Annotated in this window: 49 protein-coding genes and 5 pseudogenes (2 of these 54 only partly in view); 26 read left to right on the top strand and 28 right to left on the bottom strand. The window is 69.5% G+C overall.

From position 1 onward, the window contains the following. The 4 genes and pseudogenes from KY5_RS33005 to KY5_RS32990 form a co-directional block, all read right to left on the bottom strand. Window positions 1–621, bottom strand: the 5' portion of a protein-coding gene (locus tag KY5_RS33005) for a sensor histidine kinase (protein WP_098245635.1). It extends 561 nt beyond the left edge of the window; only the first 621 of its 1,182 coding nucleotides appear in the window; it begins with the start codon at window positions 619–621; its stop codon lies off the left edge, out of view. A 406-nt stretch (window positions 622–1,027) separates the two neighbouring features. After that, window positions 1,028–1,387 (bottom strand): annotated as a pseudogene (locus tag KY5_RS33000) (hypothetical protein); the annotation flags it as partial. A 410-nt stretch (window positions 1,388–1,797) separates the two neighbouring features. Continuing rightward, window positions 1,798–2,526: a hypothetical protein gene (locus KY5_RS32995; RefSeq protein ID WP_159072657.1), complete on the bottom strand. Its 729-nt coding sequence runs from the start codon at window positions 2,524–2,526 to the stop codon at window positions 1,798–1,800. Window positions 2,527–2,532: 6 nt separating this feature from the next. After that, window positions 2,533–4,335 (bottom strand): Hsp70 family protein, encoded by a 1,803-nt coding sequence (locus KY5_RS32990; RefSeq protein WP_098245633.1) that lies wholly within the window; start codon window positions 4,333–4,335, stop codon window positions 2,533–2,535. Window positions 4,336–4,605: 270 nt separating this feature from the next. Here KY5_RS32990 and KY5_RS32985 point away from each other — a divergent pair, with 270 nt between their 5' ends. Further along, window positions 4,606–4,869: a hypothetical protein gene (locus tag KY5_RS32985; protein ID WP_098245632.1), complete on the top strand. Its 264-nt coding sequence runs from the start codon at window positions 4,606–4,608 to the stop codon at window positions 4,867–4,869. Window positions 4,870–5,332: 463 nt separating this feature from the next. On the opposite strand, the gene KY5_RS32975 is transcribed toward KY5_RS32985, so the two are convergent. The 10 genes from KY5_RS32975 to KY5_RS32920 all read right to left on the bottom strand — a co-directional run bounded on the left by KY5_RS32975 (window position 5,333) and on the right by KY5_RS32920 (window position 15,517). Then, the gene (locus KY5_RS32975) at window positions 5,333–5,905 is read right to left on the bottom strand and encodes a hypothetical protein (RefSeq protein ID WP_098245630.1); all 573 of its coding nucleotides are present in this window, start codon (window positions 5,903–5,905) and stop codon (window positions 5,333–5,335) included. A gap of 879 nt (window positions 5,906–6,784) precedes the next feature. Then, a complete protein-coding gene (locus tag KY5_RS32960; RefSeq protein ID WP_159072655.1) occupies window positions 6,785–7,618 on the bottom strand; it encodes an ABC transporter permease in 834 nt (277 codons plus the stop codon). Next, window positions 7,615–8,397 carry an ABC transporter permease gene (locus KY5_RS32955; protein ID WP_098245628.1) on the bottom strand — a complete coding sequence of 261 codons (783 nt, stop codon included), beginning with the start codon at window positions 8,395–8,397 and terminating at the stop codon, window positions 7,615–7,617. Before KY5_RS32955 ends, KY5_RS32960 begins: the two co-directional genes overlap by 4 nt. Next, the gene (locus tag KY5_RS32950; protein WP_234362978.1) at window positions 8,394–9,398 is read right to left on the bottom strand and encodes an ABC transporter ATP-binding protein; all 1,005 of its coding nucleotides are present in this window, start codon (window positions 9,396–9,398) and stop codon (window positions 8,394–8,396) included. Before KY5_RS32950 ends, KY5_RS32955 begins: the two co-directional genes overlap by 4 nt. Continuing rightward, the gene (locus KY5_RS32945; RefSeq protein ID WP_098245627.1) at window positions 9,395–10,219 is read right to left on the bottom strand and encodes a hypothetical protein; all 825 of its coding nucleotides are present in this window, start codon (window positions 10,217–10,219) and stop codon (window positions 9,395–9,397) included. The genes KY5_RS32950 and KY5_RS32945 overlap by 4 nt, the downstream gene beginning before the upstream one ends. Window positions 10,220–10,344: 125 nt before the next feature. Continuing rightward, on the bottom strand, window positions 10,345–11,361 hold the full coding sequence (locus KY5_RS32940) for a nitroreductase family protein (RefSeq protein WP_098245626.1): 1,017 nt from the start codon (window positions 11,359–11,361) through the stop codon (window positions 10,345–10,347). A 28-nt stretch (window positions 11,362–11,389) separates the two neighbouring features. Next, window positions 11,390–12,571 carry a YcaO-like family protein gene (locus tag KY5_RS32935; protein ID WP_234362977.1) on the bottom strand — a complete coding sequence of 394 codons (1,182 nt, stop codon included), beginning with the start codon at window positions 12,569–12,571 and terminating at the stop codon, window positions 11,390–11,392. A gap of 41 nt (window positions 12,572–12,612) precedes the next feature. Next, on the bottom strand, window positions 12,613–13,365 hold the full coding sequence (locus tag KY5_RS32930; protein ID WP_098245624.1) for a SagB/ThcOx family dehydrogenase: 753 nt from the start codon (window positions 13,363–13,365) through the stop codon (window positions 12,613–12,615). Between the two features lie 10 nt (window positions 13,366–13,375). After that, window positions 13,376–14,422 (bottom strand): SagB/ThcOx family dehydrogenase, encoded by a 1,047-nt coding sequence (locus tag KY5_RS32925; protein ID WP_159072653.1) that lies wholly within the window; start codon window positions 14,420–14,422, stop codon window positions 13,376–13,378. 45 nt (window positions 14,423–14,467) lie between these two features. Next, window positions 14,468–15,517: a SagB/ThcOx family dehydrogenase gene (locus KY5_RS32920; RefSeq protein ID WP_159072652.1), complete on the bottom strand. Its 1,050-nt coding sequence runs from the start codon at window positions 15,515–15,517 to the stop codon at window positions 14,468–14,470. A 619-nt stretch (window positions 15,518–16,136) separates the two neighbouring features. On the opposite strand from KY5_RS32920, the gene KY5_RS32915 reads away from it, so the two are divergent. After that, window positions 16,137–16,652, top strand: a complete 516-nt coding sequence (locus tag KY5_RS32915) for a GNAT family N-acetyltransferase (RefSeq protein WP_234362976.1) — start codon at window positions 16,137–16,139, stop codon at window positions 16,650–16,652. Between the two features lie 159 nt (window positions 16,653–16,811). Further along, entirely contained in the window at window positions 16,812–17,036 is a 225-nt protein-coding gene (locus tag KY5_RS32910; RefSeq protein ID WP_159072651.1) for a hypothetical protein, read from the top strand. 434 nt (window positions 17,037–17,470) lie between these two features. On the opposite strand, the gene KY5_RS32900 is transcribed toward KY5_RS32910, so the two are convergent. From KY5_RS32900 to KY5_RS32890, 3 genes are read right to left on the bottom strand one after another with little or no spacing between them, the layout of a single operon-like run. After that, complete coding sequence (locus KY5_RS32900; protein ID WP_234362975.1) at window positions 17,471–19,459, bottom strand: DNA recombination protein RecN; 1,989 nt, start codon at window positions 19,457–19,459, stop codon at window positions 17,471–17,473. Next, window positions 19,456–20,049 carry an ABC-three component system middle component 2 gene (locus KY5_RS32895; RefSeq protein ID WP_098245618.1) on the bottom strand — a complete coding sequence of 198 codons (594 nt, stop codon included), beginning with the start codon at window positions 20,047–20,049 and terminating at the stop codon, window positions 19,456–19,458. The genes KY5_RS32900 and KY5_RS32895 overlap by 4 nt, the downstream gene beginning before the upstream one ends. 51 nt (window positions 20,050–20,100) lie before the next feature. Continuing rightward, entirely contained in the window at window positions 20,101–20,964 is an 864-nt protein-coding gene (locus KY5_RS32890; RefSeq protein ID WP_098245617.1) for a serine/threonine protein kinase, read from the bottom strand. Between the two features lie 464 nt (window positions 20,965–21,428). Here KY5_RS32890 and KY5_RS32885 point away from each other — a divergent pair, with 464 nt between their 5' ends. Further along, the gene (locus KY5_RS32885) at window positions 21,429–21,629 is read left to right on the top strand and encodes a hypothetical protein (protein WP_098245616.1); all 201 of its coding nucleotides are present in this window, start codon (window positions 21,429–21,431) and stop codon (window positions 21,627–21,629) included. Then, window positions 21,604–22,098: a hypothetical protein gene (locus tag KY5_RS32880; RefSeq protein WP_159072650.1), complete on the top strand. Its 495-nt coding sequence runs from the start codon at window positions 21,604–21,606 to the stop codon at window positions 22,096–22,098. The genes KY5_RS32885 and KY5_RS32880 overlap by 26 nt, the downstream gene beginning before the upstream one ends. A gap of 324 nt (window positions 22,099–22,422) precedes the next feature. Here the strand turns inward: KY5_RS32880 and KY5_RS32875 are convergent. After that, window positions 22,423–23,896: pseudogene (locus tag KY5_RS32875) on the bottom strand (UvrD-helicase domain-containing protein). Between the two features lie 601 nt (window positions 23,897–24,497). On the opposite strand from KY5_RS32875, the pseudogene KY5_RS32870 reads away from it, so the two are divergent. Together KY5_RS32870 and KY5_RS32865 are read left to right on the top strand one after the other, a co-directional pair. After that, window positions 24,498–24,683: pseudogene (locus KY5_RS32870) on the top strand (CorA family divalent cation transporter); the annotation flags it as partial. 141 nt (window positions 24,684–24,824) lie between these two features. Then, window positions 24,825–25,334 carry a hypothetical protein gene (locus KY5_RS32865; protein ID WP_098245614.1) on the top strand — a complete coding sequence of 170 codons (510 nt, stop codon included), beginning with the start codon at window positions 24,825–24,827 and terminating at the stop codon, window positions 25,332–25,334. Window positions 25,335–25,347: 13 nt separating this feature from the next. Here the strand turns inward: KY5_RS32865 and KY5_RS32860 are convergent, their stop codons facing one another. Then, window positions 25,348–25,776 (bottom strand): hypothetical protein, encoded by a 429-nt coding sequence (locus KY5_RS32860; RefSeq protein ID WP_234362974.1) that lies wholly within the window; start codon window positions 25,774–25,776, stop codon window positions 25,348–25,350. A gap of 92 nt (window positions 25,777–25,868) precedes the next feature. Further along, window positions 25,869–26,396, bottom strand: a complete 528-nt coding sequence (locus tag KY5_RS32855; protein ID WP_098247622.1) for a DapH/DapD/GlmU-related protein — start codon at window positions 26,394–26,396, stop codon at window positions 25,869–25,871. A 113-nt stretch (window positions 26,397–26,509) separates the two neighbouring features. Here KY5_RS32855 and KY5_RS32850 point away from each other — a divergent pair, with 113 nt between their 5' ends. The 3 genes and pseudogenes from KY5_RS32850 to KY5_RS42770 all read left to right on the top strand — a co-directional run. Continuing rightward, window positions 26,510–27,439: a LysR family transcriptional regulator gene (locus KY5_RS32850; RefSeq protein WP_098245613.1), complete on the top strand. Its 930-nt coding sequence runs from the start codon at window positions 26,510–26,512 to the stop codon at window positions 27,437–27,439. A 117-nt stretch (window positions 27,440–27,556) separates the two neighbouring features. Beyond that, window positions 27,557–27,775: pseudogene (locus KY5_RS42985) on the top strand (IS3 family transposase); the annotation flags it as partial. A 522-nt stretch (window positions 27,776–28,297) separates the two neighbouring features. After that, window positions 28,298–28,432: pseudogene (locus tag KY5_RS42770) on the top strand (CorA family divalent cation transporter); the annotation flags it as partial. A gap of 17 nt (window positions 28,433–28,449) precedes the next feature. Here the strand turns inward: KY5_RS42770 and KY5_RS32840 are convergent. Next, the gene (locus KY5_RS32840; protein ID WP_234362973.1) at window positions 28,450–29,931 is read right to left on the bottom strand and encodes an NAD(P)/FAD-dependent oxidoreductase; all 1,482 of its coding nucleotides are present in this window, start codon (window positions 29,929–29,931) and stop codon (window positions 28,450–28,452) included. Between the two features lie 46 nt (window positions 29,932–29,977). Here KY5_RS32840 and KY5_RS32835 point away from each other — a divergent pair, with 46 nt between their 5' ends. After that, window positions 29,978–31,153 carry a glutamate--cysteine ligase gene (locus tag KY5_RS32835; protein ID WP_098245611.1) on the top strand — a complete coding sequence of 392 codons (1,176 nt, stop codon included), beginning with the start codon at window positions 29,978–29,980 and terminating at the stop codon, window positions 31,151–31,153. Window positions 31,154–31,258: 105 nt separating this feature from the next. Here KY5_RS32835 and KY5_RS32830 read toward each other — a convergent pair whose 3' ends face one another. Next, window positions 31,259–31,723: a GNAT family N-acetyltransferase gene (locus tag KY5_RS32830; protein ID WP_098247620.1), complete on the bottom strand. Its 465-nt coding sequence runs from the start codon at window positions 31,721–31,723 to the stop codon at window positions 31,259–31,261. A 113-nt stretch (window positions 31,724–31,836) separates the two neighbouring features. Here KY5_RS32830 and KY5_RS32825 point away from each other — a divergent pair, with 113 nt between their 5' ends. From KY5_RS32825 to KY5_RS32810, 4 genes are all read left to right on the top strand, one after another. Further along, on the top strand, window positions 31,837–32,700 hold the full coding sequence (locus tag KY5_RS32825) for a hypothetical protein (protein ID WP_098245610.1): 864 nt from the start codon (window positions 31,837–31,839) through the stop codon (window positions 32,698–32,700). 25 nt (window positions 32,701–32,725) lie between these two features. After that, complete coding sequence (locus KY5_RS32820) at window positions 32,726–34,777, top strand: ATP-binding protein (protein ID WP_098245609.1); 2,052 nt, start codon at window positions 32,726–32,728, stop codon at window positions 34,775–34,777. Further along, window positions 34,764–36,398: an ABC transporter substrate-binding protein gene (locus tag KY5_RS32815; RefSeq protein ID WP_234362972.1), complete on the top strand. Its 1,635-nt coding sequence runs from the start codon at window positions 34,764–34,766 to the stop codon at window positions 36,396–36,398. The genes KY5_RS32820 and KY5_RS32815 overlap by 14 nt, the downstream gene beginning before the upstream one ends. Window positions 36,399–36,465: 67 nt before the next feature. Then, window positions 36,466–36,993, top strand: a complete 528-nt coding sequence (locus tag KY5_RS32810) for a 2'-5' RNA ligase family protein (RefSeq protein ID WP_098245608.1) — start codon at window positions 36,466–36,468, stop codon at window positions 36,991–36,993. A 41-nt stretch (window positions 36,994–37,034) separates the two neighbouring features. Here KY5_RS32810 and KY5_RS32805 read toward each other — a convergent pair whose 3' ends face one another. After that, window positions 37,035–37,475 (bottom strand): hypothetical protein, encoded by a 441-nt coding sequence (locus tag KY5_RS32805; RefSeq protein WP_098245607.1) that lies wholly within the window; start codon window positions 37,473–37,475, stop codon window positions 37,035–37,037. A 61-nt stretch (window positions 37,476–37,536) separates the two neighbouring features. On the opposite strand from KY5_RS32805, the gene KY5_RS32800 reads away from it, so the two are divergent. From KY5_RS32800 to KY5_RS32765, 8 genes are all read left to right on the top strand, one after another. Continuing rightward, entirely contained in the window at window positions 37,537–38,274 is a 738-nt protein-coding gene (locus KY5_RS32800) for an IclR family transcriptional regulator (protein WP_098245606.1), read from the top strand. 69 nt (window positions 38,275–38,343) lie between these two features. After that, window positions 38,344–39,801: a CoA transferase gene (locus KY5_RS32795; protein ID WP_098245605.1), complete on the top strand. Its 1,458-nt coding sequence runs from the start codon at window positions 38,344–38,346 to the stop codon at window positions 39,799–39,801. A 63-nt stretch (window positions 39,802–39,864) separates the two neighbouring features. Further along, complete coding sequence (locus KY5_RS32790) at window positions 39,865–41,058, top strand: CaiB/BaiF CoA transferase family protein (RefSeq protein WP_098245604.1); 1,194 nt, start codon at window positions 39,865–39,867, stop codon at window positions 41,056–41,058. Window positions 41,059–41,102: 44 nt separating this feature from the next. After that, window positions 41,103–42,284, top strand: a complete 1,182-nt coding sequence (locus KY5_RS32785; RefSeq protein ID WP_098245603.1) for an acyl-CoA dehydrogenase family protein — start codon at window positions 41,103–41,105, stop codon at window positions 42,282–42,284. Then, window positions 42,284–43,372, top strand: coding sequence for an acyl-CoA dehydrogenase family protein (locus KY5_RS32780; RefSeq protein ID WP_098245602.1), 1,089 nt, complete (start codon window positions 42,284–42,286; stop codon window positions 43,370–43,372). The genes KY5_RS32785 and KY5_RS32780 overlap by 1 nt, the downstream gene beginning before the upstream one ends. A 112-nt stretch (window positions 43,373–43,484) precedes the next feature. Then, a complete protein-coding gene (locus KY5_RS32775) occupies window positions 43,485–46,229 on the top strand; it encodes an AfsR/SARP family transcriptional regulator (protein WP_098245601.1) in 2,745 nt (914 codons plus the stop codon). 101 nt (window positions 46,230–46,330) lie between these two features. Further along, complete coding sequence (locus tag KY5_RS32770) at window positions 46,331–46,900, top strand: hypothetical protein (RefSeq protein ID WP_098245600.1); 570 nt, start codon at window positions 46,331–46,333, stop codon at window positions 46,898–46,900. A gap of 44 nt (window positions 46,901–46,944) precedes the next feature. Then, the gene (locus KY5_RS32765) at window positions 46,945–47,181 is read left to right on the top strand and encodes a DUF6332 family protein (protein ID WP_234362971.1); all 237 of its coding nucleotides are present in this window, start codon (window positions 46,945–46,947) and stop codon (window positions 47,179–47,181) included. Window positions 47,182–47,237: 56 nt separating this feature from the next. Here the strand turns inward: KY5_RS32765 and KY5_RS32760 are convergent, their stop codons facing one another. The 4 genes from KY5_RS32760 to KY5_RS32740 all read right to left on the bottom strand — a co-directional run bounded on the left by KY5_RS32760 (window position 47,238) and on the right by KY5_RS32740 (window position 51,715). Then, window positions 47,238–47,978, bottom strand: coding sequence for a hypothetical protein (locus KY5_RS32760; protein ID WP_159072648.1), 741 nt, complete (start codon window positions 47,976–47,978; stop codon window positions 47,238–47,240). 251 nt (window positions 47,979–48,229) lie between these two features. Beyond that, window positions 48,230–49,030: a GNAT family N-acetyltransferase gene (locus KY5_RS32750; RefSeq protein ID WP_199843344.1), complete on the bottom strand. Its 801-nt coding sequence runs from the start codon at window positions 49,028–49,030 to the stop codon at window positions 48,230–48,232. A gap of 38 nt (window positions 49,031–49,068) precedes the next feature. Continuing rightward, window positions 49,069–50,595, bottom strand: a complete 1,527-nt coding sequence (locus KY5_RS32745) for an amino acid permease (protein ID WP_098245595.1) — start codon at window positions 50,593–50,595, stop codon at window positions 49,069–49,071. A gap of 103 nt (window positions 50,596–50,698) precedes the next feature. Continuing rightward, entirely contained in the window at window positions 50,699–51,715 is a 1,017-nt protein-coding gene (locus KY5_RS32740) for a hypothetical protein (RefSeq protein ID WP_098245594.1), read from the bottom strand. A gap of 921 nt (window positions 51,716–52,636) precedes the next feature. Here KY5_RS32740 and KY5_RS32735 point away from each other — a divergent pair. Both KY5_RS32735 and KY5_RS32730 read left to right on the top strand, forming a co-directional pair. After that, window positions 52,637–53,515, top strand: a complete 879-nt coding sequence (locus KY5_RS32735) for a mycofactocin-coupled SDR family oxidoreductase (protein WP_098245593.1) — start codon at window positions 52,637–52,639, stop codon at window positions 53,513–53,515. Window positions 53,516–53,540: 25 nt separating this feature from the next. Then, complete coding sequence (locus KY5_RS32730; RefSeq protein WP_098245592.1) at window positions 53,541–55,253, top strand: amidohydrolase; 1,713 nt, start codon at window positions 53,541–53,543, stop codon at window positions 55,251–55,253. 190 nt (window positions 55,254–55,443) lie between these two features. Here the strand turns inward: KY5_RS32730 and KY5_RS32725 are convergent, their stop codons facing one another. After that, the gene (locus tag KY5_RS32725) at window positions 55,444–57,138 is read right to left on the bottom strand and encodes a class I adenylate-forming enzyme family protein (RefSeq protein WP_234362970.1); all 1,695 of its coding nucleotides are present in this window, start codon (window positions 57,136–57,138) and stop codon (window positions 55,444–55,446) included. 191 nt (window positions 57,139–57,329) lie between these two features. Between KY5_RS32725 and KY5_RS32720 the strand changes: the two genes are divergently transcribed. After that, window positions 57,330–57,671, top strand: the 5' end (the start) of a protein-coding gene (locus tag KY5_RS32720) for a phosphatase PAP2 family protein (RefSeq protein ID WP_098247618.1). The gene runs 996 nt beyond the window's last position; 342 of the gene's 1,338 nt are visible here — the first part of the coding sequence; the start codon lies at window positions 57,330–57,332; the stop codon falls past the right edge of the window.

Genomic DNA, 57,671 nt, shown 5'->3' with positions numbered 1-57,671 from the left:
CAGGGTCAGCGAGTGCGCGACCACATCGTGCATCTCACCGGCGATCCGTGTCCGCTCGCGCTGTGTGGCCTGCGCCGCCTCCAGGGCCTGCGCCCGGCGCGCGTCGGCCGCCCGCCGCTCGGCCGCGGCCAGCAGTTCCTGCCGCGTCCGCGCGGCGAACCCCATGGCCCACGCCAGCGGCATCGGGGCCAGTGCGGCGAGGACGTCCAGACCGCCCTGGAAGTCGCCGGAGTCGGTCGTCATCCGGTTCAGCCACAGACCGGCCACGCTCAGCACGGTGACGCCGAGGACCGCCGACAGGGTCCGTCGCCAGCTCGTGCCATGGTTGCCCAGGTTGTAGAGCATCACCGCCAGCGGCAGGAAGACCAGCGGCGACAGCTTGGCCCCCGCGCCCGCGCTGCCCACCAACGCCGCCAGCAGGGCCCCGAAAACCACGACAAAGGCAGTGGCCGGCAGCCGCCGCCTCAGCAGCAGGACCACCGCTCCCACCACCTCGTACGCCGTGAGCGACACCCATGCCGCCCCGGAGGTGTCCACGTACGGCTGCGACAGCAGCGGCGGCAGAAGCGTCAGCACGACCAACCCGGCTTCAGCGCCCCACCGGGGCCACCTGCCGTCCATCACTCTCATCCCTCCGACACTAGGACCTCGTACGCCGACCTTCGTCACTCCAAAGAGCCACTCGCTGCCACGGCTCGACCCGCCTCACGAGGGACCGGAGGTGAGCGATCGTCGGGCAGCGGTCAGCAGGTCGACGACCTCGCCGACGGCCGTCCGGACGGTCTCCTCGCCCAGGCGGATGGACGGTCCGACTGCTGCCGCGACGGCAGTACGTCCGAGCAGGTCCGCGTCGCGATGGTCCGAAGAGGCGGCCTTGCCTCCGGGGATCGCGACGTCACCACGACAGTGGCGGTTACCACTCCCCATCCTCCGAGCGGGCCGTGCCCACGGGCATATAGCCGGCGTACTTCCGGTCTCTAGGTGTATTGCCCACGAGCGTCGTTAACAGGGGGCGGCGGAGACGTGATCAAGGCTGAAGGCGCGTTATGGGCAAGGGAGAACCAGCCGGAGAAATGTGGTCGCCCACGTCGTCGGGGAGGGCGGCGCGCAGCGCGCGGGCCGCTGCGGTGGGACCGGAGTCCGCGGTGGGGACCGCAGACTCGGCGCGGGTGACGCCCGCGACCATGGACTCGCGCAGGGCGGTCAACAGCGCCGGATCGCGGCGGTCCGCGGGGGTGGAGTGCCAGGTGGTGACCGCGCCCTGGCCGGTGGCCTGGATGATCTGGGCGGCCAACTCCTCGTCGCCCCGCCGCCCCCCGGCCGCCAGCCGACGCACCCGCCCATGGAGGATCTCCAGGCCCGCGCGGTGTGCTGCGTCCGATCCCCGGCAGATCTCGGTTGCGAGCACGACTGGGCCACCGGCTGGAGAGCCCGCCCACCAGCCACCATCACTGAGCGCTTTCCAACCTCATGCTGACGCATGGTGAAGGCCGTCCTCGTCCTTCACCATGCGTCAGCATGAGGTTGGAAAGCGCTCAGGGTTCACTCTGGTAGACAGCCCGGTCGCATCAGTCGAACTGTGCGGCAGCCCCTGCCCTGCGACCAGGTCAACCCGGTCGCAGGGGCCAACCGCAAACCCCGTTCGCGGTTAGACAGCGCTGCGGCCCTTCCCCCGCCGCACCCTGCAGATACGGGAGCCTCTGCGTTGTGTGGTTGCAGTTCCCGTGTTCTGCGGATGTTGCTTCACGATGACTTTTGTCGGGCCGACACCACGTGCTGCGAGGAGTATCGCGGACCTCAGAGGGAGGTGTACACGTACTGAAGGCAGTACGAGCGCCCGTTGACGATGTATCCCGGCGCCATGACGAACAGCACCGGTGCTCCCTCGTCGCAAGAGGGCCATTGCTCCTGGCGTGCCGGTTCTAGCGCAACGCCCGGCGTGCAGATCGTGTCCCAGCTGTGGTGAAGACCAGCACGGTGGATCTCCGCTGCTAGCTCGGAGCAGTGACCGCGCAGTGTGGTGAGGGCGTTCTCGATGTGGCCATCGCTCTCCGGGAGGTGAAGGCGACGCACGATCTCTCGGCTGGACTTGAGGTCATCGGTGAACAGTTGCTGGCTCAGCAGCCCCATCAGGCGGTAACCGCGCTCACGTTCAGGGCGGTCCATGACGCGGTCGCAACGCTCGGCATAGCGGCGGGCGAAATTCAGCAGACGCTGCTCGACCAGAGTGCGGTACCGGCGGGCTAGGGCCTGATGCTCCCCGTGTTCCGCTCCGGGTAGATCATCGCGTTCGGCCGTCCGCGCGGCCATCAACGTTCCGAGCTGACGTTCCAGTCGGTCCAATCGACGCCGCAACTGACCGTGTTCGTGTTCGCCAGCCTTGGCGGACTTCTCCAGCTGATCGATCCGCGCCAACGCTTGGTCAAGCTGCTCCTGCAGGAGATCATCTTCGTATTGCCACTCGATGTCTGCTGCAGGGCTGTCGTCGGGTACTTCACGAGGACGGCTCAAGAATTGCATCGTCATTCCTCGTCAGTAGTTGGAGTGGAAGCGGACGCTGGTGGCGATCTCACCACCGCCCTGGACGAGTTCGGCACGTGCCTTGATCTCGGTCTCACCGAACCGCATGAAGAGACGCAGCGCGCGCTCCTCGAGCTCGAAGCGCATGACGGGCTTCAAGTCCACGGTGACCGTAGCCAGTGCGTCGCACCCCGGATCGGTGACATAGCGGGGGTCGGGATGGCTCGTGGCGTAGATCGTGAAGTCGACCTCTGTGTGGTCCTCCTCGAGCGGCACGTACTCACGCATCACCTCGGCGTCGGTAGGTACGGACGCGCCGGCGCGGGTGAAGATGGAGAAGCGGTCTTCGCAGGTGGCCTTGCCCCGGGACGTCACGTAGCGCTTGGCCTCGGGGTCGATGCCTTCCTCGAAGTCGTCGTTCACCTCGGTGCCGTAGGTAAAGCGGCTGCGCCGCGCACGGGTCTGGGGGTCGTAGCAGAAGTGCGTGGCACCGAACAGGACAGCGATGTCGGGGTTGGGGGGCACCATCACCTGGGTGCGCTCACCGAAGCGCTCCTTGACCGCCTGCTGGAGGTATGGGGAGTTGCTGAAGCCACCGACCAGGAGGATGACGTCGGGGCTGTTGTTCTCTCCGCGGGAGGCATCCATTTCCTTGAGCTGGGCCTCGATGAGGTCGAGGGTGCCGGGGATGACGGTGTCGAACAACGCGTGGATCTGGGCGGGGGTGAGGACGATGGCATCGTTGATCTTGTTCTGGCGCCGGGCTAGGCGCTTGCGGACGGCGGCGCCCAGCCGACGGTCGATAGCCGTGGGGATCAGCAGGTTGAGGTTCTCATCCTGATCGAGGGCGACGTGCAGCTTGCCGCGCTCCCACTGGTCAACAAGATTGAGCAGGGCGTCGGGACAGTTTTCCTGGATCTCGTCCAGGATGTCCTGGTCGCCGAGACAGTCCCGGAGGTGCTCCTTCTCAAAGGCACGGTTGAGGAAGTCCGACCCGAAGCGGTCACCGATGGATCGGCCGATCTCGATCATCTTTCCGTCGGCGTCGTTCTCGTAGGCCGTGATGTCCACGGTGCCGCCCCCGCAGTCCACCACCATGAACCGGGCGCCAGGAGCCAGGAGATCGCTGCTGGGGCCATTGTGGTCGCCCACGACCCGCACCCCGGATACGCGCGCGTAGTGGGCCGCCGCCTCCGGCTCGAGAGATAGCAGCACCCTCCCGTCTTCACGGGGTAGTCCGGCGTCCATTGCGATGCCGCGCAGCACGGACTTTTGGTAATCGCTCCAGCAGGCGGGCGAAGTGAGGCACCAGCGGACGTCGTCCTCGTCATATCCGCTGGCAGCGATCTGCCGCAGGGTGACGGAGACGACCTCCCGCAGCAGCATCGTCAGCAGATCAGGTGTCAACCGGTCGGTGGGAGTGCCGCGTTTCAGTACTTCCCGCTCCTTGCCGGCGGGCTCGGCTGACGAAGAGTCCGAGTCGACGCTGCTGTCGTCGGTGCTCTGTGGGGCAGGGCGCACCCCGAGGTCCATCTTGAAGCCGTGGTGGTAGCGCGCCCCTTGGCTGCGGAGAGCGGCGCCCTGGGTGAGCCAGAGCCGTCGGGCGTCGTACCCCCAGGCGATCAGCTTTCCGTTGGTGTCGAGCAGGAGTGCCGACAGGTTCTTCGCTGTGGGTGCGGGCTGCGACTCCCACTGGTCACAAAAATGGATCTTCCGACTAGAAGGCTCGGCGTTGGATTCCGAGATGACGCACCAGGCGGCGCCGATGCCGTGGGTGCCGATGTCGATGGCGGCTACGAGGCGAGGAGCAAACACATGATTCCGTTCGTACGGACGAAAGGGTGAACCTCAACGTCCGGAACACGGTGCCGGAACGCGAGGGTTGTGCAGTTCTGCACAACTGCCTTTCTTCTGTGGTGAGTTGACTCACAAGAAGTCGCAGACCAGCGGCTTCTTCTCCGGCAGGGGAGCCTCGAAACGGCGAAACATCCACCCGCAGGGAGTAGCCGGGTTGTGCAATTTTGAACAGGGCTGTGCAATGCTGCACAGCCGCCGCAAGCGTCGTTACCGCCTACTGTGCGGCGCATGGAGAGCAGCAGCGACTCCCGATTGCACCGCACGTACAAGATCGAGAGGGCGGGTGTCTCTTATGCACCGTCGCCGGAAGACAGCGCAGACATCGTGCGGGAGAAGCTTGAGAAGTACCGACGTACGTGTGCCACGCGAGATGGCTTGGTCATCGCGGCGAAGAGGTCGGGGTTGAGCGAGGTCGAAATCGCTCAACTCTCGGGCCACTCCCGCAACACAGTTCGCAGCATCCTCACGAAGCACGGCGAGGGCGCAGGCTGAGGGGTTCGGGCTAGCGGGATGTCCCTGTGGTGGCGGACACGTGGCTACTCCGCCACCTCAGGCCAGCCGTGCCGAATGCGTAAGCGATGCCTGAGCGGGCGGCGCCCCACTGCTTGGTCATGGGTTCGTGCCCTGCCCATGCGCTCCATGGGCTTGTCCTCAGATGAGACAGGGGCGCCGATCAGTCGTCCTGATGTCTGGCGATCATGTGGTGTAGCGCCAGCTCATGCGCGGCGTGGATGCTCCGGGCGTAGGAGCACACCACACAAGTTCCGGGCCCGTAACCGGCACCGAAGTCATCGAGCCCAGTCACGACGAGGGTTTCTCGTTGGCAAACAGGGCCGTCCATCAGCCGCTTGTCGTCAATGAGGTCGTCAGGATGTACCGGTCCGTAGTCACCTACGGAGGACACCCGCCTGTCCGCTTCGTCGTCACCGATCAGTTGCATGTAGTCGTAGGACCGCTACTGCTCGTACCGGTCCTGGATCTCGTCCCTAACCCAGTCGGATTCCCTTCGCTCGTCGCTGACTTGCCCAAGGGCAGAGTGATCATCGAGTGCAAGCAACGCCGTCACGTGCCGGACTTCCAGCTGACCTGCACCTCTCGCATGCCGCACACGCTGTGTCTGCTCCAGGGCGTCGCGCAGAGTGTCCGTGTCTACTGGAGTCCTTGGTGCGCCCACCTCGTCCGGCAACAGTCGTATGCCCTCGCCCGCCTCATCGCATCGCTGGGCGATGACCTGCAGCAGTTGGGCTGCCGACTTCAGTCGATGGTCGCCGTTTTTCCGCTTTTCCGCCTCCTCCCCGGGCGAGGTCTGCGCAACGATTGCTGCTAGACCGTTCGTCAACGCCTGATCGAAGATTGCGGCAGCACCGGGCACCTTGAGGTCGATATCCAGGACCGCAGCGCACTTTCCGTACTCTTCAGCTCGCTTCTCCTGCACCACCCCATCATCGGCGATGTGCCAGCGAGCCCTCGCTCTCTGCCAGTAGCTCAGCACTTCGATGCCCAGCACCAGGCACTGGCTGGTAGGCACACCGTGCAGGAGAGACCCAGCCCGTCCACACGCCGGGACAACCCCGCTTGGGAGCCATCTGGGAGCCGATCCGCTCCCCTAACCCCCGCCAGACCCTGCGAACCCACCCGGCCCTATCTCCTTGACCTGCACAGATACCATCTTCGCAGGCAAGATCATCAACCGAACCTCGTTCGGGACGAAGGAGTCGCGGGTTCAGACCCGCCCGCCCAGCCTCCGGACCCAGGTCGGTACCTTGATCCACCAGCTGAGCCAGCTCTTCTCTCCATTACGCGGCTGAGTGGCTGAGCTGAAAGGCACTCTCGCGGCCTCAGCGGACAGCGGTCGAAGAAGCGCCACGAGCGAGTCCGGGAAGCAGGGTGACCGGCACCGTCGCAAAACGGTTGAGCACGGCATCGCGCACCTGAAGAACTGGAGGGCCCTTACTCGCCACCACTGCCGACGTGAAATCCTCAACGACACCGTGACAGCGATCGCCGGACTCGTCTCGCTCCAGCAGACAGCCCTACCAGCCTCCACGGGATGAACTCCACTGCTCGACACGGAGATCGACGCCCCGCCGCCAACCATGCACGAAGTCGTTAGCGGAGGACCTGCTCGATGTGGTGGTCGAGGACGTGTTCATCGGCTTCCGGGGTCCGGTAGCTGAGGGCGATGTCCACGCCGAGACTGGTGGCAAGGGACCAGTAGATGTCGGCGTCGGTACGTTCCTCGCCGCCGTGCCGCTCACGGCCCCGTTCCTCCCGGGCCGCCGCGTCCCCGTCGTCGAGGTCGTCCCCGGCCCGGCCCCGGAATTGTTCGCGCTCCCGCTCCGGTACAGATCACCCCCGCTGACCTGGATCATCGGGCACCTCCGGCTCGTTGGGGTCATTCGGGAACTCAGACACCTCGGTGCATGCGCCTCTCGTACAGGGTGAACAGTCCGACGGCGACGGCCGCCCACGCTCCGGCGACCAGTGCCTCGGCCGCCGCGCCGTTTGCGAGGCCCATGAGCGTTGGGTCGTGTCCCGCCGCCCGTTCGGCTGTCGCCGCGTGCCGCATCGGCAGCACCATGGCGATGGCGGTCAGCCACCCAGGAAGTTCGGCGGCGGGCACCAGAAGCCCCGCCCCCAGTGCCAGGGCCATGAAGGCGATGTTCATCAGCGTGAAAACGCCTCTGGTCACCAGGCCGCCGACTCCCAGGGCCATACCGAAGTACGTGGCGCTCAGCGCTCCCACGGCCAGCAACGGTACGAAAGCGAGCAGTTGTCCCACCGGCAGCGTCGTGCGCAGTACGGCCATGCCCGCCAGCAACGACAGCACGGCCGCCAGGAGACCTGCGGCGGCGTATGGCACTGCGCGTGTCAGCAGCACGCTCACGCGTCCGCGTCCGCGTCCACTGAGCAGCAGGTGTTCCAGCGTGCCGAAGTAGCGTTCGCTGCTCAGTGACATGGCGCCGCCCGCGATCGATGGCGTGCACGCGGCCAGCATCGCTCCGCCCAGTACGTAGAACTCCGGCCCTGCGGCCCCGAACGCGCGCCCCACCCGTGAGTAGAACAGCAACTCGCACAGGGGTGTGGCGACCATCGCCAGAAGGAAGGGACCTGGGTCGTTCCAGTTGAACAGGGCTCGGAAGGACAACCATGCTGTGCGCCAGGACACCGTGTGCGGCCGGGCCCGGCGCCGGGACGCGATGGCCGGCCGGTCCTGTACCGACGGATGCGTTTCGCTCACCACAGGTGCAACTCCCCTCGGCTGCGGGACGTCCGGGCCACCAGGTTCACCAGGTACGACCCGATCAGGGCATGCACAACGCCGACCAGGGCGCACCACAGCAGCGCCATGCTCCAGGGCGCGCCCGTGGCCGCGCCGCGCAGAGCCTGCGCCCCCCAGGTCATGGGGAACAGTGCGGCGACCGGCTGGAGCGCCTGAGGCAGCGCGGCCGGAACAAGGACTCCGGAGATGATCCACAGGGGCGCCAGCAGTGGTGAGGCGAGGCTCTCCGCGCGCCGTACCTGTACGAACAGCGCCGCCACCAGCAGGCTGAACGCGCCCATGGCCGCAGCGGTGACCAGGACGACCAAGGCCAGCACGGGGATGCTGGTCGGCGCGACCGTGGCTCCGAAGGCGATCGCTCCCCAGGCGAAAGTCGCCCCCACGGCCAGCGCACCGAAGCAGGCGTTGGCCGTCACCATCGGCGCCAGCGTCGTGGCGAACCGTTGAGGCGCCATCAGCAGGAGCTCCAGCGTGCCTGCCATGCGCTGGTTGCGGATCGCGGTTCCGGCGCCGAACAGCACGGTGCTCCACATGCCCATCAGCCCTGCCCCGGCCATCAGGCCGCGCAGGTCGACCGAGCGATCCCCGCTGCGGTGGATGAAGTAGGCGATGCTGGCGTAACCGACAGGGACGACCAGCGTCAGCACCACTTCGGAACGTTCCCGGGTCAGCCCGACGAAGTGCAGCGCCATGGCGCGGACGAACGACCGCGCCGCATGGTGGCCGACCGCGCTCATCGCGCGGTTCCGGTCAGGCTGCGGCTCACCAGGGCCACATAGCTGTCCTCCAGGCTCGGCTCCCGGGAGGCGATGTCCAGTACGCGGACGTGCGGGGCATCTTCGAGGACCTCGCGCACCAGGTGCTCGGCCTCCGTACGCCGCCCATGCGTCATGCGCACGGTGGTCAGCTCCCGGTCGTCCAGCAGTTCCTGCGACGCGTTCAGTACATCGGCCCGGGCTTCGAGCAGCTGACATAGCAACGGTTCGGCGCCCCGGGTCTCGGCACGCACCACCACCCCGGTGCGCGCCTCGGCCGCCAAGTCCTGCGCCGTGCCTTCGACGACGATCCGGCCGTCGCTGATCACCGCGAGGCGGTCGCACAGTTCCTCCGCCTCGAACATGTAGTGCGTGGTCAGCAAGATCGTCTTGCCGGCCGATCGCAGTTGATTGATCGCCGCCCGGATATCCCGGGCCGCCACCGGGTCGAGCCCGTTGGTCGGCTCGTCCAGGAACAGTACGTCCGGGTCCCGCAGCAGACTGCGCGCGATGTGCAGCCGCTGTTTCATGCCGCGTGAATAGCCCTCTACACGGTCCTTGCGCCGGTCCGCAAGGTCCGCCAGCGCCAGCACCTCGGCGACCCGGGTGCGCTGCGCGCGCGGCTCGATGCCGTACAGGTCGGCGAAGTAGCGCAGGTTGTCCTCGGCGCTCAGCCGGTCGTAGAACCCGCGGTCCCCGCCCAGTGCGCAGCCGATGCGGCGGCGCACTTCCTGGGGCTGGGCGACGGCGTCAATGCCGTCCACCCATACCCGGCCGCTGGTCGGCAGCAGCAGTGTCGTCAGAATCTTCACGGTCGTCGTCTTGCCCGCGCCGTTCGGGCCGAGCAGCCCGAAGAGACTGCCCGCCTGCACGTCCAGGTCGATGCCGCGCAGGGCCGTCGTCTCGGTGTGCTGCGCGCGCAGCCGGGTCCTGCGGGTCGACCGGAACACTCGGTGCACATCGCGAACTTCTATGGCGTTCATGGTCTTCCGTCTCGTTCCTTGTCGAACCATCGGCCGAATCGCTCGAAGGCGGTCGGCTCGTCGGCCATCAGCAGCGGCAAGCAGGCGCGCAGCAACTCCCGTGCGCGGGTGGTGGGGTCCGGCCCGTGCCACATCTCCAGAACGTCCCGTACCGCCTGGTGCCCGGGCCCCGCATCCCTGGCGGTGTCCGCTATGCCGGACAACGCCAGGGATGCGGAGCCCGCTGGCGCGGTCTGCCCGGTCCGGGAGTGGGCAAGCCATCCGGCCAGGACGCCCACCAGCGCGGAGGCTTGCCACAGCCGGGAGTCCGAAGCACCGCGCAGGCGGATCCGACGCGGACTGAGCGGCCCCTCACTCCCGAGCAGACACGCGTGAACCGCCCACGTGGTGTGGGCGTGTGCTCCGGATGTGCCGTGTGGCTGCGAACCGTCCGCGGGACTTGGGGCGAGTAGCAGCCAGACCGGGTGGGCAGCACGCGCTGGCGGGCTGGTGCCCAGCGGCAGCCGTCCCAGTGCGTCGGCACCCGCCAGCGCCTCGGGACCGAAGCGGATGCGGCGGGCGAGCACGGTCGGCGGTGTACTCGACGTCCGGTAGCCGAACAGCGCCTGCGTCGACTCGGCGCCCGCGATGACGGCTGGTTTTACGATCCCCTGTCCGGTCCACCACGGTTCGCTCCACAGCACCGCGGGGGTGGCACCCGTCGTGCCCGGCGGCAACACGACGATCCATGCCGCGCTGGGGCGTACCAGCGCGGTGCGCAGGGCGTCGTCACCGGCCGCTGTCCAGGACCCGGTGCGCAGGCCGTGTTCGATGGCTGCCACGGTGGGTCCGGCCAGCAAAGGGCCGGCTACGGCGGCGACCTGGTGCAGGGCGGCGCGGCCTTGCTCCGGAGAGCCCGTTCGCAGTGCGTGCCGCAGGCCATCGAGTGCCGCTCGCAGCCCGGCGGTCACCGCTCGCCCCCGGCGACAGGACGGTGCCGCAGGGCCAGGCGCGTCAGTACGGTCCCGGTCTCGGCTCTTGGCCTGAACAACGGAGCCCCGCGCGAGGGGAGATCGGTGACCTGCCATCCGAGGTGAGCGGCAGTGGTGTACAGGGTTTCCACGAGATGCCCCAGGTCCAGGAAGATCGTCGGGTACGCAGTGCTGCTGCGGTAGCGCCACTGCACGCGCTCGGCGACGAGGTGGATGGTCAGCACATCGGCCTCGGGCAGCAAGTCGGGCTCCGCCGCGGGCGTCCCTGTTTCCGGGACTTCGTCGGCCAGCGGCACCAAAGCGTGCTCCGAGGGGTCGTACCCATACGTGCTCACCTCCTCCAGCACTGTTCGGGTGGTCACCGTCAGGTCGAACGGGTGCGCGGCGCCGTGTGAGGGCGGCACTCGCCGGGTTCTGGGCAGCGGTCCGATGGCCGCGTCCTCCAGCACTCCGTGTGTCAGATACAGCAGGTGCCCTAGGGCATCGAGCGGATGCCCAGGCGCGTCCAGCACCGGATGGGGCAGTGCCACGCGCGGACCGTCGCCAAAGCGGTGGTAGGCCGGTGGCGGCACCTCCGCGGCCGCCTGGCGCCACATGAGTGTGATGTCCTCATCGACAGTGCTGGGCCGTGTGTAGTCGGCCGGGGGCGACACCAGGGCCCACTGCCGGTCCCGCAGCGCGGCAGTGTCCCGGTCAGGACCGGTGGTGCCGCCGGACACCAGCAGGCCGGCGGTCACCAGGGAGTTGAGACAGCCCTCGGTCCGGTCGGCGGGCACGCCACAATCCTCGGCCGCTGAGGTCAGCGACTGCCACGGCAGCGCGGGTCCGGCCAGCAGCCGGGCCAACAGAGGCCCCAGCCAGGAGGGCATGGTGCGCAGACGGCGGTGCGCGCCCCGGGCGGGGTCCTCCCACAGCCATGTGCCGTCGAGCCGGACCAGGGACACGGTCGGCGAGACGGCCCACCGCTGAAGGTCAGGCTGATGATCACTCACGTGGTTTTCTTTTCTGTCGCGTTCGCGCTCACAGGAACGCGGGGGTCAGTCCGGTAGGGGAGGCGGTGCGCGCCGACCAGCGGGGCAAGTCCGGGCAGACGACTCGGACCACGTGCAGCCCGAGCGCGTCCGCGAGAGGGTCGGCACAGTCGACGGCAGCGGTACGTGGACCGGCTGCGGCGAGGAGCCCGTTCAGGTCGGTGTCGCGCCCTTCACGGTTCTCCGGGACAGCGGCGCAGCCGCGCTCCACCGGGAACTCGGCACAGAACCGGTTGAGGAACTCTTCGGACAGCGGCGCTCCCACGTATTGGGGACCGAACCGGGCCGCGCCGTCCGGGCCGCGTATCACGCCCGCCGTCACGTGCAGTTGCAGTGCCTCGTGGTATGCGGATACCACTGCCGAGGCGGTGTCGGCGGCCGCGCCGGAGCCGAAAATGGCGCGTGGCCCTGTTTCTGTCGGCGTTATCAGGAGGCATCCTGCGACCTGCAGCGGCCCCCACGAGGTGTGCCACACCTGGCATGTGGCTCCGGAGGCGACCGTGGCCGAAGCGGCCAGCAGGGATGCCGCCAGGCCGGTGTGGTCCCAGCAGCGCACACCCGTGCCGCCGCTCCACCACTGGGCCAGTGCCGCGCGTTCCCCCCATTCGCGCAGGCCACCGCGGAGCGCGCCGTCGAGGGTGGGGAAGGCTGCCATGCCCGTGCTGTCAGTCGTTCCGGTCAGCGTCGCGTCAGCCAGCGGTATCCAGGTGGGTTCCCCCGTGGCGAGGTACTTGCCCGCCACGTGCCATGAGCGCAGGGCTGCCCCTTCCGCCAGGCCGTCGGACAGGCGGCGCACGGCGCCCCGGGGCCGCCGCAGTGCGCAGCGTCGTTCGATGGCCTCGGCCCAGCCGATCAGTCGCGAGGTCTCCCGGTCGCGCGACAGGCCGCCACCCACCACAGCGGCGTGGCCGTGCGGCCCGACCGGCGTGGTGAGCACGACGTCCGACATCCACAGGTCCAACCCTGGTTCATGGACGAGGCGTTCGGCGAGCAGCGGCCCGGCAGAGGGAGCGAGGTCCACTGGCCTCTCCGCGGGGGCCTTGTCAAGATGACCGTCGTGGCCGCGCGGGCACAGCGGATGCGGCAGCACCGGCCCGTCCGCGGCGTGCACCGGCCAGCCGCCCGCCCGGGCTTCGGCTGCCCACAGCAGGTGACAGCCCTGGCAGCGCACGGCAACCTCCTCGGGAGCCGGCCCGAGGTACCCGCCGTCCGTCACGGCAGGGCCACCGTATGGACGCAGAGTGCGGCTTCGGACGGATCCCTCGCACCGAGCAGTTCGCGCGCCGCCACGTCGTCGAACCCGCCGACCGGGCAGTGCGCGACACCGGCCGCGGTGAAGACGAGGGAGAGGTTCTGGGCGATCTGCCCGGCCTCCACCAGAGCGTAGCGATAGGAGCGTTCCCCATAGCGTGCGCCGATCTCCTGGAGGTCGGCGACCAGCAGGACCACCGCCTGCACCGTGCGGGCGTTGAGTTGCTGGGTGCGCAGCAGGTCTGCGTGCGCACTCTCGCGGCGGCCGAGGGGCCGTAGCGCGGCAGTGTCCGGGTCCCAGCGCAGAAGCAGGCCCGGCTCCATCTCGGGAACGTCCTGGACCAGGAGGTACGGGGTGATCGGGCAGGTGTTCCCGGCGCTGGCATAGGGGCGGCGGCGCGTGGCGGGGGAGGGGGCCAGTGCCATGCGCAGGCAGTCGGCCAGCAGTGTCTTGGACAGGCGGGCTCCGCGCACCCGGTGCGAAGCCCGGCGGGCCAGCAGCGCCGTGAGGTTCGCCAGGAGTTCGGGGACGGGTGCGGGGACTTCCCCGGCTGTGCGGCCGGGCTCCACGACACCGGCTGCGGAGTCCTGGGGCCCTGGCATCAGTGCGGGGTGCCGCGGCTCTGGGAAGTTGCCGTAACTGGACTGGCGATGGAAGCCGACGGCCCCCTGGACGTAATAGGAAGGCGGCACATCGACAGTGGTGTCGCTCATGGAAATCCCGTCAGCCAGCGGTGATCAGATAGATTCCGGACTCCTCGAAACGGTCCGTGCCGAGCAGGGCATCGGTGAGTTCCGGATGGTGGGCCGGGGTGGGGAACGTGGTGAAGCCGAAGGCGGTCCACGCCACTAGATAGCGCTGCGCGAACTGGCCCATGATCGTCATGACGGTTCGATAGGCGCGCGGATCGTTCGCGTAGCGGAACATATGGCGCTCCCACACGGCCGAAATCAGAAGCGAGCAAGAACCGGAGCCCGCACTCTTCTGCCCGACGAAAGCGGTGCGTACCCGGTCGCGGAAATCCCCGGCCTCGACCAGCCCCAGCGCGTGCCGGTCGGGCGCGTAATGGTAGATACCGGGCTCCAGGCCGACCACGTCGTACACGACGACGTACGTCTCCAGATCGCCGTACGTGTTGCGCATCAGGACGTCCGGTGAGGTGCGGTAGTCCTGCTCGGCGGCACAGCGCATCTCCAGCAGCGGCGCGTTGGCGTCCCGCAGCACCCGGCTGAGCTGCTCCGCCGTCAGCTGCTGTTCCGACCAGGCGACATGGCTGCGCCGGGACAGCAAAACGTCCGCGAGGTCCCGCTCGGGGTAGTCGAGGGCGGGCGGCAGCGGCTGGTAGGGCACGGGCAGGTGCTTCCAGAAGGGCGGTACCTCCTGCTGCGCGATGCGCTTGGCCAACACGGATCCGGCGGGTTCGGGGGCCTGCGCGCCCAGCACGTCGCTGTAGGGGCGGCCCTCGGTCAGACAGTGGAAGATCAGCGCGTCTGTCCACCCGTACTGCTGCCAGGAGCGGACCTCCGGCATGAGCGGGTGCTCGCTGTCTGCGGGCCGCAGAATACGGCTCTCGACGAGCCGGTCGACGAACTCGGTCGCATCATCAGTGTCCCGGGACAGTTCCCGCGAGAAGCGGGCCACCAGCCAGTCCCGGTCCACCGGCTCCTCGATACCGGTCAGCACGGGGAGGCAGCGTGCGTCGGGCAGCCGGAACGTCCGCCCTTCCAACAGGAGGTCGCATACTGGCCGTTCCTCCAGCCGTATGCGCATGAACTCATTGAGTGAATACTTCACAGGTGGGTCTCTTTCGGGCCTTCAGGACAGAAGAATGAAGGCCATAGCAGGGTTGAGCAACCGCGCGTTACCAAGTTTCGAAGCGACGGCACGTTCGTCAACTGAATAGCCGGAGAAGGTCCGGCAGCCGATGGCTCGCGCGACCAGAGACGTGGTCTCAACCAAGTGCCCCACGTCGTGATGCACCGGCCGGTAGGAGTAGTTCTCGCGATAGCGGTACATGTTCAGCTCGACCCGGCTGGTGAGAATCAGTACGGCTGTCGGCGCGCAAGCGGTCCATTCCGGCTTCCCGATCACGTTGCGGTCGACCCAAGCCCGTTCCACATCGCCGGTGATGAACTCCAAGGCATGGTCGCGCACCGAGTAGTGGTGGATACCGAGGGGCACATCGGGGGAATTCAACACCACGAGGTAGGCCTCTGTTGGATGCCGACTTCCGCCTGAAGGACTCGTTTTAAGCAGGTGCTCGCCAGTGACCGGCAGCTTTTTAGTGCCGGTGCGGCCAAACCCGTACCACAAGAGGGTGGAGAGTTCCTCGCCGCTCAGCGCCCTTCCTGCCCGCGCCGAGGGGGAGCCGTCGGCCAATAGCTCGGCCGTGTACGCACCCAACTCGGTGCGTGGCGGGCCGAGCGGAAATACCTCCTCCGAGGCGGACGGCATGTACACAGGCGGCGCGGGACTCTCTGCGACGTACTTCCGCATGGCGGCCACGTCGTGTCGCTGACCGTCCTGTGTGGTGTAGTCCACGCGCCGAACCGCGTCTGCGGCTGCGTGGTAGGCGAATGCCTCAGCCCAGCCGTAGTGTCCCCAAGACTCCGCTCCGGCGAAGACATCACGCTGGGTCGAGTCCTCGTCCGAGACCAGCAGCCTTGACTCGATGAGCTGGTTTACCCGCGCGCGTGCCGATTCCGGTGCGCCGCCGTCGAGCTCCACCAGGCGCCGGACCGCCTGGTCGATGTCCGTCCAGCAACCCAGTTCCGTCAGCAGCAGGTTGAGGACCGAGTTCTTGAGCGCCCGCCCCCGGTAGATCACGCCTTCACGAGGGCTGAGGAGGAGGGTGCTCTCTCCCACGACCTGGACCTGCAGGTCAAATGCTCGTCGTATTCGCATTCCGCGTACTCTCTGAAAAGCCATGGCCCCAGCCATTCCGGGGATTTCTGGAATCTCCTCATCCCATCCGTGCCACCCAAGAATCTGGGCGCCACGACAGATGCCGAAAGGAATGATAAATGCCGAGAAGATTGCACCGGAAGGCTGGGGCCCGGATTATGATCCGACTACATCAGCGCTGCCCGGGCAGGCGCATGCAGCCCTGCTTTAGGAGCACCCCCCGGGCGGGCACACGCAACCCTGCTTCAGGGCTACAATCGGCTGGATCTCGGAAAGCTCCAGCTCGAATTCTGAAGGAATCCGCTTAGTGGCCCCCTCGGTGGGTGCGCCATTCTCTCGCAGCTGAGCGCCCATGGATATTCCTCTCGAGTTACGCGAACAAGGTCACATTTTCTTTTTCCTGGAATCCGGCATCCATGATCACCTTGCCCCTCCCTGGGGAGGCATGTCAACCTCTCATGTTGCGGCAATGTTTCATATTCATGAAAAGCGAACCCGAAGGTTCCTTTCGGTTATTCCCGGGGGGGTCCCCGGATCCTGCATTGCGGCGGACGGTGAAGTAATTCGTTATCATCGCGGCATGCTTCTCATACGCGAGATGACACTGGACGACGTCGACGCAGTGGCCGAAGTGCGCGTGCGCGGCTGGCAGACGGCCTATACGGGACTCATGCCGCAGCCCTATCTGGACTCGATGTCCGTGACGGAAGACGCCAAGCAGCGCCGCGCGTTCCTGGAACGCGGCGCCGGCGCCATGGCCAACTGGGTCGCCGAACGCGCGGGCAAGGTCGCGGGGTGGGCCTGCTTCGGGCCCCACCCGGAGCCCGAAGGGCCGCCGCGGGGCGGCGAGTTGTACGCCATGTACGTGCTGCCCGAGCAGCAATCCACAGGGGTCGGTACGGCGCTGATGGACAAGGTCGTCTCCGAGGCGCACCGCCGTGGCCTGCCCTGGGTGAGGCTCTGGGTCCTCCAGGGAAACGCCCCCGCACGGCGCTTCTACGAGCAGTCGGGCTTCCGCCTCGATGGCCACGAGGAGAGCTCCGACATCGACGGAACCCCCGTACCAGAGGTGCGCTACGAGCTACCCCTGACCTGACCGCCACGGGGGCGTAGCAAGGAAGCCCCGGCAAAGGCCGTCCTTGTGGTGTCCGACGCCTGGCGTGAACGTGACGGGCGGGCTAGTGAGAGGTTAGGGCTGGTGCGCGACAGACGACTCACCGCCTCCGCTCATGCTGCCGGGCGTATCGAGTGGGAGGTGTCCGTCGACTCTGTCGCCATCCGTGCGGTAGAGCTCGGTGAGGTCGCCCAGCCGCTGCGCAGCCGCGCCGCCGCCGACCACCAGCTGGTCGTCGACCACATCGACCGGTACGGCGAGCCGTCGGCGCAGCGTCTGTTCACCCGGGCGTTCGTCGCCCAGGTGCAGCGCCTGGCCGACCTCGGGCACCTGAACCTGGGGTGCGCTACCTGGGAAAGGCGATGAGTGCCGGTCAGGTGCGACAGGACCAGCCGGAACGCGATCTGGATGCTGAACCCCGCTGATGACAACCTGAGTTGTAAGCGCAAGGGAGGAATTCGTGCCCACGGACAAGCGGCGGATCTAGACGGCGGTGCTGGGCAGCGCGGACTCAGAGGATCCGTTGATGCTGCCGATGGAGGCGATCGAGCTGGGTGCCTTCCGCCGCCACCACGAGGGCGACACCTTCTGGTGCGGGACTCTGCTTGGCGGCAGCGGCGGGCAGCTGACCACGAAGCCCTACACGGACAGGGTGTGTTCCCTGTCAAGTTCAGCGTGTTGAAGGGACCTAGGGATCCGATCTCCCGTCCCTACTCACCGCCTCGGACGGTCACTCGGGGACAGGCTCGTCCAAGGACACGAGCTGCTTCCTGCCGAAATCTTGATCGGCCAGACAGTTCCTATCCGATCTCGTCCTCGACGAGTCCGTAGGGCGGATGTTCCTCGTCCCTGCTGTACTGAACGATGACGTCGCCCTCTGCCTCAGCGGGTGGGCTGTTGTCGGCGATGATGACCTGGGCGGTATCACTGTGGTCGTCCAGCCACTGGCGTAGGAAGCGGTAGAAGTCTTCGATGCTCACGGCGTCGGCGATCAGTGAATCGCGAGTCCTGCCGTGTCCGAGGTTTTTCTGCGGGCTGTCGATCATCAGGAATCCAGGGTGGGCCGCGCCCTTCTCAACAGCAACCTCGAACACGGCGAGCTGCCAGGCGAGGGTGATCAAGGTGCGGGCTCCAGAGGACGCTTCCTGGTATGGCTCTCCTCGGACGTGTGGGGTGAGGTCATCGGCGATGTGCGGCATGCTGAGTTTGGGGTAGTGCCACTCGGTGAGCAGACGGGCGTAGCGTTTGCTGATCTCACGCAGCACGTGGTCGCGGTCCGCTGCCGCGTCCCCCAGGCTCTCCAGCTCATCGCGCAGATGCTGCAGTTGAGATTCTTGTTGTGCAACTTTGGCTGCGCGCTTCTCCAGTGCCTCTTCAAGCCGAGCAGCGGTGTCGAATTCATCGAGCTGCCGGTTCGCCTGCATCTGGCGGCGATGCAGCTCGTCGCGAGCGCTCAGGAAGGTCGAAACGACAGGCTCGGTTGCTTCGTCGAGTGCCTTGGCCATGCGCTGTTCTTCCGCCGCCGCGTCAACTGCCCGCCTTTCCGCACTGCCGAGAGACTGCTCCAGCTCCTCGATGTAGGTCGTGATCGCCTTCAGTCGGGCTTTGGTCGCCCGGGTCTCGGCTGCAACGTCGAGCTGGTCCTCGGGCCGCACGGCCCGGGCGGCGGCCGAGCCCAGGTTTGTTGCGCTGCCTGAAGAGACCTCGACTGGGTGGTGGCACAGACTGCACTGCCCACCGTCGGTATGCGGCGTTTCCTGGAGCGGTTGCAGGCAAGCCGGGCAGGTCCGGACGCGCAGGGGATCGAAAAGGTGCTTGGCCTGCGCGAGCATCCCCAGTTTCAGCAGGTCGTCCGCATACTGCGCCCGAAGAGGCAACATGCGCGCCAGCTGTGTCTGGTGGTCTCTGAGCACGGCGGTCGCGGACTGCGCCTCCTGCGCCGCGCTGTTGTGGCGAGCCCGGAGCTGCGTGGCGAAGTCAGTGGCTGCTCGTGCCTGTGCGTCGATGGCCTCGAGTTCTCGTGTGATGTCCGCGAGCTTTCGCTCAACGTCCAGGCGCGTCTGGGCACCGGTAGATGCGGTGTTCTGTTCTTCGACGAATGAGCGTGCCGTGGTGAGTTCGGAGCGTGATCGCCCCAGCCGGTTTTCCAACTCCTTGATGCGTGAGCCGATCTCGACTCGACGGTCGTCGTGGACCGCGAAGACGACATCGACGACCTGGCGAAGCTTGTGCTTGCGCATGTAGCTGTTCTCGAACAGGAAGTTCTTGTCGGCAACCCGTTCGTTGGTCAGGAACGTCAGCCACATCAGGTCCCGGAAGCTGAGGGGATCCGTGCGGGACTCGGAACTGGTCGGTGCTTCGCGGAGCTGTACGCCCTCCAGGCCGCAGTGGCTGAGCAGCAGCGTGGACAGGCTTTCTGCATGGCCAGCTGGATCGATCCGCCGGCGTTCGGCAGTGGTGGTGGAGGGCTCGTCCAGGCGCCCTTTCCGGACGAAGGCCGTCGTCGAGGGCTCACCCACGGCACGTTCGATGACATGGGGGACGCCGGAGAGTTCCACCTCGAGGAGCGAGGCGCGCACCTTGCGCATGACCTCCGGGTGACGCGGATGCCTCTTCGCCCCCAGCCCGTAGGCAACAAATTCCAGCACCGCGGTCTTTCCGGAGCTGAAGGCGCCGGAAATGACGGACAGACGGCGCACGTCCCCGCCGTCGGTGAAGTCGACGTCGTAGTTGCGGTCGACTCCGACAAGCCGCAGCCGCCTGATCCGGATTCCGGTGGTGGCGCTCACTCGGCCTCCATCCATAGAGGAGCCACGGACGACAACGGGCGGTTCGCGGCACCGAGGAGATGCGCCAGCGCCGCGCCGGGATTGTGTCCGCCGTCCAGGCGCAGCCAGGTCGCTGATTCCCTGCGCAGCTTGGCGTCACTCAGCCGCTTGAGCTTGCCGACGATCATGTTGGCCGCGGTCGAGAAGGAGGCGGCATAGGCGGTGGTGAGCTGTGAACTCACGTGTCGACCGTGGCTGGTGATGGCGTACAGCAGGTTTCCCTCCTCAGCTGTGACGTGGCAGCAGCCGTAGGCAACGAGCAAGCTGAGATCGTGCTGAATGCGCTCTCGGCGGCTGGTGAAGCGCTGCCCCGACGAGGCGTACGACAGCGTGCGGGGGTCGAAGCCGGCAAGCCGGAGCAGGGAGGCATCCCTGCTCTCTGCGTTCACCACCAAAAAAGGGTTGGCGGAGAGGAAGTCGTAGTACCCCATCCTCTCCAGCGTCGCCCCCGGAAGGTCCTGGCCGGCCAAGGCATCCAGCAGGAGCAGCAGTTGGGCCAGCCGGAACTGAACTTCGTCCTCCGGCATCGCGACCGGGCGATCAGTCTCCACCTCAGTACCCTCCTTGCGCGATTGCGGGCCGGCTCGTCGGCCTGGTGGCCGTCATGGGTTGGTGTGGGACTCGGCGATGTCCCGCCAATGCTTAACCCATCCCGCCTTCCGGTTGTCCACCAACCGGTGCACAAGACCCCATGCGTGCAGCAGGTCGAGCCGCAGGGTCTTGGGGAGTTGGGGGTGCTCGGCCCTCACGTCGGACCACACTTCCGCGTGCAAGCGCGGGAACTTGTCCTCGACCCAGCACTGGTTGAACCGCGCTTCCCACAGTCCGTGGAGGGTCTCGTCCGTCGATCGCAGCGCCTTCAGCTCCGCAGGGACTCCCTTGTGCGCGATCTCCCGTGCCACAACATCAGCGTTGAAGAACTGACGTTTGGCGGAGTCGAGCTCGATGTGGCCAGCCTCTCTTATCTGCATGATGAAGAGGGCGGACTCCAGCGCCGTGGCATTGTCGTCGTCCATATCGACCAGATCTCGGGGCTCAGCCTCGGAAGGCTCCGCGCGGTACGCCTCGTAGTAGCAGCGCCGGACGTCATCGGCCTCCGGAGCATGCAGCAGCCTGGTCAGCCGCACTTCGTCCCACAGGTCGATCACCAGGTTGTGATCTCGTTCCTGGCGCTTCTTCCACCTGTCCCACCACGCCATGGTCGGGCCATCCATCGTGGACGGTATGCACAGGATCCACATCCTGACCTCGTGGTCCTTCTTCGCGGCGGTGTCCAGAAGGGATTTCAGGGACTCGCGAATCTGCTGCTGGTGCCCCTCTTTCGTGGTGGGCCAAAAGTACTTGGCCTGCCACACCGTGATGTCGCCACCGAGGTCACCGGCGAATGCGTCGATGCCCCAGTCTCCGGGGTTCGCGGCGATCATCCGAACGCCGGGGGTCGTGCACCCTGCCAGTTCAGTGATCATGTTCTCGAAGTCGTCTCGGGCTCCGCCGGCTCCGCCACCACGAACGTAGTGGACAGCGAAGTTGATAGGAGGAACCCCGGCTGCGACAGCGTTCAGTGCGTGCTCCCCTCCCCCGGCCGGCTCGCGATCACCACGGCGAGACTCTCGGCAAACTCCCGTCACACAGAGTCAAATTGACGTTAGTCGTGGCCGGAGAGGGGATCAAGCCCCTGTGATGCACCGGTGACATATTCCGTGTCGCCCCTCTCGCCGCGGGCCGAAACAGAAATGCACCTCCACTCAGTGATCAGAAGTTGAGAGAGTGTGGTTGTACGACTCGGATCCGAGGGAGACGGAGCCACCCGCCTTGATCATTCTGGACGCGAACATCCCCAAGTCGATCTCGCTGCGGGGGCCCGCCGCCGACATGCTCCGCGCGGTTCGGGCCGCGAAGGTCGAGCGGATCGCTGTCCCCCTGGATCGCGATGGAGGAGATCGCCGCGCAGCAGGTCCTCAGCTATAGGGCGAAGCACGACGCGGCTTTGGAGGCGGTGAGCGTCCTGCGCAAGGCCACCCCTTGGGCAGACATCGTGCACCCCAGGCGGTTCGACGACGAGCACGTTCGCAAGCACTGGCGGGCACGGTTTGCAGAGCTCGCCGATGTCATCGACCGTCTACTTCGTTAGCAACAACACGGAAGACTTCGGTGACGGCACGTCCTTCCCTCCACCCATGGAAAAGGACCTACGCGGCCTGGAAAACCAGTTCTTCCTCTTCACCTCGCTCGACGGCGTCCTGGAGAAGTTCGCCACCGCAGTTGATGCAGAGGTTGAGGACGTCCAAGCGCTCCTGGACACCGAGGAGAGCCTTGCGGCGGTCTTGGAAGCTACCCGCGGTGCGACCCGGCGGTTTCAGACCGTCCATGGGTCCCTGCTGTACGAGGATGGAATGCGTGGGAGGTTGAGCGCTCGGAGGTGGGAGCCGAGAGCAGTTACTCTCGACACCGTGTCGGACGTCAGCGCCCGCGAGATCGACGGGCACGAATGGTTCACCGCGTCCGTGCGCTGGCTGGTCGCGGAAGACGCACATCGTTTCGCCAGTACGGCACGGAGTGCGACAGAGTTGCATACGCCTGGCAGACCCGCGTCATGCTGAGCCCGACGGCTTCAGATAGCGACTTGACGATTCTGGACTCGAAGCTTCCTGGCACGGTCGACATGGACGATATCCCTAACGTTCTGGCCGTCGCCGAACCTGAAGAGCTGACAGCGCTGCTGGAGGCAGCAACCTCTCCGACTCGCCCATGCAGGTTCGGCAGATCTTGAACGCTCTGAGACACAGGACGATCGACCAGGAAACGGCGCTCCGCCTCTTGGTCGAAAAGGATGACCGCGCAGCCTTCCGATTGCTGAGGAACGCAACGTACGAACTTAGTGATGAGGGCACTGATGAAGCGTCTTAGCGGTCTTCAGGGGGCGCTCACGACTGGCGTGTGCCATCGATCCAGGCCAGACTGCCATGATCCAGCCGGACCCGGGTGCGGATGACGGCTACATACGCGAGGCGCGCCTCGGCGTCGTCAACCGGTAGTGGCGACGCCGGCTGTGCACCCTCGTTGGTGGCGGGCGGGGCCGGGGGCGCGAAGTCGTCGGCGATCCGCACGGTGGCCCATTCCCGGCCCTTGGCCTTGTGGGCGGTGGAGACCGTGACGTCTGCGGCGCCTTCCGGGGCCAGGTGAGCAACCGCGGTGAGGATGGCGTCGGGTCCGTGGGTGTCGACGAGGTCGACGAGCGGCTGCAGATCGCGGCCGCTGGGGTCGTGGGACGCGTAGTCCTGGAGGTCGCCCCAGGTGGTGAACAGGACCAGTTCCGGGTGGTGGGTGCGGCGGCCCTCCTTGAGGTCCTTGGCGGCCTGGGCGAGGGCGTTCAAGCTCTGGCCGCCACCGGCCAGAGCGACCCGGAATCCGGCCGTCATGAGCTGCATGACCTGGGCCATGGCGCCAACGTTGGTGCGGCACAGCACCACATCGGGCCGCTCCACAGGGCCGAGTTCGGTGGAGACAGTGTCGGTGCCGGTCAGCCGGAGCGGGGCTGCTGCGAGGCCGAGCCAGCGGTTGGCCTCGGCAGCGAGGTGGGGGCCGAAGCGGAAGGATCGGGAGAGGGCGAAGTGGGTGCCCTCGAAGCCGGTCATGACGTCCTTGGCGCCACGCCACTGGTAGATGGCCTGGGCGGAGTCGCCGACGAGGACGAGCTGGGCGTGCTCGCGCTGGGCGAGGAAGATCTGTTCGACGACGGGGTTGGTGTCCTGGGCCTCGTCCAGGAGGAGGAACTCGGCGTCGATGCGGGGCCGGGTCAGGGCCCAGATCTTGAGGTAGTGGTCGTGGTCGCAGCGGACGGCGCTGTCGTCGAAGTGCTGCAGGTCAATCCAAGCCCGCTGGGCGAACGGAAGCAGGTGGTTGGCGAGTTCGGCGTGATGGCCTGGGTCCTCGAGGCCGCGCAGCCGCGGGACATGGCGTTTGGTGAGGGTGGCGTCGGCGGTGTGGCAGTAGCGGGCCACCGTGCGCAGGGCGGCATTGGACAGGGCGCGTTGGGAGAGCTCCCGTTTGCCGATGCGTAGCGGTTGGGTGAGGCCAAGTGCCTGGCCGGTCAGCCAGGCGGGGCGGCGGGGGGGCGTTCAGGCGGCGGGTGTAACGGTGGCCGATGGCGGCGAAGGCGAGGGCGTGGGCGATCTTGCAGGTGACGGAGGCGGGGAAGCGGGTGCGGGCGTCGGTGGCGATGGCGATGGCGATGGCGATGGCGCGGTTGTAGGCGAGGTAGCGGCCGCGGCGCTCGGTGCTGTGGGCGAGTAGGGCCAGGGTGCTGGTCTTGCCGGTGCCGGCGCTGGCCTGCAGGGCCAGATGTGCGCCAGCGGTGAACGCGTCGGCGGCAGCGGTCTGTTCGTCGGTGGGGTTCACTCGGTGGGTCCTTGGGGCGGGGTGAGGGCGTGAAGCCCTCATCGACGCGGGGGCTTCACGCCTCACAACAGCCCCTACAACGGGGGCCGAGGCTCTAAAGGTCTGACAAGGTGGAACGCTCCTGGGCCGCAAAGCGATGGAGGCATCAGACGATTTCGCGCCAGATCATGCACTCCTGATACGGCGCATGTAGTAGTCCTGGGTCCGCGGATCGCCTCGCAGAGGGATGAACACGCTGCAGTGGAACGCGGCGTTAGCCTGTCGGCCGCTGCAGTTGAGGCGACGGAACCGGCCGCATCCCCGAGGAACACTCGACGGGCTGACTACTCCCAGGGCGGCGAACAGGGCTGTTGCGAATCAGCATCATCACCGACACAGTGGGTGACGGCTCGGCCCTGCCCAACCAAGTGTCGGCGCACCCCCCCTTGCCCACGACCCCGCTGGGGAGAATCTGGGGAGAACGAAGCCCCGGTGGGGAGCGCCTGGGGAGAATCGACCGCGCAAACGGGCAGCACGACGAAAGAGCCGGAAATACCCATCACCCCAGGCCAGAGTGGAGTTTCGGTTCATCTCCGCAGGTCAGCGCCCTAAGGACGACGACTTCAAGAAGATCTCGCCGTGGGCGGCGATCCTGTTCGCACCCACGTTGGTGGGAACGATCTACGGAATGAACTTCGAGACGATGCCGGAGCTGAAGTGGGCGGCGGGGTATCCGTTCGCGATTCTGCTGATGGCGGTGGTGTGCGTGAGTCTGTACTTCATCTTCAAGAGGCGGGATTGGCTGTAGCCGCGAACCTGGAAGCTTGATCAACTCCACGTCCATTGCGCACGTCTCGCCCAGCCAACTTCCGCCGACTTCCCTGCGTACGCCGTCACGGTGGGTGTTGACTGAACGGTCACACGGAACTGCATACACGGGGAGGACCGGTTGGAACCGAGGAGTGCTGCGGCGGCAGGGAAGGACTTCCCCTACACCGCACGTACGACGTGCTACATCGAGATCCACGAAGACGACACCGTGACGCACGGGGGCGGCCACGCCGCGTACGAGCGGGCCGTGGCCGGAAAGTCCCGTCTCTTCGCGGTCTGGCCCGGCGAGTGGTCGAGCCACTTGTTCGTGATCGACGACCTGGACGAATACGCGAAGGCGCACGGCATCAAGCATGACGAGGAGCGAACCGGCCTCAAGAACCATGCCCACGACGTGCGATGGGAGCCGGCATCCCACGCGAACGACAGCCCTCGAAGCCCCTACATCAGCATCAGCATCACGCTGGACTGTGGCTGCGAGATTCACGACCGGCGCACCTTCGCCGCTCAGATGAAGGAACAGCAGGGGTGGGACGTGGCCACGAGCGGCGGCTGGGGCAGCAGCGGCGCACCCGGGGGAAGGAGGACGTACACCCTGCGTGTTCGCCGCAAGAGCCTCACGAGCTGACCCTGGCGGCTCGTCACAGAGTCCACACAGCAAAACGGGTGGTACAGCATGTGCTGTACCACCCGTTCGTCTGCAGCGCGTCGACGGCCGCACGCCCCTCGCAGCCCGCCTCCGGCATGAAGTGCGCGTAGTGGTCGCGCGTGATCGTCGGGCTCGAGTGGCCGAGCCAACAAGCCCGCGTGACGACGGATTCACCCGCTTCGAGGATGACCGAGGCAAAGGTGTGCCGGAGCACGTGGACACCGGCCGCGGCGAGTGCGGGCTTCCAGACCTCGTCGTTGAAGATGTTGGCCCGCAGTGCGTTGCCGTACGTCGTCGTCGGCGCGAGCGGGAACGTCCGCTTCTCCCGCTCCGGCTCCGGCCCGCCCCACGGCAGTTCGACCTCGACCGCCGGGTACTGAAGGAAGTGCGCTGCCAGCTCGGCCGCGACCGACCCCGGCATGTTGACGATGCGCGTCTTCCCCCCCCCTGGGCAGGGCGAAGTACAAGCGTCTGTTGAGCAGTTGTGCACCCGGGCTTGCAGCCCGGCCGGGCTCAGTCAATCGTTTTGATCACCCGGGCGGGCACTCCCGCGACCACACTGCCGGCAGGAACATCACGAGTGACCACCGCACCGGCAGCGACCACCGCACCGGCACCGATGGTTACCCCCTGCGTGATCACGGCAGCCGTCCCGATCCAGACGTCGTCCTCAATGACGATCGGGGCGAAGGAGAGGTACTCGCGGCGCTCGGCCAGGGGCAGTGGATGGCCTCCGGTGATGAGGCTGACCTTCGGGGCGATCATGACGCCGTTGCCGATACGGATGCCGCCCTTGTCCATGAAGGTGCATCCCTGGTTGACGAAGACGTTCTCCCCGAATGTCGTGTTCAGCCCGTGCTCAGTAAAGAACGGCGGGTAGATCGTCACCGACTCCGGGAGCGGACCACCGAACACAACAGAAAGTAGTTCCGCGCGACCTCCGCTGTCGCTGAACGGAAGCACGTTCAGTCGAGACGTCGCATTGGTCACCTCCTCGATCCGCTCCGCGTGACGCGCGAACTCAGGCGTCTGGACATACATGACCTGCTCTGTGCGGGTAGACATGCGCTGATCCCACCACCGCGCAGAACACCCGATCAAACAACCCTGCACCACACGAGACACAACCATTGGTTGTGGACGTATGGTGAAGCGTGGATGTTGAAGCGCTGCGGACGTTCGTGGCCGTCGCCGAGACCGGCCAGTTCCAGGCTGCGGCCGACGAGTTGGGGATCAGCCAGCAGGCGGCCTCAAAGCGGATCGCGGCCCTGGAGAGACACCTCGCGGTCACGCTCCTGGTGCGGACTTCCCGAGGCTCCCGGCTGAGCCTGGACGGGCAGGTCTTCCTGCCGCACGCCAAGAAGGTCCTGGCGGCCATCGAGCAGGCCGAGCAGGCCGTGCGCCCCGGCAGCCGTCCCTTGCGTGTCGATGTCCTCAATCGGCGTATCTCTCCGGCTCAGGCCGTTTACCGGTTCTACCGCTCCCACCCCGAGATGGACCTGGACGCGGTCACGCTGAGCGAGGAGAGCGCCGCCCAGGCCGCCCAGGCGGTACTCGAAGGGACCGTCGACGCGTCCTTCCGTGCCCTGGCGGCAGACCAGGTCCCGGCCGGGATCAGCGCCGAACGACTCCTCGACGCACCTCTGGAGCTCCTGGTCGGCCCCGGCCACCCGCTGGCTGACGCGCCCTGGGTCAGTCCTGCGGACCTGGCCGGCCACCGCATCTGGATCCCCGGGATCAGGCCAGGCACGGAGTGGGCGGCGTTCTACCAGGCGCTGTCCGATGCCTTCGGCCTGAGCATCGATGCACTCGGCCCCAACTTCGGTGACGAGGCCCTGATGGACGCGCTGGCCGACTCGGCCTCGCTGGCCACCCTCATCGGCAGCGGGGATCGGTACCTGTGGCCCCAGGCCCACGACCTGCGGCGCATCCCGTTGCACGACCCGACCCCGGTCTATCCGCACGTGCTGCTGTTCCGCAGCGGAGACCAGCACCCCGTGCTGAACGCGCTACGCGACCATCTGCGCACCGCAGGCCCACCAACCCCGCACGACGTGTGGGCACCGGACTGGGTAGACCGCTGACCGGACGACCGCATCAACTGAAACGCCCTAGTTGGTCCGTGAGGTCGTAGGCGAAGGTGGTGACCTCTCCATCGGAGTCCTTGCGGGTGACCTGTCCAAGCTCGTTGTGGTCGTATCGTGTGCTGTGGCCAAGTGAGTGGCGGGGGTGAAGCCGCCCGCCAAGAGCGCCTGGCCGCCGACGACGCCCTCGCTCACGAGATCACCGTGCTGCACCTCGCCTCCCGCCGCGTCTACGGCGTCCCGCGCATCCACGCCGAACTGCGGCGTCGGGGACGGCGGGTGAACCGCAAGCGCATCGGCCGCGTCATGCGCGAGCGCGACATCCGCGGCACCACCCGCCGCAAGCGGCACTCGCTGACCCGGCCGGACGTGAAGGCGAAGCAGGCCCCCGACCTGATCGGCCGCGACTTCCACGCCGAGCAATCCGGCACCAAGCCGGTCGGCGACATCACCCACCTCCCGACGGTCGAAGGCTGCGGAGGTCGGCTTGCTCGCCAGCGGGGTAATGGCCGCCGTGCCCATGGACACGTTGTCCGCCCGCAGCACGCCAGCCGCGCGGCTTCGACGCCGCGGACACCGACGCCAAGACCTGAGTCAACGAGCCGCTGCCGCCTCCCAGCCGGGACTGCAAGTACGCAGATCTCTTGCCGAGGTGGACACGCCCTCGACGGGCGGAGGTCTGGGCCCGTTCGCCGTGCTCACACCGCTTGTCCCGTCATGTGCCTTCCGGTGACCGCCCGCAGTGAGCAGTTCTCGTCGCACGCGTCCAACGCCCCGCCCTCAAGGCTGGCGTTGACGAGCGGGGGGGAGCGGATCACGGTCTGCATGAGCTTTCCAGGCAGGCCAGAGGGCCCGGACGGTGATTTCCTCGGCATGAAATTCGGGACGATGCCCGAGCTGAAGTGGGCGGCCGGGTATCCGTTCGCGATTCTGCTGATGGCCGTGGTGTGCGTCAGCTTGTACTTCATCTTCAAGCGGCGGGACTGGCTGTAGCGGGAAAACGGCCCCTCTCAGGCGCTGCTGGGAGCGTGGCGAAGCCGAGGGTGTGGCGTCAGGCTGAGGTAGAGGCCGGCCGCTGCCCGGTCTGGTGTGACCGGCAGGGGCAGCAGGTCGCTCGTGCCGTGGCCCGCGAGTCCGTGCGGTGGGCGCCCGTTGGCCGTGCGGCGCACCTTGTGCAAGAAGACGTCCACGACGTCGGTCTGGCTGTCGTGGAGGTCTTCGACCCCGGTGATGATGTTGAGGAAGGACTCGTGCAGGCGGAGTCGCGCCTGATCGTGCCTGCTCAGCTTCTGGGCTGTGCGGAAGTGGGCGTCCCGTCCCTCGTGAATGCGGTAGAACGCGCTGACCAGGATGAGCAGGCGCTCGTAGGCGTGTCGGTAGGCAGTCTGGTAGAAGGCGCGGGCCGCCTGCTCGGTGACTTCGCCTTCGAACACACTGCTGATCGAGGCGGCGGCGAGCAGTCCGCTGTACATGGCCAGGTGGACACCGGTGGACAGCAGCGGGTCCAAGAAGCACGCGGCGTCCCCTGCGGCGAACCACCCCGGGCCGCAAAACGCCTCGCTGACGTAGGAATAGTCGCTCTCGGTCCTGAGTCTGCTGGTCTGTTCGGCTTGGGCGAGCAGGCCGGACAGGAGTGGGCATCGGCCGATGGCCTCGTCGTAGACGGCCTGGAGTGAGCCCTTACGTGCCTGCCTGGACCGGGCGAAGGAGCGTTTGTCGGTGACCAGGCCGACGCTGAGCGTGCCGTCGTGCAGCGGGATGGCCCAGAGCCAGCCGTGGTCGGGGAGGGAGAACACCCCGATCGCACCGCTGGGGGCGGCGGCAAGGGGCGCCGCGCCGCGCCAGTAGCCCCACACGGCAACGTTGCGGAAGACGTCGTGGACGCGCCGGATCTGCAACTGCCGGGCGGCCAGGACCCCGGCGCGGCCGGACGCGTCGACCATGTGACGGAACGTGATGCTGTTGGCGGTGCCGTTCTGGGTCCAGGACACTTCTGCGGCGCGGGGCGCACCTCTTCCTTCAGCGGACTCAGCGGAGTCGGCTGAGAAGGCGGAGTCGGCGAAAGTGACCCGGCCCGCGCGTGCCTCTTCGCGTACGTCCGCTCCTCGGCTCCGTGCATGGTTGAGGAGTAGCTGGTCGAACTGCGAGCGGATCACCTGGAAGCTGTAGGCGGCGGGCCTGCCGGGCTCGTCGAATCCCAGCGACCATTCCTGTCCTCCCCAGCCGTAGAAGGCGCCCGCCTTGCGGACGAAGCCCTGCCGTTCGACCACCTCGCGTGCGCCCAGGACATCCAGGACGGGCAGCAGCGAAGGCAGCAGTGACTCACCGATGTGATAGCGCGGGAACCGTTCTCGCTCCAGGACGATCACCTCGTGTCCCTGCCGGGCGAGCAGGGCCGCGGCGGTCGCACCCGCCGGCCCACCGCCGACCACCAGGACCTCGGTCTGCTCGTGCACGGTGTGCTCCTCCACCAGTTCAACGGTCTTGCACACGGTTCCTACAGACCGATCCGGCACCGTCTGAGACAGTTCCCTCACTATGAGCAGTCAACCTCACAGCGGGCGGGCAGCAACAGACGCCCATGCGTCACGATGCGCTCTCCGTACGGGCTGCGCGTCGGCCCCGCTCACCGTAGGAATCGAAGAGGAACTCCTTCTGATCGATCCGGTCACGCGGGAACTCAGCCCGCGGGGCTCGGAGTTGGTGCGCGAAACCGTCGGCCAACTCGGTGACCGGACAGGCGCCGAGCTGACCCGCTACCAAGTCGAACTCCGCACCGGGCCCCACATCTGTCTGCGAGAAGCCGACGAACAGATCCGTGACGCCAGAAGAACTCTCGCGGACAGCGCCGACCGTCTGGGGCTGCGCATCGCCTCGACCGGCACGCCGGTGCAGGCCCCTACTGGACCGGTCCTGTTCACGCCAGGTGCCCGCTACGCGCAGAGCGTGGCCCACTACCGCGCCCTGGACGACGAGCAGGTCGTATGCGCCTGCCACATCCACGTAGGCATGCCCGATCCCCGTGCTGCCGTCCAGGTCAGCAACCACTTGCGGCCCTGGCTCCCGGTGCTGACCGCGCTGACGGCCAACTCCCCCTTCTGGACGGGCCGTGACACCGGATACGCCAGCTGGCGCACCACCAGCTGGGGACGCTGGCCGGTGGCAGGGCCGCCGCCCTACCTCGAGTCAGCCGCCCACCTCGACGAGCTCGTACAGACCCTCATCCGCGCCGAAGCGCTCATCGACCGTGCCGGCCTCTACTGGGACATCCGGCCCTCCCACCACCTCCCGACCCTGGAAGTACGCGTCGCAGACGCGGCCCTGACCCCCGACGACAGCATCCTGCTCGCCGCCGTCGTCCGGGCTCTCGCCGCGACCGCTCTGACCGCCATCCAGGCGGGCGAACCGGCTCCACGACCGGTACCGGAGCTGCTGCGCGCCGCCTGCTGGCGCGCGGCGCGCGACGGCCTGTCCGGCAGGGGGATCGATCTGTCCACCGGGCGCCTCGTGGCACAGCGGACGCTGGCCGAGCGTCTGTTGCGGTACGTCGCGCCGGCTCTGGAGCGGCACGGCGACCTCGGCCTCGTGCGTAGCCATTGGCGGCGTCTACGCACTGTGGGAACCGGAGCGGACCGGCAACGCGCCGCCTATCAGCGCCGTTCCAGCACGAACGACCTCATCGACTACATCATCGCGGTGACGTGCCCGCCGTGAACGCCAGGCGCGACGTCGCACAGACCCGTGCGCATGCCCTCGGGTGAACCATGAATCATGAATCATGAACCACGGCCATGGCCACGTCGCGTCGCGTCACGTCGTTCAGGAGACGAGTCGACGGTAGATCTGCCGTGAACCGCCTTCCGGCCCTGGTTCCGCCGCCTCAGCGGGAGTGAAGCCCAGCGACTCGTAGAAGACGCGGGCCCCGCTGGAAACAGCGCCTGGATGGTCGGCTCCGAAGGTCACCACTTCGATGGTGCCCGGCCCCCGCACGAACCTGCGCGACGCCTCGTCCATCAGCGCGCGACCGACGCCGCCGCCGCGTCCCTCTTCCGAAACCACCAGCCAATGGACGTGAAAGACAGGCGCCTTCGCGCCGAACAGCAACCCGCCGACGATGCCCGGTCCTGCGGAGACGGCGACGAGCGCCGTCGACCGGCGAATGTGATCTTCAACGGCCTCATGGAAGCCAGGCTCCTCGACCATCGGGCCGAACCAGTGCTCGACCTGGGCAGCCAGGTCCAGAAAGCTCGGGAAGTCACGCTCCTGCGCGGGTCTGACGATCACCCACGCAGTCTGACAGACGAGGCAGCACCTGGTGACGTACTCGCATCGGATGTAGATTCGATTGCTCACACGCCTCACATCATGCCGCTGTGCCAACGGGGGTTGGGCTCACGATGACGCACCGTACGAGCTCGCTGGGCCGCTATGAAGTACGGCTGCTGCTGTGGCTCCACGAGCAGTGCGGTCGACAGATCCATGTGCCGGTGCCGACCGGCGAGTTCGGGGTGCAGCAGAACAAGCCCGCACTGGGGGTCGCCGCGCTCATCGAGGCGCTTCAGGAGCGTGGGCTCGTACGGATCCAGGAGGACGGGGAGCGGCCGCCGCCGGACGCGGAGCTCACCACCGCCGGGCTCGCGCAGGCGGATCAACTGGTCGCGGAACTGGGGAACCCGGACGCGATCAAGCGGTACACCGAGAATGCCCTGATCGCGTGGGCGTACGAGGAGAACCGTTCCGGGCGCCACCCGCGCCTCAAGGAGTTCTTCATCGCCGAACACGCCTCGTTCCACGGCCGGGTGCTCGGTCAGGGCGTCGTCGAGGGCAGCGCACGCTATCTGCAGAGGGTCGGGCTGCTCACGCTCGTCGGGGAGGCGATCGAGGCCCGGGCCGGGCTGACCGAGCGCGGACGGCACTGCGCGACCGAGGGCGGCAGCGACGTATCGACGTACGTGGCGCGCGAACCGGCCCCGGGCACCATCACCTTCGGTCCGGTCACGGGCAACGTCAACGTCCTGTACGGAACGATCGAGACGTTCAACCAACAGACCGGCCTCAATCTGGATCCCGAGCAGATCGACCAACTCATGCGCGTCGACCGGGACTTGCGCAGCGACGAGGAGCCCGCGCGGCCGAGTCCGCAGACGCGCACCCTCGCGACCCGCATCCGTGACCAGCTGGCGTCGGCTCCCAACTCCGCTGCGGCACAAGCCCTGTTACAGACCATCGGACCGACCCTGACAAGACTGCTCGGCGGCTGAGAGCCACGGAGTGGAGAGGACGAGCGTGAGCAGACTGTACGGGCGGGGCGTCCTCCTCGACGATCTGGTGCCGCGCCTGGTGGGATGCCGCCGCGAACAGGAGCACGAGGACGTCGACCAGGTGCACCGGGACGATCCGCCCGCGCTGCTCCTGACCGGGCCGCACGGCAGTGGCCGCACCGCGGTCCTCGACACGCTGTACCGCTCGTACCGCACCCGCGTCCCCGTGGCCGAGGTGGACTGCGCGCGGGCGCGCGAATCCGCCTCCGGCGAGGCCCTCGTCGCCAACACCTCGCCGGGCGCCGACTTCCTGATCGACGCCGCCCGTGGGCTCTGCGCCCCGGTCGCCGGTGAGCGGAAGCGGCTGCGGCTGCCGCGGCTGTGGACCGGGCTCGTGGCCGTCGTCGCCTGGCGGTTCGGCGACGCGAAGGAGCAGGAGGCCGCCCAGGACCGGGTGCGACGGCTGCTCGTCGGGGGCGGTCTGGCCGCCGAGGGCTCCACCCCCGTGGCCAACTGGGTACGGGACGTCAACGCCGACCTGCCGAACGTCCTCGACCGGGAGGAGCTCCAGCCGGTCGTGGACGCCTCGGTGCAGCTGTTCACCGAGCGGTATCTGACGAAGAAGGAGGCGGACGGCGTGCTGTCCTTCTACAGGGGACGGCCCGGGGTCCGCCAGGGGGAAGCGCCCCTGTTCGCGCTCTCCCGCGCCTTCCACCAGGGCGACGACCTACGGGGGGTGGCCGAGGCCACCCTCGCCGCGGCGCTCCTTGAGGACCTGCGGGCTCGCTACGACACCCGTTGGATGCGCTTCAACCGGCCGCCCCGTCCGCTGCTCCTGCTCGACAACGCGCAGTCCGCGCCGGGCGCCCTCCTCCTGAACCAACTCCTCACCCACCGGGCGAAGGGCGCCCGCGACCCACTGGTCGTGGTGGCCGCCGCGCGCGGCAGCGCCCGCCATCGCTCGCGGCCCGATGCGACGGAACTCACCCTGGAGCAGGTCACGGGCGGGGCGGCCGACTGGCGGCGACCGGAGACGGGGACCCCGTCGGCCGGGCTCATCACCGTCGAACTGCCGCCGCTCGGGCGTGACGACATCGTGGCCATGCTGAGTGACGCCGCCCCTTCGCTGCGGGGTGAACTGCCGCGCGTGGTGCGCCGGTTCACCCAGGGGTCACCTCTGGGGTGCGGGCTCCTGACCGAGGCGGTGCGGGCCCAGCCGAGCAGCGCGGCCACGCCGGGGCTCGATGTGGGCGCGCTGCGGCTGAACGGGCAGTCGGTGACCCGGCAGATCGCGGCGCGACTCGTGCCCGACCCGGAGCTGCGCCGCAATCTGACCCTGTTCTCCCTTGCCCACGACAACGCCGCGGCGCGCGCCCTGGCCACCACGTACCTGTCCGCCGACCCGGATCGCATGGCCGTGGAGACCGCCCGGGCCCATCTGCGCGCCGAGTACGGCGCACAGGCGCCGCGGCCCTTCGTCACCGACCCGTTCCTGCGGGCCGTCCTCGTACTCGAACTGCGCCGCCAGCGCGCGCAGTCCACGCCGTCGGTCCCGACCTGGTACGGCCTCCACCAGCTGCTCCACGACTACCACGAGAGCGCCGGGCAGCCCGTCGACGCCCTGCACCACGCGCTCGCGGGCGGCAATGCCGGGCACGTGGTGACGCGTCTCTACGAGCGGTTCGCCTCGACGGACACCGCGGAGCACTGGCTGCACGGTCTGTGGCACGTGGCGTCGGCGCCGCATCCGCCGCCCCGTGCCACCTGGGCGGCGGATTGCCGGGACAAGGCGAGCGGGAAGAGCGGCACGGAGCCGGCGGAGGACGACGTGCTGCGCTCCATACGCCGTCTGCTGCACGCGGTGTGGATGGCCGCCGATCCGCTGACCGCGCCGGACGAGAAGCTGTGCGACCGGATCCGGTTCGACCTCGAACTCCTGTCGGGCCGGCATGCCACGGGCGCGGGCACGCTCTTCGACGCCGCCCAGGAGTGGCACGACGCCCTGCGCGAACTACGCACCCCGTCCTCTGCCTTACCGGCGCCCGGCCCCGAAGGGAGTCAAGGTGAGCTTCACTGACATTTTCATCCGTCCCTTCGTCAGGGGGCGCGAGCTCAGGCGCGGGGAGAGGATCCTCGGCCGGTGGGCCGCGGGGTTCGTGGCCCTCGTCCTGCTGGGGGCCACGGCAGCGGTTGTCGTGCCGATCCTCACCAGGAGTGACTGCCAGGACGGGCTCGTGGAGAAGCAGGGTGAGTGCGTCGGCCTCGTGGACGCGACGGCGCGGGTACCGGTCTTCAAACCGGGCGATGACGGGCCCAACAAGGAGTTCGCGCGACTGGTCACGCGCATCGCCAAGGAGAACGAGCGGGTGCGGGACGTCTGGGAGAACCCCGAGGGTGACGCCGACAAGAGGCCGTACGTGAAGGTCGCCCTGCTGCTTCCGTTCAACACCTCCGAGTCCGGGGCGATGACCGCCCCGCTGGTCGAGCGCAGCCTGGCGGGCGCCTATGCCGCGCAGCGCGACGCCAACAGCTCCAGCAGCGGCGTCAATTTCCAGATGCTGCTCGGTAACATCGGCACCGACCTGGACCTGTGGCAGCCCGCCGTGGACGCGGTGGCGAAGCTCAGCGGCGGCGGGAAGCAGACGGAGGACGACTCCCCGCTCGTGGGCGTGATGGGGCTGCCCAACAGCGAGCCGGACACCCAGGCCGCGGCGAGCGCCCTGGCCTCCAAGAACATCCCGGCGGTCAGCGGTGTCCTCAGCTCCCCCACCATCGAGGCCAGGACCCTGTTCAAGACGGCTCCCAACAACCGCAACTCCGTGATGGCCCTTGCCCGTTATCTCCATGACGAGCCGGGCAACGGCAAGGGCTTCCTCGTCTGGGACTCGCGCGCCAAGGACGACTACGTCACCAACACCAAGGCGGAGCTCCTCAAGACCTTCGGCACGAAGTACGAACTCACGATCAGGGACAAGTCGTACGTCGGCACCATGGGCCCTTACGAGGGAGCACCCGCCGCCATGGCGCCCGCCGCCTCGAGCCTGTGCGAGTCGGGCGCGGACACGGTGTTCGTGGCGGGACGGGACTGGGACCTGCCCGAGCTGGTGGAGGCCATCGCCAAGGACGGCGACTGCCAGGCCCGCAAGGACAAGGACAAGAGGCCCATCCGGATCCTCCGTGTCTCCACCGGGCTCACCTCACGGCTCACCGGCGAGCACATGCGCAAGTCGATGACGGAGGCCAACGTCGTCACGCTCAACGCGGCGCCCACGGACAACCCTTCGTGGAGCCTGGGCCAAGGCGCTCCCGGACAGTTCCAGACGTTCGTCACCGCCATCGCCAAGTACGCGGACATCAAGGGCGCCGACCTCGACGACGGCTACGCGATCATGCACCACGACGCCTTCCGGGTCCTGATCAAAGCCGTCACCCAGTTCACGGATGACGAGGACAACAAGGGCCAGCTGCCCTCCAAGTACGACGTCAACAGCAACATCAGCAACATGAAGGTGGGGACCGGCGGCGACTGCGGGGACTGCGTGCGCGGCGCCAGCGGCGAGTTCGGGTACACCTCGGGGAACGGCAACTGGCCCGTCTGCAAGCCCGTTCCGGTCATCGAGTACCCGCGGCCGAAGGACTACAGCCCGCCGAAGGCGTTCCGGACCAGTCCAGGCAGGGGCGGCTCCTGTCCGGGGTGAGGCACTGGGGCAACGGCTTGGCCGGGTGGGCGCGGGCAGGTACGGACCGGCCTGCGATGATGACGGCGTGCCAGAACCAGGAACCACTGCCGTCGTCGTCGTCCTGCCCGATGCCGCCCCGCTCCTCGATGCGGCGAGGCGCATCGACCCGGCTCTGGTGCGTCGCGGGCTGCCTGCGCACGTCTCGCTCCTCTACCCGTTCGTGCCGGTATCGGCGCTGACGGACCAGGACGAGAAGGGGGTACGTTCCCTGGCCGCGGGTTTCCCGGCAGCCGATCTGGTCGTGGAGGAGGTCGTGACGGCGCCCGGCTTCGTCGCCGTCACCGTTCCGGGGCTCCAACCGCTCGTCGACGCGTTCCGCGCCCAGTGGCCCGCGCTGCGCCCGTACGAGGGCCGCTTCGGGGCGCGGCCCGCCGCCCATGTCACGGTCGCCATGGGGGCGGACGACCCGACGGTCGCCGACCGTGTCCGTACGGCGATCGGCAGCCTGCTGCCGCTGCACACCCGTGCGGCGGCGGTCCAGTTGGTGACGCTGACGGAGGAAGGCTGGCAGTCGCGGCTCACCGTGCCGCTCGGTGTCCCGGACGGGTCGTAGGCACCGCCCGCCAGTCCCCCGTCCTCTTGGGCGATCCCCGATCAGCGGCGGCCAGCGGCCAGGATGACGAGGAACTGGCCACCGCCCGCCTCGACGCCGGCGGTCACCGGGACTCCCGGCAGCAGTCGGGAGAAGCGGTCCACCAACCAGTCCGCCGCCTCTTGGGCGTCCTTCCTGGTCGGACAACGGCCCACCATCTCGCGGCCCCCCTTGCGCTCCAGCCTGTCGGCGACGGCGATCAGCGGCGCGGGTTCGACCACGTACAGGCGCTGTGGCCAGGCGATGACCACCTTGACCGCACCCTTGCGGCTGTTGCACCCGCGGTGCGCGAGTCGCTCGGCGACCTTGGCCTTCCGGTCGGCGGTCCGGCTGTCGACGCTGGGCCCCCTCGGGTCGTTCACCGACTCGTCGGGGTCGACCGGCTCGTCACACACCCAGCACCGCCAGCCGTCGCGCTCGGCCACATCATCAAGAAGACTCATCCAGGCAAACTAGCCTGCCCGGTCGGCGGTCGGCGACGCGCAGGAGCGAAGAGGGGGCGGGATGAGCGAGCACGGTCGGCGGCGGAGTCACCGTACGGTGGACCGGGTCGCGTGGATCCTGGAGGCCGCCGCGCGGGCGCCCGGCGGGGTGAGCGTGGCCGAGCTGGCCCGGACGCTCGACGCACCGGCGAGTTCGGTGCAGGATCTGGTCAACGGCCTTGTCGCGACCGGCTTCCTGCTGGAGCAGCACCAGCGCTTCCGGCTCGGGCCCGCCCCGCACGTCCTCAACCTCATCGCCGGCCGGGTCGTCCCGCGGATCAGTCAGGCCGAGCTCGACGAACTGAGTCGCGTCGCGGGTACCCCGGTGCTGCTCACGGTGCGGGTCGGGCTCGATGCCGTGTACGTCGCGCGCGGCGGCGACGACCACATCCCCCGCCTCGTACCGCTGGCCGACGAGCACGTCGCCAGGCCGCTGCTGCGTACTGCCGCGGGCCGTCTGCTGCTTGCCTTCACCGACGAGGCGGAGCGTCGAGGACTGCTCGACGAACTCGCCCGCCACGACCCCGAGGGAGCCGCCGAGTTCCACCGCGTCCTGCCGGCGATCCGCGCGTCGCGGATCAGCCGCAGCGAGGGGCTCGCCGTGCCCGAGGTCAGTGCGCTGGCCATCCCCGTCACCGACGGCGGCGTCGTCACGGGGGCCCTCGCTTTGATGCACCGGCGCCGCGGCCGCTCGGAGCGGCCGCGCCTGGACCGGGCGGCGGCCCGGCTGCTCGCGCACATCCAGGAGAAGCGGACCTGACGCACGCATCGATTCACGGATATCCGTGAATCCGGGCGTTCGTGCCGTGCTCGGAACGAGCATCCCGGCATGACTTCGCACACGCCGACCGCGACCAAGCCGACACCGACGCCGATGCCCATGCCGCCCACCGGCGAGATCGTCTCCCGGCTCCTTCACACCCTCGGCGACCCCGATCCGGCCCGGGGTGCCGAAGACATCACCGTGGTCGGAGCCGATCCCCTGGTGCCCTCGGTACACCGCCTCGCCGATGCCATGTCCGCCGCGATCGGGGTCTTCGGGCGCCAGACGGCAGCGGTCGGCGAACAGCGCGGCCACCCGCGCCAGAGGGTTCGGGTGCGGGCCGGGGCCGCGATCGACCAGCTCATGGCGACGCACCACACGACGCTCTCGGGGCGTCCGCTCGGCGCTCTGCTCGACGATCCGACGCTGCTCGGGAACAACGACTTCTACCGGGCGCGCGACGGCCGTTGGATCTTCATCATCACCACCTATCCGCATCTGCGGGACGCGGTCCACTCCGTGCTGAGGTGCGGCCTCGACGCGGTGGGGATCGCACGGGCCGCGGCCGACTGGGACGCCTTCACCCTGGAGGAGGCCATCTGCGCGCGAGGTGGCGTCGCCTGCGTGGTGCGCAGCCGGGACGAGTGGCTCGCGCACCCCGCCGGGCGGCACGTCGCGGGGCGTCCGGTCGTCGAGATCGAACGTGTCGGTGACGGGCCCCTGCGGCCGTTGGCGCCGATCAGTGCGGCCGACGAGGCGTTCGCGGGCATCCGGGTGCTCGACCTGACGCATGTCATCGCCGGTCCCGTCGCGGCGCGGCTCCTCGCCCAGTTCGGCGCCGACGTGCTGCACCTGACGCGTCCCGACCGCCCCGACCCGATCCCGATGATCGCGATGACCGGCGGCGGCAAGCGCAACGCCTACTGCGACCTGCGTGACGACCACGACCGCGCGGCCTTCTATGCCGCGCTCCAGGACGCGGACGTCTTCGCGCACGCCTACCGCGGACTGGCCCGGCACGGGGCAGGCACCGAGGAACTCGTACGGCGCCGCCCCGGACTGATCACCCTCGAGTACCACGCCTGGGGCGCCGAAGGCCCCTGGGGCGAACGCGGCGGGTTCGACCAACTGGCCTGCTCAGCAACCGGGTTCGCCGTCGAGGAGTGGACCGACCGGCCCTCGCTGCCGCCGACGTACCTGGTCAACGACTACCTCGCCGCCTACCTCGGGGCCGCCGCCGTCGCCACGGCCCTGCGCCGACGTGCCGCCGAAGGCGGCTCCTGGCGGATCCGCGTGACCCTGGCCGGGGTGTGCCACTGGGTGCGGGACCTCGGCCTTCTCGCGCGGGAGGACGTACGCGACCTGCCCCGCCCCGGGCGCCCCGCGTTCGCCGAACTGACCACCACCGGAACCGACTTCGGGCCGCTCACCGAACCGGCGACGCCGTTCGCCTACAGCGGGCGCGCGGTCCCCCAGCCCGGAAGGCGGTCGCCGCTCGGGTCCGCGGCGCTCCAGTGGGGCTGAGCGCGCCCGCGTCCCTTCGGGGCGCGATCCCCTCCCCCTCGATGCCCCAGGAGGCACCAGAAGATGTCCCAGAAGCCGAGCGGTCCGACCGGCCACGGACTCCTCTCCGGAGTCCGCGTCATCGAACTCGCCAGCGTGATCATGGTCCCGTACGCCGCTCAGCAACTCGGCGACCTGGGCGCGGACGTGATCAAGGTCGAGCCGCCCACCGGCGACATGACACGCCACTACCCGCCGCAACGCCACCCCGGCATGGGCGGCCCCGCGCTCAACCTGAACCGCAACAAGCGCAGCGCCGCCATCGACCTCAAGGCCCCGCGCGGCCGCGACGCCCTCATCGCCCTGCTCCGCACCGCCGACGTCTTCCTCACCAACCTGCGCCCGCAGGCCCTGGCGAAGCTCCGTCTCGGCTACGAAGAGGTCGCGGCCGTCAACCCCGGCCTGGTCTACGCGAGTGCCCAGGGCTTCCGCAGCGACAGCCGCTACGGCACCCGCGCCGCCTACGACGACGTCATCCAGGCGGCCAGCGGCCTGGTCTGGCTCAACCACCAGGTCTCCGGCCAACCGCACTACGTTCCCACGGTCCTTGCCGACAAGATCTGCGGCATGCAGATCGCCCAGTCGGTCCTGGCCGCGCTGCACTACCGGGAACACGGCGGCACCGGGCAGCACGTCGAAGTCCCCATGGCCGACACCATGCTCGCCTTCAACCTGGTCGAGCACCTGGGAGCGGCCGCCCTGGAGACCGACGGGGAGTTCGGCTCGGCCCGCTCGCTCAGCCCGCAGCGCCGCGCCCTGCGCACCGCCGACGGCTGGATGTGCATCATGCCGCACAGCGACCGCGACTGGCGGGACTTCACCGCCTTCGTGGACCGCCCCGACCTGGCCTCCGACCCGCGCTTCGCCACCGGACCCGAGCGGGCCCGCAACGCCGACGCGTTCTATCCGCTGCTCGCGGAGCTGACGCCGCTGCACACCAGCGCCGCATGGCAGGAGTTCTGCGACCGGGCGGGCATCGCCGCCGCCCCCGTGCTCGACCTGGAGTCCGCAGCCACCACCGCCTACGCCCAGGAGGGCGGCCTGCTGCGCGACGCCGAGCACCCCACCGAGGGCCGCTACCGGGTCATCGGCCGCCCGGTCCGCTACTCGGCCGACCCGGAGCCTGAGCCGCGGCCCTGCCCGCGCATCGGCCAGCACACCGACCAGGTGCTCCGCGACGTCGGCTTCGACCCCGCCTTGCTGCATCCCGCGAACTGACCGCGTTCTCCTCACCCATCACCCACCCCTGGAGCGGATCAACCATGTCCCCTTCGGTACTTTCCCCGACGCCTTCCCCGATCGCATTCCCCGATGTCGCCCTGCCCGAATCGGCCCGTGGGCTTCGCCACGAGGTCCGCGCCTTCCTCGAGGAGGAGCGCGCCCTCGGCACCGTCCTCGGCCGCCCCGACTCCTGGCTGGCCGGTTGGGACCCGGGCTTCAGCCGTCGCCTCGCCGAGCGCGGCTGGGTCGGCATGGCCCTGCCCGTCGAGTACGGCGGCGCGGGCCGCGGCTTCCTCGACCGCTACGTGGTGATCGAGGAACTGCTCGCGGCCGGCGCCCCGGTCAGCGCCCACTGGGTCTCCGACCGGCAGGCAGGGCCGTCCATCCTCCGGCACGGCACCGAGGAGCAGCGTCGCTTCTTCCTGCCGGGGATCGCCGCAGGGCAGTGCTTCTTCTCCATCGGCATGAGCGAGAAGGGCAGCGGCTCCGACCTGGCCTCGGTCGCCACCCGAGCCGAACGCACCGCCGACGGCTGGCGGTTGACCGGCACCAAGATGTGGACCGGCGGCGCCCACGTCAACGACTACGCCATCGTCCTGGCCCGCACCGACGATACCGACGACAAGCACGCGGGGCTCAGCCAGTTCCTCGTCGACCTGCGCGCGCCGGGCGTGCGGATCGAGCCGATCCGGCTGATGAGCGGCGAGCACCGCTTCAACGCCTGCCATTTCGAGGGCGTCGACGTTCCCGACGGCATGGTGCTCGGACGGCGGGGCGACGGCTGGCAGCAGGTCACCGGCGAGCTCGCCTTCGAACGCAGCGGCCCGGAACGCTACTTGTCCACCTTCCCCCTGCTGGTCTCCCTGCTCCGCGAACTGGAACGGGGTTCGGCCACGGCCGCACAGCTCACCGAGGTCGGCATCCTGACGGCCCGTCTGCACAGCGTCCGCCGACTGTCCCTCGCAGTGGCGGCCTCGCTGGACGCGGGCGCCTCGCCCGACATCCAGGCCGCCCTGGTCAAGGACCTCGGCACCCGTCTCGAGGGCACGCTGGTCGACACCGTCCGCGGCATCCTGCCGACCCCGGCCGATCCGCACGCCACTCCCGGCAGCCACCCCGAACTGCTCGCCTTCGCCCTGCTGCACAGCCCCGGCTACACCCTGCGCGGCGGCACCAACGAAATCCTTCGCGGCATCATCACTCGCGGTCTGGAGCAGCACTGATGGAACCCCGGACGGAAACCCAGACGAACACCCACACGATCGACACCGGCGCCCCCGTCATCTCCGCCGACGCCTACGACACCGCCGCCTTCCACGCCGCGGACGCCATCGCCGTCGTCACCAACACCACCGCTCCCGACGCCGTGGCCCTTCCCTCCGAGGACGCCTCCACCGCCGAACTCCTCACCGCCGTCCAGGAGGCAGGGCACCGCGCCGTCCCCGCCCCGTTCGCCGAGACGGCCCTGGTCGCCCGCCCCCTTCTGCGCCGCGCCGGACTCCCCGTCCCCGAAGGGCCGCTCAGCTACGCGATCGCCCCCGACCTGACGATCCGCTACGCGCGTCCCGCCGCCTCAGCCGTCGGCTCGGCCGGTTGCCTGGGCGAGGACGACTCCCTGCTGGTCACCGGTGCCCTGCACCGCGTTCCCTGGGCCCGCGCCGTCACCGAGGTGGTCGTCCTGGCCACCGCCCCCTCGGGCCCCGTCCTGTTCACCCTGCCTCCCGGCCGGGCCGTCCTCACCCCCGGGGGCAACCTCGCCGGGGAACCCCGCGACGACCTGCACCTGGCTGCCGTGGAGATCCCGGCGTCGCAGGTCCGCCGGATCACCCCCGAAGTACTCGAAGAGGCCGGGCTCCGCGCGGCCCTGGCCCGCTCCGCCCTGATCGCCGGTGCCGCCGAACGCTGCGTCGACCTGACGGTCGCCCACACCGGCGCGCGCACCCAGTTCGGCCGTCCGCTCAGCCGCTTCCAGGCCGTCAAGCAGGAAGAGGCGCGGCTGATCGAGGAGGCGGCCCTGGTCCGCGCCGCCGTCGGGGCCGCCGCCGCCCCACTGGACACCGGCGGTCCCGTCGCACACGGCGCCGTCGCCGCGGCCAAGACCCAGGCGTCCGCGTCGGCCGCCGAGATCGCCCGCATCGCCCACCAACTGCACGGCGCCATCGGCATCACCCGGCTCAACCCGCTCCACCTCGCCACCACCCGCCTGTGGTCCTGGCGCGACGAGGACGGCGACGAGACCTACTGGGCCCGCCGCCTGGCCCGCTCCCTCACCGCCACCACGCTCTGGCCGTCCCTCGCCGCCACGCCCTGACCGCAGGCTCGCCGACCGCCGCACCGGGCCCCGACTCGCCGGTGCCACCTGGCGATATCCTCGCTAGCCCCGTCCTTCCCGTCCCGTCGGCCCGCCAGGAGAGTGCACGTACATGGAGTTCCAGCTCCTCGGAGCCGTGGCGATCAACGGCGGGGCGGGGCCCGTGCCGCTCGGGCCCGCCAAGCGGCGGAGTCTGCTGGCCATGCTGTTGCTGCGGGCCCCGGCCGCCGTCTCCGTCGACACGCTCGCCGAGGCACTGTGGGAGGACGAGCCGCCGCGGCACGCGCGCACCGTCATCCAGGGGCACGTCTCACGGCTGCGCGCACTGATCTCCGAGGCGGGTCTGGACGCGTACGGGGTCGAACTGACCACGCACGGGCGGGCGTACGCGCTGCGACTGCCCGAGACGCTCCTCGACGCGCGACGTTTCGAGGACCTGGTCGCACTGGCCCGGCGGCAGCACGAGCCGGCCGACGCGGCGCTGATGCTGCGCGAGGCGCTGGCCCTGTGGCAGGGCCCCGCGCTCGGCGGGATCAACGGCACGGCCCCGCTGCTCGCCGCCGCGAACGCGCTGGAGGAGGGCCGACTCGCCACGGTCGAACAACTGGCGGCCACCTACGCCGTACTCGGCGAGCACCACCGGGCGGTGGCGCTGCTCGGCCAGGAGGCCGCGGCGCACCCGCTGCGCGAGCCGCTGATCGCCGCGCTGATCCGGGCGCTGAACCGCACGGGCCGTCAGTCCGACGCCCTGGAGCAGTACCACCGCACCCGCGAAGAGCTCGCCGACGCGATGGGCGTCGACCCGGGGCCCGTGCTGCGGGAGGCGTACGAGGAGGTCCTCGAGGGGACGGCCGGGGCAGGGCGGGAAGAGGGGCTCGCGGCGCATCATCCGGCACCCGGGCGGACGCCCGTGCGGGCCGCCGAGGCCGCTCCCGACCTGTTGCCGCGCCCGCCCCGCGGATTCCACGGCCGCGCCGCCGAACTCGCCGCGCTGACCACCGCCACCGGCGCCGAGGCCCCCATCGCCCTGGTCGCAGGACCCGCCGGGGTCGGCAAGACCTCGCTGGCCGTGCAGTGGGCGCACGCGCACGCCGACGCCTACCCCGACGGCCGGCTCTTCGCCGATCTGCGCGGACACAGCGGCACCGATCCCGCCCGACCGGCCGATGTCCTCGGGGATTTCCTGCTCGCCCTCGGCGTGCGGGCCCAGGCCGTGCCCGACTCGCCCGACGCCGCGGCGGCACTGTTCCGGTCCCTGGTCAAGGAGCGGCGGCTGCTCGTCGTCCTCGACAACGCCAAGGACTCCGCCCAGGTCCGTCCTCTCCTGCCCGGCGGCCCGGACTGCGCCACTGTCGTCACCAGCCGGACCCGGCTCGACGCCGTCATCGCCTCGGACTGCGCGACGCCGGTCCCCATCGAGGTGCTCGGCGAGGACGACGCGTCCCTGCTGCTCGCGGAGGCCCTCGGCCCCGACGCCTCCGACGAGCGGGCCGTTCGCGAGGTGGCCCGGCTGTGCGACGGCCTGCCGCTCGCCCTGCGCATCGCCGCCGCCCGGCTCAAGGGCCGTCGGCACTGGACGGTCGGCGACCTGGCCGTCGAACTCGCCGACGAGCGCAGCAGGTTGGCGCTCCTTTCCGCGGAGGACACCGGGGTGGAGACCGCCCTGCGCGCCTCCGTCGCCTGCCTCGACGCCGCCGACGCCGCGCTGCTCGGCGCCCTCGGGCACTCCTTCACCCGGCAGAGCGACGCCTACGCCGCCGCGGCCGCCGCGGGGATCGGGCTCGCCGAGGCCCGCGCGGGGCTCGACCGGCTCGCCTCGGCGCACCTGGTCCAGGAGGCGGGACCGGACCGCTACAGCCTGCACGACCTCGTACGGCTCTACGCGCGCGGACTGCCCCGCGCGGAAGCGGCCGACGCGGTCACCCGGCGCGTGGTCGACCACTGGCTGCGCGCCCAGCACGCCGCCGTGGACGTGTTCGACCCCACAGGTTCGCGGACCGTGCCCCTGCCCGAAGGACTCGCACCGGGGCCTCCCGTGCCGCGGTTCGCCGACGGCGACGCCGTGTTCGGCTGGTTCCTCAAGGAGCAGGAGTCACTGATGGCCGCCGTCTCGGCGGCCGCCCGGCTCGGCGACGAGGACCGCACCTGGCGGCTCGCCGCCCTGCTGTGGCCGCTCGTCCACGGGCGGCCGCACCCCGGCTGGCAGCAGCCGCTGCACACGGCCCTCGCCGCCGCCGAGCGGATCGACAGCACCGAGGGCATCGGCTGGCTGCGGGCCGTCACCGGCATGCTGTTCGTGGAGACCGGGCAGTTCGCGCGCGCCGAGACCCTGCTGGCCGGTGCGGTGGCTCCGCTGCGCAGCTTCGCCCCCGAGGTCTCCTGCCAGGTCCTCGTCCTGCTCGCCATCGCCCGCCACCGGCACGGCGACCCGGTCGGCGTGCTCGACGCACTGGCCGACGCCGCGCGCGACGCCCGGACGGCCGACCATCCGATCGCCGTCACCCTGGAGCACTACCACGCCGCCCATGTCGCCCTGGCCCAGGGAGACTTCGCGGCGGCGGCCGAGCAGACGGCCCGTTGCGTCGACGCCGTCCCCGAGAACGAGATCGTCGGCTGGCGCCCGCTCATCTGGGAGTCGTACGGCATCGCGCTGCACGACAGCGGACTGCACCAGGAGGCCCGCGAGGCGTTGCTCGCCGCTGTCGCCGCCAACGAGGAGGAGGACCTCCCCGCGCGCACGGTACGGGCCCTGACCCGGCTCGGGGAGGTCGCCGCCGTGCTCGACGAGCCGCACTCGGAAGCCGCGTACCTGGCCAAAGCGGAACAGGTCGAGAAGACCCTCGCGCAACCCCTTTGACCTGCGACGACATCGCGTTAGTCAGGTGTTAGCGGAACGGCAGCGCGACGCGGCAGGCTGAGGACGTACACCACGGCCACCACCATCGGGGGAACACCACCATGCGTACCGCCCTGCGCAAGAAGTCCACACTCGCCGTCGCCGCCTTCGCGGCTCTCGCCCTCTCGCTGACCGCCTGCAACGACGGCGACGGCACGCAGGACAGCGGCGCCGCCGACTCCACCAACCCGGCCACCTCCTCGAAGGCGCCGGGCGACTCGGCGGAGCCGAGCGGCAGGCCCGCGGCCGACGACGACAAGAACGACACCGGCTCCGCCGACTCCGGCGGCGCCTCCCAGCAGGACGGCACCAGCACCGGCGCCGACGGCGAGGGCGTCAACACCGGAGGCGGCGAGGGCACGTACACCGGCACGCTCACCTACCTCGCCGACCACAAGATGATGGTCGGCGACCAGGCGTTCCTCGTCGAGAACAGCACTGCCATCCTCGGCGCGGCGGCGATCTGCGGGTCCCCGGACGGCAGCGTCTCCGCCGACGGCACCGGCGCGGGCACCGTCAAGTGCACCTACGACGACCTGGTGAAGGCCGCCAGGGCGGGCACCGTCAAGGTGAAGGTCCTCAAGGACTCGGACGGCATCGCCGTGAAGGTCGCCGAGATCTACCACCCGTGACGGGCGGCCGACGCACGCGTCGTACCCAGGCCGAACGGGACGCGATGACCACCGAGACCGTCTTCGCGCTGTGCTCCGCGGCGCTGTACGCCGCGGCCGCGTTCCTCCTGTTCGTGCTGCCGGTGCTGTACGGATGGGTGTCCGGCTCGGCGAAGAGCGGATGCATCACTGCGGCGGGAGTCGCGGCGGCCGCGGCGTTCGTCGCCCGGACGGTCGAGGTGCTGTGGCGGTTCGGGCAGCGCGCCCCTGAGGCCGACCAGCGCAGCGCCCGGAGCCGCTGACCGGCTGCGTCCTCGGCTTCCTCCCCGATGGCCCGCGGACCCGACGCGCGCCGGTCTCACGCCCGCGGAGCCGTCTGCGGTCGCCAGATCCACGGCGTGGCGTCGGGCGACATTCCCACCACCGCCAGAGGGCGTCCGTGCGGGGTCAGGAGCGAGGGTGTGCCCACGGTGGCCGGGCGGTTCGGGGCGGGCAGGGGGCGCGCGTCCAGGGTCGGGCCGAACTGGACCTGTGCCCGGCCGTTGTCGTCCATGCCGAGCAGGACCGGCACGGGCCTGCCGCCCGGTTCCGCGGCCAGCCGCGCGGTGACCGGCGCGTAGCCGGTGAAGTGCGGCAGCGGGGTACCGGCCGTGGCGGCCGAGGGCGCGTCGACCACCGCGGACAGGGCCGGTGCCAGCGGTCCGCCCCCGAGGTTCCGCGGGGCCCCGAAGTGCCCGCTGCCGCGTGCGCTCTCCTGCCAGCGGACGGCCCGGGTGCCGAGCACTCCGTAGGCGACGATCCGGCCCGTGCGGTCGGTGGCCGACGCGGGCAGCGGTCCCGGGTAGCGCGGATGGGTGCTGCGTGCCCAGCCCTTGCGGCTGGTGAGGGCGTGGGTGCCGCCTTGGCTGTAGTCGCCGCAGCCCGCGTCGTCGTGGCACTCCCACCCCGGGTCGCCCCCGTACGCCGCGATGTAGCGGGCCTTTCGCGCCCTGCGGGGCCGGGTCCAACACACCGGTCCTGTCCTGGCCGCCGGTTCGGCGGTGTGCGCCGCCGTCTGCGTCGCCCTCGCCGTGTCGCTCGGGGCCCTCGAATCCGGCATGGTCACCCGCGCCCACGGCTGGGACCTGCAAAATCGCTGGATGCGGAGTCAGGCCGCGGGCGGGAGCCAGGTCCTGCCGTACGAACGGTTGCCGCTCAGCAGGATGACCGAGCCGTTCCGCCACGGCGGGCGCGCGCAGTGGCCGGCCTCCTGCATCGCCGACTACTACCGGGTGCGGCGCATCACTCAGGCTTCGGAACTGCCCCGACCAGATCGCCTCACTGGTTGACCGTGGCCGACGGCCCGTCCGCTCACTCCTTCAACTGGTAGAAGTGGATGGGCGAGTTCGGCACGAAGCCGATGCGCGGGTACACGGGCGCACCGGCGACCGTCGCGTGCAGGGTGGCGCGGGTCAGGCCGGTGGCTCGGGCGCCCTCGTGCAGGGCCTTGCGCGTGACCGCCTCGCCGTAGCCCCTGCGCTGCCACTCCGGGTCGGTGGCGACGAAGGCGACGAAGAGGCGGCCGTCCGCTTCCACCGTCGCGGCGCACGCCACCGGGACGTCGCCGCGCATCGCCAGGTAGGCGTACATCCCGCTCTTCCAGTGCGCGGATCCGACCAGGCCGTCGCGGCCCTCCTCCAAGGGGAAGCCGTAGGCACGTGATTGGAGGTCCGCGTAGGCCCGCAGGTGCTCGTCGGTGCGCACGCGTACGAACGTGAGGTCGGGGTGGACCGGATCGGGGACGGGCAGCAGGTCTCCGGCCATGCCCGTGCCGGGGAAGGCGTGCTCCAGGCCCGCCTGCTCGGCCGCCGCGGCCAGCGTGGTGCGGGCCTCGTCGTCGAGGAGGCCCTCGAAGAGCCACAGGTAGCCCGGGTGCTTCTTCGCGCGCATGATGTCCGCCGCCTGGCTCAGGCGTCGCGCGAGGAGATCGGCTCCTGCTTCCGGTTCGGTCAGAGTGAGGCAGTTGAAGAACGAGAATCGACAGTCCGCCCAGCGGACGGAGATGCCGGGCAGGTCGCGCACGTCCGCGTCCGCCTCGCGGTCGAGCACCAGGGCGCGCCAGGCCACCGTGAGCTGCTGGACAGATTCGACGGACTCCGTGAGGCCGGTCACCGTACTCCCGTGGGTCGTTGGGGTCGTTGGGGTCGTCATCAGATGATGCCTTCGAACTGCTTGTCCTCGGTGGCGGAACCGGAGCGGGGCACGTGGTAGGAATCGCGTCCGAAGCGCCGCCACAGGGCGGCGATGAGGAAGGCCACCACTACGGCGACGGGGGTGTAGTTGAAGGTCGTGGCGGTGACCGGGCTGCTCTGCGGCAGCAGGAACAGGACCGTGACCGCGGCCGCCCACACCACCGCCACCCAGCCGATCGGCTTGCTCCAGCGGCCCAAGTGCCAGGGCCCCGGGCTGAATCGGTCGCTGTGGATCAGTCGCAGCAGCACCGGGATGGCGTACGCCGAGGTGAATCCCACGACCGAGATCGCGGTCACCGCCGCGAACGCCGTGGAGGAGTACAAGGAAGGCAGCGCGAGCACGAAGGCCACGGCGACCGCGAGCCAGACCGCGTTGGCGGGGATGGCGGTGCGGCGGCTGACCTTCTTCCAGAGGCCGGATCCCGGCAGGGCGCCGTCCCTGGCGAAGGCGTAGATCATCCGGCTGGCGCTGGCGGTCACGGTGTAGCCGCACAGGAACTGGGCCACGATGATCACCAGGAGCAGCGCCTTGGCCGCCGCCATGCCGAGCGCGTCGAGCATGATCTGCGCCACGGGTACGCCGGTCGGTCCTGACAGCGTCGTGGCGTAGTCCTGGATGGCGAAGAGCAGCGTGGTCAGCAGGATGCCACCGGCGATCCAGGACACCGCCACCGAGCGGAAGACCCCGCGGGCCGCGGCGACGGAGGCGTGGTTGGTCTCCTCGCTCAGGTGGGCCGACGTGTCGTAACCGGCCAGGGCGAAGACCGGCAGCAGCATGCCGAGCAGGATCACGTACACCGGGGCGCCCCAGCCGGTGTTGTTGGTGAACTCGGAGAACACGAACCCGGCCGACTGGTGGTGGGAGGGCACGAGCGCCAGGGAGCCGATGATGACCACGGCCCCCGCCAGGTGCCACCACGCGCTGAGGGACGTGAGGATGTTCATCAGCCGGGTGCCGAAGAGGTTCAGGACCGCGTGCAGCGCGAGGACGACCGCGTAGATGGCCAGCAGGGAGCCCGAGCTCGCCGTGTAGTCGAACTGCAGGTTCAGCCACGCGGCGGTGAACGTCGCGATGCCGAAGTCCTGGGCGGCGATGCCGCCGAGCAGGCCCAGGAGGTTGAGCCAGCCCGTGTACCAGCTCCAGCGCTCGCCGCCGAGCTGGCGGGCCATGTAGTACAGGCCGCCGCTGGTCGGGTAGCGCGAGGTGATCTCCGCCAGGGCCGCGGCCAGGCACAGCACCAGCGGCCCGACGGCGAGCCAACCCCACGTGATCACCGCGGGGCCGCCCGAGTTCAGGCCGTAGCCGAACAGGAGCAGCGTCCCCGACATGATCGAGATGACCGACAGGGAGGCCGAGAAGTTGCCGAAAGCCCCCATCCGGCGGTGCAGTTGCTGGGTGTAGCCCAGCGACTGGAGGATGCGCGCGTCCTCCCCGTCGTCGTCGACCGGGCTCGGCTGCTGGCGCGATGTTCGTACCGAAGTCATGGGTTCTCCGCACAGGAAAGCTGGAATGGGGCGTGCAGGCGGGGTGGCCGCCGGGCCGCGGGCGGGACGTGGCGGCGTCCGCCGGTGGGGCCCGGGTCGGCGGTCATGCGTGTCCTCCCGTATGCCGCGGATGGGATCTCAGGCAGGCGTCGCGGTCCTCCTCGAACGCCTTCCGCCACTGGTCCTTGGGGTGCCTGGCGTCGTACTGCCACGGGGCCGGCGTGGCGAAGTCACCGATGGCGTCGAACACTTCGGTCGCCCACTGGGCGAATCCGCCCCTCGCCGACGCGTAGGCGAGGTAGTTCAGGTCCAGCTGGGAACTGGTGGCCGGATCGCACTTACGGAACCAGCCCTCGAACGCCTGCGTGACGGCCCGGGTGGTGTCCTCCCTGGTCCACAGCAGGTTCAGCATGCGGTCGGCGCCGGAGTCCCTGCGCTCCCTGTGCTCCTGCATGCGGGCGTAGAGGGGCAGCAGGAGCAGGGGCGAGTCGGGCGGCGCGAAGGAGACCGTCCAGCGGGCGAAGTCCGTCGCGACCGCCTGGCGGCCCGCCGGTCCTGGGCGGGCCTGGAGCGCCTGGGACATGCGGTGCCATGCCTCGCGGTTGAACGGATCGCGTCGGTGCGCCTCCCCCAGCAGGCCCCACGGCCCACCGGGCAGCAGGTACTCATGGGGCGGCGGAGCCACGTGGTGCTCCGGGTAGCGCCCGGTCGTGTCCGCTTCGGCCAGGGCGAGGCGGCAGATCCAGGGCACCGCGTCGTCGGGGTTCCCCTCGCCCGCCTTGCGGCACGCCTCCCGGGCGCGGGCCACCAGTCTCTCCAGGTCCTCCGCCCGCCGGTAGTCGCGCGCCCAGTCCCTGCGGTGGGCCTGGAGCACCCGTTCGGTGGCGACCCTGGCGTACATCACCCGGGCGGCGAGGCTCTCCGGTTCCTCCTTCAGCCACAGCTCCACGACGTTGGCCTGGGCGGCGACGACGCCGAGGACCTGCGTACGGGACGTCCACTGGGGCCAGTTGCCCGTCCGGGCGAGGACCTGCCGCATCTGCATCCAGTAACCCGCCTGGATGTCGTGCACCGCCGCATAGAGGTCCGCGTCCCGGCCGGCCGGGTTCGCACTCTCCATCAGCGCCCCTCCTCGGACGGCGCTGCCGGGTGGTGTGAGCACGACACCGAGCGGTGTGCACTGGCGGCCATAAGCGGAAGGACCCTCGGGACAGTCGGGACGGTGAACACGGTCGTGCGCAGGACAGCGGTGGGCCGACGAACAAGACGCGGACGGCCGCTGGCGCATGACCCGGCCGACGACTTTCGCTCTTGGCCGGTAGCGAGTGCCCGACAGGTACTTAAGTGCCTGGAGAGGCGCATGACCAGAGAATCCCGGGATTGCCAGGTTGCTCGGCCTCAGGTTTCGGCCATGCGGCGGAGGAGCGTCGCCATCTGTGACCGGACCGGCCCGCCGCAGCGCTCGGACCGTGCGGCCCCTGAGCGGGAGCGTGACTCCGGCACACGGGCGAACAGTTGAATACGAGACCATCAACTCGCTTGCACAGCAGGCGAGTTGCTCGCGGAATGGTCAATTCACCTGCGGGATAGGCGAGTTGACGTGTGCTGATGGTGCGCGAGTGACGTGCGGGTCACCGCGTGCGGGCGCGCCCGGGCGGCCGGGCGGCGGTCGCCCAGCCAGAGGATCATTAGGCCAGTTCGATGCGGTGGTCACTGGCTGTGATCACGCGATTTCGCGAGCGGAAGTGCGGGGATCCCGGGCCTCACGGAACTTTACGGTCCAACGCGGTATCTCACTATCTGTACGACCAAACCGCCCCGCGACGAGCTGTTCCGAATGGCGCGTCGTGTTCGTGTGTCGCGGTTGACCCGGGCTCGGCCGGAGCCATTGCCGTACGCGTGTCCGCGCTGCTATCCAGATATCCAGGGAGCGGTCCGCTTCACCGGCTCGTCCCACCGGTCCCGAACGGCGCGAGTCATGCCGTTGTCCCGTGGCTCCCCCTCGCGCGCTTCGCCACCAGACAGAGCGAGGAGCCACGCCATGCCGGACGAGGCGCGACGCAGCCAGGATGCGCGGGGCGAAGAAGCGCGGGACCAGGAAGCGCGGGGACGCCTCGCGGGCAAGGTCGCCTTCGTGACCGGCGCGGCCGGAGGGCTCGGGCGCAGCCACGTCCGGCGGCTCGCCGAGGAAGGCGCCGACCTGGTCGTCGTGGACATCTGCCGCCCCGTCGAGACCGTGCCCTACCCGCAGTCGACGCCCGAGGAGTTGGACGAAGTCGTCGAGGACGTGCGGGGGCTCGGCCGTCGCGTCGTGGCCCGGCAGACGGACGTGCGCGATCGGGACGCGCTCCAGGAGGCGTACGACGCCGGGCTCGACGCGTTCGGACAGATCGACGTCGTCGTCGCCAACGCCGGGATCGCGCCGCTCCTCGTGGAGGACAGGGTGCAGGCCTGGCACGACGCCATCGCCGTCAACCTCACCGGCACCTTCCACACCATCGAAGTGGCCATCCCCTCGATGGTCGCCGCCGAGCGGGGCGGCTCGATCGTGATCGTCAGCTCCACCGCGGGACTGGTCGGCATCGGCGGTGCGAGCAACGGCGGCCTCGGCTACGCCGCCTCCAAGCACGGTGTGGTCGGGCTGATGCGCGCGTACGCCAACAACCTCGCCCCGCACAGCATCAGGGTGAACTCCGTGCACCCCACCGGCGTGGCCACCCGCATGGTCACCGACCCCGCGGTCATCGAGTTCGTCGCCCAGGACCCGATCCTGTCCGAGGAGTCGCCGAACGCCCTCCCGGTGGACACCGTCGAAGCGGTCGACGTGTCCAACGCCGTCCTGTGGCTGGCCTCGGACGAGGCGCGCTACGTCACGGGGGTCACGCTGCCCGTGGACGCGGGGTTCATCAACCGCCGCTGAGACACCGAGCCGGAGGCCGAGCTCCATGACCGATCAGTACGCCGATCAGTACGCGGATCAGCACACGGATCAGTACGCGGACACGATCCTGACGGGCGGTCGCGTCAAGACGTCCTCCGGCTGGGCCGAGGCGCTCACCGTACGCGGCGGAATCATCGAAGTGGTCGGCGGCCGCGAGGCCGCGCTGCGGCGGTGCGGACCGGGCACACGGGTGATCGACCTGGACGGCGCCACCGTCCTTCCCGGCCTGCACGACGTGCACGTACACCCGATCTACGCCGGAATCCGCGAACGCCGCTGCAAGGTCCCGCAGGGATCGACGCTGGCCGACACCCTCCGCATCGTGGCCGAGCACGCGTCGCGGGCCGCTCCCGGCGCGTGGGTCCTCGGCGGGCAGTGGGACACCTTCGCCCTGGGCGCCGTCCCTGACCGCACCATGCTCGACGCCGTCGTACCCGACCGTCCGGTCCTCCTGGAGGACACCAGCGGGCACAGTTCCTGGGCGAACAGCGCCGCGCTCAGGCTCGCGGGCATCGGCCCCGGCACTCCCGATCCGCCCGGTGGCGTCTTCGAGCGGGACGCGGCGGGGAATCCGAGCGGCATCCAGCGCGAGACCGCCGCCGACCTCCTCGCGCTCTCGGCACCCAAACCGGCCGACGAGGAGGTGGAGGCCGCTCTGGAGTGGTCCCTCGGCGAGATGCTCTCCTACGGGATCACCTCGTTCACCGAGGCCGCGGTCGGGTTCACCGCCGGGCCGCGCGCCGAACTCCGCGCCTACACCGGCCTCGCCGCGCGCGGAGCGGTCAAGCAGCGCGTACGGCTCTGTCTCGTGTGGTCCCCCGTGGACCCCCTGTGCGAAGAGGTGATCGCGAACCGGAACCGGTACGCGAGCCGCCGCGTCGCGCCCGACTGCGTGAAGATCTTCCTCGACGGGGTGCCGACCGACAGCCACACGGCGGCGATGATCGAACCGTACGAGAACACGGTGGCGGGGCGGGACGACGAGGCCAGGCGGCACGGGCTGCTCGCGATCGCGCCCGCGGTCCTCGACCGGGCGGTGACGCGCTTCGACCGGATGGGCATCACCGTCAAGTTCCACGCGGCCGGGGACGCGGCGGTCAGGGCGGCGCTCGGCGCCGTCGAGGCCGCCCGCGAGGCCAACGGGCCCGGCCCGTGCATGCACAACGTAGGACACTGCACCTTCGTGGCGAAGGCCGACATCGCGCGCGCGGCGCGGATCGGCGCGACGTTCGAGGTCTCGCCCTACCTGTGGCAGCCCTCCCCCATCTGCTCCGACATCGCGGCCGCCGTCGGCCCCGCCGCGATCGAACGCGTCTGGCCGGTACGCGAGATGCTCGAAGGCCGCACGCTGGTCGTGCCGGGATCCGACTGGTGCGTCGTGCCGTCGGTGAACCCGTGGTCGGCCATCGAGACCCTCGTCACCCGGCAGCGCCCCGGCGGCGGTGCGGAGTCCTTCGGCCCGTCCCAGGCCATCACGCTGGACCAGGCCTTCGACCTGTTCACGGTCAACTCCGCACGCCAGGAGGGGATGGCGCACCGCGTCGGGCGCATCGAACCCGGCATGCTCGCCGACGTCGTCGTCGTCGACCGGAACCCCTTCGAGGTGCCGATCACTCAGGTGCACGCCACCGGGGTGAAGATGACGTTCGTGGAAGGCGAGCTGGTCTTCGACGCCGACGCCGACTCGGGAAGAGGGGCGGCCGAGCGCCCCTCCTAGGCCCTGTCGTCACACTCCCGTCGTCGCCCGAAGGGCGGCCCCGCGGCGTCTGGTGCGTGCGATCGCAAGGCGCCGGGATGTCCTCGTAGTGGGCCTACTCGGGCATTCCGGCAACGCCGCGAGCGTGCGTGCCAGACGTCGCGGGGCAGACGGGAGTGTGACGACAGGGCCTAGCGCACCGCCGACGGGCCTACCGCACGTCAGGATCCGCGCTCGTCCACGCCGCGCGCAGCGCCTTCTTGTCGACCTTGCCGACCTTGGTCGTCGGCAGGCGGTCGAGGAGGACCGTCCTGCGCGGCGTGTACAGGTCGCCCAGCTCGGCGGTGACCGCGGCGCCGACCACGTCCGGGTCGACGTCGACGCCCTCGGCCGTGGCCAGGAAGATCTGCACGGCCTCCCCGTAGTTCTCGTCCGGTACGCCGAGCGCGGCCGCGTTGCGCACGCCGGGCAGCGTGAGCAGGAAGTCCTCCAGGACCCGGGAGTAGACGTTGTCGCTGGTGCTGCCGGTGACGATGATGTCCTTGGCGCGGTCGACGAGATAGAGGTACCCCTCGGCGTCGAGGTAGCCCAGGTCGCCGGTGCGCAGCCAGCCGTCCCGCAGCGCCGCCGCCGTGCGCTCGGGGTCCTCGTAGTAGCCGAGCATCACCGTCTCGCCCCGGACGCACACCTCGCCGACCTGCCGGACGGGCAGCGCCTCCGTGCCGTCCTCGGCGCGGATCTCGATCTCGGTGTCGGCTATCGCGCGACCGCAGCTGCGCCAGAGCTCGGGCCGCCTCGCGCCCTCGGACGCGAGGTCGTCCGCGCCGAACGCGGCGATGCCGAGCGCCTCCGACTGGCCGTAGCCCTGGCTGAGCACGGGCCCGAAGACCTCGACCGCCTGCTGGAGCCTGCTCGGCGACGTGGCCGCGCCGCCCACGACGATGCGCCGCAGCGCGGGCAACGCGCCCGGCTCGCACTCCGGGTGGTCCAGGAGCGCGTACAGCATGGGCGGGACGAACATGGTGGCGGTGATCCGCTCGTCGCGCAGCGTCGTGAGGGCCGCGCCCGCCTCGAACTCGGGCAGCACGACGAGCGCGGAGCCCGTCACCAGGGCCTGGATCGAGGTGAGGTGGCCGCTGCCGTGCGTGAGCAGCGTGGAGACGAGCACGCGGTCCGTGCCCGGGTTCATGGCGGGGAAGAATCCCGTGGAGCCGGAGCCGGAGCGGGAGCCGGAGCCGGAGCGGGATTCCTTCGAGGTGTCCTGAGGCTCGTCCTCGACCTCGTCCTCGTCCTCGTCCTCGACCAGGTCCACCAGCACGTCGTAGAGCCGGTGGGTGTGCGCGGCGAGCTTGGGGCGCCCCAGGGTGCCGCCCGTGTAGAGGACGGTGACGGCCTCGTCCTTCCCCGGCGCGGGCACGCCTTCGGGGCGCGTCGTCGGGCACTCGGCGGCCACGGCGAGCAGGTCCGTGCACCGCGGCTCGCAGGGCCCGAGACCGAGGAGCGCGGGCGCGTGGACGCTGCGGCCCGCCGCGTCGGCGGCGCGGGCCGCGAAGAGCGGGTCGGTGACCACGGCACGCGCGCCCGACTGCTCGACCAGCGCGGCGAGCTCGCCCGGGCCGGGCTCGGGCGGCAGGAAGACGACGCGGCAGCCGATGAGGTGGACCGCGAGCTGCACCAGGACGGAGTCCACGCGGTTGGCCAGGAACAGCCCCACTCCGTCGCCGGGTCCGAGTCCCTGCGCGCGCAGCGCGTGCCCCAGGCCGAACAGGCGCCGCCTGGCCTCTCCCCTGGTCAGGCGGCGCGTCCCCTGGACGAGCGCCTCGGCGTCCTCGTCCTTGTTCCAGTGCTCCAGGATGTGGTCCACGTACGTACGCGGAACGGATGTCTCCGCTGCGTTAATGATCATGAACACATGCAAACATGCCGCAGGGAATGCGCGCTCTCGCAGGGGGCAACTTCGGCCATCGCCGGGCGGAGTACTATGCCCCGGTCCGGCCCGGTGAGTGCCGCTACCGCGCGAAGCGTCCCGCATCCCCAATGGCATGATCGAGCTCTCGAAGAACTCTCATCCAGCAATCGGCCAAGCACTTGATACCTATACCTACGCGGAAACATCCGCGCGCCGCCCTCTGGGCCACGGCGGGCGCTGTGGCTCTCGCGCTCCTCATCGGCCTGGAGATCACCGCGCGTCACTACGGCGGCGTGCCGGGACCGATCACCAACCAGGCGCGCGAGGTGATCTTCCCGCCCAAACCGGGACCGCTGTACGGCGGTCTCGCGCTGATGATGGTGGTGCTCACCTGGCGGCAGCGGTTCATCGCGGCCGGAGCGGCGATCGGCATCGACGCCGTCTTCGTCCTGGTGCGGTGGGCCCTCGACGCCGATGTGCCCGAGGGGCAGTTCTTCGGAAACGGCGCGTTGTGGGCGATGCTGGGCTGC

Origin of the sequence: Streptomyces formicae (assembly GCF_002556545.1) — a bacterium.
GTDB classification, from domain to species: Bacteria; Actinomycetota; Actinomycetes; order Streptomycetales; family Streptomycetaceae; genus Streptomyces; species Streptomyces formicae_A.
This window is presented reverse-complemented; position numbering and strand designations above follow the sequence as displayed.

Bases quoted from the DNA above. Each gene is read 5' to 3' on its own strand.
- KY5_RS32950 (WP_234362978.1), bottom strand. From the start codon at position 9,398: ATGAACGCCATAGAAGTTCGCGATGTGCACCGAGTGTTCCGGTCGACC.
- KY5_RS32730 (WP_098245592.1), top strand. From the start codon at position 53,541: ATGACCGATCAGTACGCCGATCAGTACGCGGATCAGCACACGGATCAG.
- KY5_RS32770 (WP_098245600.1), top strand. From the start codon at position 46,331: ATGCGTACCGCCCTGCGCAAGAAGTCCACACTCGCCGTCGCCGCCTTC.
- KY5_RS32795 (WP_098245605.1), top strand. From the start codon at position 38,344: ATGACTTCGCACACGCCGACCGCGACCAAGCCGACACCGACGCCGATG.
- KY5_RS32745 (WP_098245595.1), bottom strand. From the start codon at position 50,595: ATGACTTCGGTACGAACATCGCGCCAGCAGCCGAGCCCGGTCGACGAC.
- KY5_RS32995 (WP_159072657.1), bottom strand. From the start codon at position 2,526: ATGACGATGCAATTCTTGAGCCGTCCTCGTGAAGTACCCGACGACAGC.
- KY5_RS32800 (WP_098245606.1), top strand. From the start codon at position 37,537: ATGAGCGAGCACGGTCGGCGGCGGAGTCACCGTACGGTGGACCGGGTC.
- KY5_RS32805 (WP_098245607.1), bottom strand. From the start codon at position 37,475: ATGAGTCTTCTTGATGATGTGGCCGAGCGCGACGGCTGGCGGTGCTGG.
- KY5_RS32835 (WP_098245611.1), top strand. From the start codon at position 29,978: ATGAGCAGTCAACCTCACAGCGGGCGGGCAGCAACAGACGCCCATGCG.
- KY5_RS32735 (WP_098245593.1), top strand. From the start codon at position 52,637: ATGCCGGACGAGGCGCGACGCAGCCAGGATGCGCGGGGCGAAGAAGCG.
- KY5_RS32740 (WP_098245594.1), bottom strand. From the start codon at position 51,715: ATGGAGAGTGCGAACCCGGCCGGCCGGGACGCGGACCTCTATGCGGCG.
- KY5_RS32880 (WP_159072650.1), top strand. From the start codon at position 21,604: ATGTCATCGACCGTCTACTTCGTTAGCAACAACACGGAAGACTTCGGT.
- KY5_RS32785 (WP_098245603.1), top strand. From the start codon at position 41,103: ATGTCCCCTTCGGTACTTTCCCCGACGCCTTCCCCGATCGCATTCCCC.
- KY5_RS32790 (WP_098245604.1), top strand. From the start codon at position 39,865: ATGTCCCAGAAGCCGAGCGGTCCGACCGGCCACGGACTCCTCTCCGGA.
- KY5_RS32985 (WP_098245632.1), top strand. From the start codon at position 4,606: ATGGAGAGCAGCAGCGACTCCCGATTGCACCGCACGTACAAGATCGAG.
- KY5_RS32885 (WP_098245616.1), top strand. From the start codon at position 21,429: ATGGAGGAGATCGCCGCGCAGCAGGTCCTCAGCTATAGGGCGAAGCAC.
- KY5_RS32780 (WP_098245602.1), top strand. From the start codon at position 42,284: ATGGAACCCCGGACGGAAACCCAGACGAACACCCACACGATCGACACC.
- KY5_RS32725 (WP_234362970.1), bottom strand. From the start codon at position 57,138: ATGATCATTAACGCAGCGGAGACATCCGTTCCGCGTACGTACGTGGAC.
- KY5_RS32930 (WP_098245624.1), bottom strand. From the start codon at position 13,365: ATGAGCGACACCACTGTCGATGTGCCGCCTTCCTATTACGTCCAGGGG.
- KY5_RS32890 (WP_098245617.1), bottom strand. From the start codon at position 20,964: ATGATCACTGAACTGGCAGGGTGCACGACCCCCGGCGTTCGGATGATC.
- KY5_RS32915 (WP_234362976.1), top strand. From the start codon at position 16,137: ATGCTTCTCATACGCGAGATGACACTGGACGACGTCGACGCAGTGGCC.
- KY5_RS32825 (WP_098245610.1), top strand. From the start codon at position 31,837: ATGACGCACCGTACGAGCTCGCTGGGCCGCTATGAAGTACGGCTGCTG.
- KY5_RS32855 (WP_098247622.1), bottom strand. From the start codon at position 26,396: ATGTATGTCCAGACGCCTGAGTTCGCGCGTCACGCGGAGCGGATCGAG.
- KY5_RS32860 (WP_234362974.1), bottom strand. From the start codon at position 25,776: ATGCCGGGGTCGGTCGCGGCCGAGCTGGCAGCGCACTTCCTTCAGTAC.
- KY5_RS32760 (WP_159072648.1), bottom strand. From the start codon at position 47,978: ATGCCGGATTCGAGGGCCCCGAGCGACACGGCGAGGGCGACGCAGACG.
- KY5_RS32765 (WP_234362971.1), top strand. From the start codon at position 46,945: ATGACCACCGAGACCGTCTTCGCGCTGTGCTCCGCGGCGCTGTACGCC.
- KY5_RS32955 (WP_098245628.1), bottom strand. From the start codon at position 8,397: ATGAGCGCGGTCGGCCACCATGCGGCGCGGTCGTTCGTCCGCGCCATG.
- KY5_RS32925 (WP_159072653.1), bottom strand. From the start codon at position 14,422: ATGCGCATACGGCTGGAGGAACGGCCAGTATGCGACCTCCTGTTGGAA.
- KY5_RS32775 (WP_098245601.1), top strand. From the start codon at position 43,485: ATGGAGTTCCAGCTCCTCGGAGCCGTGGCGATCAACGGCGGGGCGGGG.